The following is a 53,912-nucleotide window of genomic DNA, read 5'->3' as shown; positions in this document are numbered from 1 at the left end:
ACCCGCAAGGAGCGCCGGCGCCCGGACGGCTCCTACATCCGCTTCGACGAGAACGCCGCAGTGCTCATCAAGGACGGCGGCGACCCCCGCGGCACCCGAATCTTCGGCCCGGTGGGCCGCGAACTGCGCGAGAAGAAGTTCATGCGCATCATCTCGCTCGCGCCGGAGGTGCTCTGATGAAGATCCGCAAGGGCGACGAGGTCATCGTCCTCGCCGGCAAGGACAAGGGCGCGACCGGCAAGGTCCTGCGCACCATCCCCCGCGAGGAGCGGGTGGTCGTCGAGGGCGTCAACCTCATCACCAAGAACATCAAGGCCGACCAGCAGCGCGCCGGCAAGGAGAGCGGCCGGGTCACGGTCGAGGCGCCGCTGCACGTCAGCAACGTCGCGATCGTGGAGGACGGCAAGCCGGTCCGGGTCGGATACCGCATCGACGAGAACGAGGACGGGACCACGACCAAGGTCCGGATCTCGCGGCGCAGCGGTAAGGAGATCTGAGACCGATGACCGACACCGTCACCGAGACGCAGACCGACGCGCGTCCCGTGCCGCCGCCGCGGCTCAAGGTCCGCTACCGCGAGGAGATCGCGGGGCAGATGCGGGAGCAGTTCGGCTACGCCAACGTCATGCAGATCCCCACCCTCACCAAGATCGTGGTGAACATGGGGGTCGGCGACGCGGCCAAGGACGCCAAGCTGATCGAGGGCGCGATCCGCGACCTGTCGCTGATCACCGGCCAGAAGCCGGCCGTGAACCGGGCCCGCAAGTCCATCGCGCAGTTCAAGCTGCGCGAGGGCATGCCGATCGGCGCGCACGCCACGCTGCGCGGCGACCGCATGTGGGAGTTCCTGGACCGGCTGCTCGCGACGGCGCTGCCCCGCATCCGCGACTTCCGCGGCCTGTCGCCGAAGCAGTTCGACGGCAACGGCAACTACACGTTCGGGCTGACCGAGCAGGTCATGTTCCACGAGGTCGACCCCGACAAGGTCGACCGGCAGCGCGGCATGGACATCACGGTCGTGACGACCGCGAAGACCGACGACGAGGGCCGGGCGCTGCTGAGGCTCCTCGGTTTCCCGTTCAAGGAGAACTGAGCACATGGCGAAGAAGTCGATGATCGCCAAGGCGGCGCGCAAGCCGAAGTTCGGCGTCCGCGCGTACACTCGATGCTCGCGCTGCGGGCGTCCGCGTTCCGTCTACCGGAAGTTCGGCCTGTGCCGCGTGTGCTTCCGGGAGATGGCCCACCGCGGCGAGCTGCCCGGCATCACGAAGTCCAGCTGGTGACCGCGCCCCGGGGCGCGGCCCCGGGACGGCCGGGAACCGGCCTGAAAATGACCGACCGGGCGTCCGCGAGGACGCCCACGACCGCGCCGAAGGTCCACAGGCGCACCAGTCTGAGGAAACCGCGGCGAGGGAGGGCCAGTAGGCCATGACGATGACCGACCCGATCGCAGACATGCTGACGCGTCTGCGGAACGCGAATTCGGCGTACCACGACTCGGTGGCGATGCCGTACTCGAAGATCAAGGCGCACATCGCCGAGATCCTCCAGCAGGAGGGCTACATCTCGGGCTGGAGCGTGGAGGACGCCGAGGTCGGCAAGAAGCTCAACATCGAGCTCAAGTTCGGGCCGACGCGGGAGCGTTCGATCGCCGGCATCAAGCGCGTCTCGAAGCCGGGTCTGCGCGTGTACGCGAAGAAGGACAACCTGCCGAAGGTCCTCGGCGGACTGGGCGTCGCGATCATCTCGACGTCCTCCGGCCTGATGACCGACCGGCAGGCGGGCAAGCGCGGCGTGGGCGGCGAAGTCCTCGCCTACGTGTGGTGAGGGGGTACTGACCAATGTCTCGAATCGGACGTAGCCCCATCGCCGTGCCCGGCAACGTCGAGGTCAAGCTCGACGGCCGGGAGGTCACCGTCAAGGGGCCGAAGGGCACCCTGTCGCACACGGTCGCCGAGCCCATCGAGGTCAAGCAGGAGGACGGCAAGATCGTCGTCTCCCGGCCGAACGACCTCAACAAGGTGCGCGGCCTGCACGGGCTGACCCGGACGCTGATCAACAACATGGTCGTCGGGGTGACCGACGGCTACAAGAAGACCCTGGTCATCCAGGGCGTCGGCTACCGCGTGGTGGCGAAGGGCAAGAACCTGGAGTTCTCGCTCGGGTACAGCCACCCGATCACCGTGGAGCCGCCCGAGGGCATCAGCTTCACGGTGGAGCGCCCGACCCAGCTGGTCGTCGAGGGCATCGACAAGCAGAAGGTCGGCGAGGTCGCCGCGAACATCCGCAAGCTGCGCAAGCCCGACCCGTACAAGGGCAAGGGCGTGCGGTACGAGGGCGAGCAGATCCGCCGCAAGGTCGGAAAGGCTGGTAAGTAGTCATGGCAGGCACGAAGACCCTGGCCGGAAAGGCCACGTCGGCGCGGGCCAAGTCCCGCAGGCGCCGGCACATCCGGGTCCGCAAGAAGGTCCTCGGCACCGCCGAGCGTCCTCGCCTGGTCGTGACCCGCTCCAGCCGGCACGTGTTCGTCCAGGTGATCGACGACGACAAGGGCCACACGCTGGCCAGCGCGTCCACCATGGAGGCGGACCTGCGCGCCGACACCGGCGACAAGACCGCCAAGTCCCGCAAGGTCGGCGAGCTCGTCGCCCGGCGGGCCCAGGAGGCCGGTGTCGCCGCGGTCGTGTTCGACCGGGGCGGCAACAAGTACCACGGCCGCATCGCCGCCGTCGCGGACGGTGCGCGCGAAGGGGGTCTCCAACTGTGAGGGCCCTTAACCAGAACGAGAGGAACCACTGATGGCAGCGCAGAGGCGTGGCGGCGGTCAGGGTGGCGACCGTCGCGATCGCCGCGACGACCGCCGCGGTGGCGCCGACAAGGGCCAGTCGTACATCGAGAAGGTCGTGGCGATCAACCGTGTCGCCAAGGTCGTCAAGGGCGGGCGTCGCTTCAGCTTCACCGCCCTGGTGATCGTCGGTGACGGCAACGGCACCGTCGGCGTCGGCTACGGCAAGGCCAAGGAGGTGCCCGCGGCGATCGCCAAGGGCGTCGAGGAGGCCAAGAAGCACTTCTTCAAGGTCCCGCGGATCCAGGGCACCATCCCGCACCTGGTGCAGGCGCGGGACGCGGCGGGCGAGGTCCTGCTGCGTCCGGCGAGCCCCGGTACCGGCGTGATCGCGGGTGGCCCGGTGCGCGCCGTGCTGGAGTGCGCCGGCATCCACGACGTGCTGAGCAAGTCGCTGGGCAGCGACAACGCGATCAACATCGTGCACGCGACGATCGCGGGCCTGAAGGCGCTGAAGCGTCCCGAGGAGATCGCGGCCAAGCGCGGTCTGCCGATCGAGGACGTCGCCCCGGCCGCGATGCTGCGGGCCCGTGCCGCGGGCAGCGAGCCCAGGGCGGAGGCCGCGGCGTCATGAGCCAGCTGAAGATCACCCAGACCAAGTCGGTGATCAGCGAGAAGCAGAACCAGCGTGACACGCTGCGCACCCTCGGCCTGAAGAAGATCGGGCAGAGCGTCGTCCGCGAGGACCGCCCCGAGGTGCTCGGCATGATCCGGACGGTGGCGCACCTGGTCACCGTCGAGGAGGTCGACTGAGATGGCTGATCTCTCCAAGGACGCCCCCGAGGCGGAGGGCACTCCGCTGAAGGTGCACGACCTGCGTCCCGCCCCGGGCTCGAACCGCAAGAAGACCCGCAAGGGCCGCGGCGAGGCGTCCAAGGGCAAGACGGCGGGCCGCGGCACCAAGGGCACCAAGGCCCGCGGGACCGTGCCCGTCGGGTTCGAGGGCGGCCAGATGCCGCTGATCCGCCGGGTTCCGAAGCTCAAGGGCTTCAAGAACCCGAACCGGGTCGAGTACCAGGTCGTGAACCTGGACAAGCTCGCCGCGCTCTACCCCGAGGGCGGCGAGGTCACGGCGGACGATCTGGCGGCCAGGGGCGCGGTGCGCCGGGGCCGTCCGGTCAAGGTCCTCGGCACGGGCGAGATCTCCGTCGCGGTCCAGGTGCGGGCGCACGCCTTCTCCGGTGCCGCGAAGGAAAAGATCGCCGCGGCCGGTGGAACCGCCGACGAGCTCTAAGAAGGACCACGTCAGATGCCGGGGCCGCTCTCGCCAAGCGCCCGGGGCCGTAAGGCCGCCGGGTTCGGCGGGACGGCCCCGGTCGCATCTGCTGTTAGAGTCACACCGGCGGAGTTCCGCGTGAGATTGCACACTCCCACCTCTCACCCGGTATTCTCCGCCCGACGTCTTGGACCTGTAACCGGCCCCTCGGCGGCCATGAATTCGCCAGTCACGCAGGAGGAATGGTGCTGACCGCGTTCACCAGGGCTTTCCGTACCCCTGACCTGCGTAAAAAGCTGTTGTTCACGTTGTTCATCATCTTGGTGTTCCGGCTGGGGTCGATCATCCCGACGCCGAACGTGAACGTCGAGGTGTTGAAGAAGACGGCGGACGACGCCAAGGATGCCAACAACCTCTACGGCCTTGTCGACCTGTTCAGCGGTGGTGCGCTGCTGAAGCTGTCGATCTTTGCGCTGGGCATCATGCCGTACATCACGGCGAGCATCATCCTGCAGTTGCTGACGGTGGTGATCCCGCGGCTGGAGGCCCTGAAGAAGGAGGGCCAGGCCGGCACCACGAAGATCACCCAGTACACCCGCTACCTGACGGTCGGGCTGGCGATCCTCCAGGCGACCGGCATCGTCGCGATGGCGAGCACCGGGCAGCTGTTCTCCGGAATCTCCGGCAGCGACGACATCCTGTACGAGACCGGCCTGTTCCCGATCATCACGATGGTCATCTGCATGGTGGCCGGCACCGCGACGATCATGTGGCTGGGCGAGCTGATCACCGACCGGGGCGTCGGCAACGGCATGTCGCTGCTGATCTTCACGCAGGTCGTCGCGGTCTTCCCCGCCCAGTTCTGGAGCATCTACAAGTCGAAGAACGGCTTCGTCTTCGCGGTGGTGCTGCTCGTCGGCCTCGCGATCATGGCGGGCGTCGTGTTCGTCGAGCAGGCCCAGCGGCGCATCCCCGTGCAGTACGCCAAGCGCATGGTCGGCCGCCGCATGTACGGCGGGACGTCCACCTACATCCCGCTGAAGGTGAACCAGGCCGGCATCATCCCGATCATCTTCGCCTCGTCGCTGCTCTACCTGCCCGTCCTCGCGACGCAGCTATGGCCCGACACCAAGTGGCTCCAGAAGGTCCAGCCCTACCTGCAGCAGGACAACCCCTGGCACATGGCGGTCTTCTTCGTCTTCATCATCTTCTTCACCTACTTCTACGTGGCGATCACGTTCAACCCCACTGAAGTGGCCGACAACATGAAGAAGTATGGTGGATTCATCCCAGGTATCCGTCCTGGTCGGCCGACCGCCGAATACCTCGACTTCGTGCTGACTCGGATCACCACACCCGGTGCGCTCTACCTGGGGTTCGTGTCGCTGATCCCCATGGTGGCGTTCGCACTCCTGGACGCCACCCAGGAGTTCCCCTTCGGCGGCGCGAGCATCCTCATCATCGTCGGCGTCGGACTGGATACCGTGAAGCAGATCGAGAGTCAGCTCCAGCAACGCAACTACGAGGGCTTCCTTCGGTAGATGCGTATCGTCCTGGTGGGCCCCCCGGGTGCGGGCAAGGGGACGCAGGCCCAGTTCATCGCATCGCATCTGTCCGTCCCGAAGATCTCGACAGGTGACATCTTCCGCGCCAACGTGAGCGGCGGTACCGAGCTCGGCCGGCAGGCCAAGCAGTACATGGACCGCGGCGATCTGGTGCCCGACGAGGTCACGATCGCGATGGTCCGCGACCGGCTCGCCGAGGACGACGCCCGCGACGGGTTCCTGCTGGACGGGTTCCCGCGCAACGTCCCGCAGGCGGAGACGCTGAAGAAGATCCTCGCCGAGTGGGACGCCAAGCTCGACATCGTGCTCGAACTCGTCGTCGACGAGGACGAGGTCGTCCGGCGGCTTTCGGGCCGCCGGACCTGTGACCGGTGCGGTCGGATCTGGCACGTCGACTTCGACGACAAGCAGGACGACATCTGCGACGACTGCGGCGGCCACCTCTTCCAGCGCGACGACGACAAGGAAGAGGTCGTCATGCATCGCCTGGAGGTCTACAAACACGACACGGCCCCGCTCGTGCAGTTCTACGCCGACGAGCACATCCTCGTCGGCATCGACGCGACGGGCCCGGTCGAAGAGGTCACCAAGCGCGCCCTGACCGCGCTGCGCCCCCTGGAGAGGTAGGGGGCGCCAGACCCGCCCGGAGCGGAGTCAGGCCGGCCAGAGAAATGACGGCGAGGACGCGGGGAACCCGAACGGGCCCCGCGTCCGCCCGCGTTCAGGGGGAGAGATGATCAGACGGCGCAGGTCCGGGATCCAGATGAAGACCGCGGAGCAGATCGAGCTGATGCGCGCGGCCGGGCTCCTGGTCGGCCGGACGCTGGAGCTGCTCCGCGACGCCGTGAAACCCGGGATCACCACCTTGGACCTGGACGAGCTCGCCGAGCTGCACATCCGCGACAACGGCGGCGTCCCGTCGTTCAAGGGCTACCACGGGTTCACCGGGACGATCTGCGCGTCCGTGAACGAGGAGATCGTGCACGGCATCCCGCGGACCGGGAAGGTCCTCGCGGACGGCGACATCATCTCCATCGACTGCGGCGCGATCGTCGAGGGCTGGCACGGCGACGCGGCGATCACCGTCCCGGTCGGGGAGATCACCGCGGAGCGGCGGCGGCTGCTGGAGGTCACCGAGACGTCCCTGTGGCACGGTCTGGCGGCCGGGAGGGCCGGGGCCAGGCTCTCAGACATCTCGCACGCGATCGAGGCTCACATCCGCTCTCAGGGCGCCTACGGCATCGTCGAGGGGTACGGTGGGCACGGCATCGGGACGGAGATGCACATGGACCCGCTCATCCCGAACCACGGGCCGGCCGGGCACGGGCCCGTCCTGGAGCCCGGGATGTGCTTCGCGGTCGAGCCGATGGTGAACCTCGGCGCGAAGGAGACCGTGGAGCTGGAGGACGGCTGGACGGTCGTCACCGTCGACGGCCGCGCGTCGGCGCACTTCGAGCACACGTTCGCGGTCACGCCGGACGGCCCGCGCGTCCTGACGGCGCTCGACGAGGGCCGAGAATGGTTCACGAAGCTCGGATTCGTCCAGAATGGAACAGAGACCTCGTCCTGACGAGCGGAGGAAGCATGGCGCCGAACCCTGACCTGCGGGCCTCGGACGCCGACCGCGACCGTACGGCGGAGAGCCTTCGGGAGCACTGCGCCGAGGGCCGTATCACCATGGAGGAGCTGCAGGAGCGGCTCGATGCGGTGTACGCGGCGAAGACGCTCGGGCAGCTCCAGGAGGTCACCTCCGACCTGCCGGAAGAAGACCTCTACCAGCTCCCCGTCCCGGCGTCGCAGCCGAAGAGCACCGCGTCGGCCGCCGTCCGGGCGTCGTCGGGCGACCTCGAACACCGGCGGCTGCAGGCGATGTGGGGCGCGTGGGCGGTCGTCGGCGGGATCAACCTCGTCATCTGGCTGATCCTGACGGTGCAGGGGGCCGCGGACGTCTACCCGTGGTGGATCTGGGTGGCGGGCCCGTGGGGCGCGCTGCTGCTCCTGCGCACCGTCCTGGGCCGCCGCCACGACGGCTGACCGCCGCCCCCGCGGTCAGGACGGTCACTCCACGTCCATCAGCGGGCGGTAGTTCCCGGTCGGCGCGAAATGCGTGGTCGCCGAGCCGTCGAGGCCGATGAGGTGGATGGCGAACCCGGCGGGCTCCCCGGTGACGGCCGCGCGCCCCTGCGAGGTGAGGTCGAGGAACAGCTGCCGGTAGGTGCTCGGGCACGTGGTGCTGACGGTCCCCGCCAGCGACCCGACCGACGCCCGGTGGACGTGCCCGGAGATCACCCGCACCACCTGCCGGTGCCGGGAGATCACCGACGCGAACCCGGCCGGGTCGACGAACCGCAGGTCGTCGATGAACCGCATCCCGATCGGATACGGCGGATGGTGCGTGGCGACGACGGTCGGGGTGCCGGGGGCGGCGGCGAGCGTCCCGTCGAGCCACGCGAGCCGCTCCTCGCTCATGTGCCCGTGGGCGTGGCCGTTCACGGTGGTGTCGCAGCAGACGAGCCGCACGCCGGCGACGTCCACGGCGTACTGGACGGGCGCCTGCGGGAACTTCCCCGTGCCGGTCACCTCGGGATGGTCGTCGAACACCTTCCGCAGCTCGTCGCGGTCGTCGTGGTTGCCGCACATCGGGTAGACGGCCATCGGCAGCGGTGACAGCAGCGCGCGCAGCCGGGCGTACTCGGCGTGCTCGCCGCCGTCGGCGAGGTCGCCGGTGATGACGACGGCGTCCGGGCGGGCGGGCAGCGAGAGCAGGCTCGACACGGCGGCCCGCAGCGCGCGGACCGGTCCCGAGCCGTCATCCACCTCGCCGTCCCGGCCGGCCGCCAGGTGGATATCGCTCAGCTGCGCGATGATCGCCATCGATCGTCCCCCTTGCCCAAGCACATCACGGACCTTCGGTTCAGGCACCCCCCGGAACGGCACCGGGACGATCTTCGCCCCCGCCTGCCCGCACTGTCGACTCGGGGGTGCCGCCGGCCGCCCGTCCGATTCCCGGTGCCGTCACGCAGCGGCACCCCGCCTCGACCCTGGGCAAGGGCGGACCGGACGTTCGTACACGCAGGACCGCAAACAGGGCCTGCGCGAAGCACGGCAGGCCACGCGAAATCAGGATCTACGCGACGTGCGGGATCACCAGCGAGAGGGCCGAGGTGACCTCCTCGGCGGCGGGCGCCACGTCGGGGACGACGTCGCGCAGCGCGAGCCAGCCGTTGATCGCCTGGACGGTCGGCTTGGCCTCCACGAGCTGCGGGTCGTCCAGCCCGTAGTAGGCGGCCACCTTGGACCAGCGCCACAGCCGGTGCCCGGCCGTCGACATCTCCGACGAGGGGAAGCCGGCCGCGCCGCGGGAGCCGGTGATCGCGTGCCGGACCGAGTCGAGGGACCGCCCGACCCGCTCGGCGATGTCGCGGATGGTCAGCAGCGGGTCGGCCTCGACCTGGACGACGTGCACGCCGGGCGCGCTGTCCTCGACGTGCGCGACTACCTCCATGATCGCCGCGGCGAGGGTGGTGCCGGGCCAGGAGCAGGACGCGTTGCCCGGACGGTCGGCGTGCTGGGGCTCGCTGATGATCGACACGGTGACGGCGCCGTGCGTGCGGCCGAACAGCGGGTCCAGCTCGTCCTCGTAGAGGGGACGGCTCAGGATCAGCGCGAAGTCATAGCTCGGCATGCTGATCCTCCTCGAACGTATCTCTCCTGAAAGGTACAACGCGGGCGCGATGTATGCTTGAGTCGGGAGGAGTCTCCGCGCCCGTGTCTTGTGCTGATTTCGCAATGGACGGCCGGTTGACGTACACTCCCTAGTCGGTCCGTCGCCGGCCGCTCTGATTCCCCTTCCTGACGCCTCCCGCGTCTCGGTGTGGATTGTGGATTGCGGCCGATTCTCCTCCGGGAGCCGGGCCGAGTCCAATGAGCCGATCAGTGAAGCGCGGAGGACATGCCCAAGAAAGAAGGGGCCATCGAGATCGAGGGCACCGTCATCGAGTCCCTCCCGAACGCCATGTTCCGGGTGGAGCTCGACAACGGGCACAAGGTGCTCGCCCACATCAGCGGCAAGATGCGGATGCACTACATCCGGATCCTGCCGGACGACCGCGTCGTTGTGGAGCTGAGCCCCTACGACCTCACGCGCGGTCGGATCGTCTACCGCTACAAGTGAATCCCACTGGGGTTGCCTTCCCCGTGCGTGGCGGCGCGGGGGTGACCCTGATCTCTAGGAGACCCAGTGAAGGTCAAGCCGAGCGTCAAGAAGATCTGCAAGAACTGCCGCATCATCCGGCGGCACGGCCGGGTCATGGTCATCTGCTCTGACCCGCGCCACAAGCAGCGCCAGGGCTGACACTGGCCCACCTGGGCCGGTGCCGACCGGGCGCCGCACAACAGCAAGCGCATCGCAACCTTCACACAGGCCGCCGTACGACCCGTCGAAAGATCGGTTCGTGCGGCACCACCGTGTGAGGACCACCCCCGGATCGTCGGAGGCCGGGGCCGCCACCCGGGCAGGGTGTTCGCGGAAGCGACGCGTCCATACCTCCGCGTAACGAAAGGGAACTGCCCACATGGCACGCCTCCTCGGCGTCGACCTCCCGCGCGAAAAGCGCCTGGAGGTCGCTCTCACCTACATCTTCGGCATCGGCCGGACGCGGGCGCTGGAGACCCTCGCGGGCACCGGCATCAGCGGCGACCTGCGGGTGCACCAGCTCGGCGACGACGAGATGGTGAAGCTCCGCGACTGGATCGAGGCGAACTACAAGATCGAGGGTGATCTTCGCCGCGAGGTCCAGGCGGACATTCGCCGCAAGATCGAGATCGGGTGCTACCAGGGCATCCGGCACCGCCGCGGGCTCCCCGTGCACGGTCAGCGCACGCAGACCAACGCGCGCACCCGCAAGGGCAAGAAGAAGACCGTGGCCGGCAAGAAGAAGGCCGGCAAGAAGTAGTCCGGAGTCGGTCCTCCGGATCGATGACCTCAAGAGTAGAGAGAGCAGATGCCTCCTAAAAGCCGTGTCGGCGCGAAGAAGGTGCGCCGCAAGGAAAAGAAGAACGTCGCTCACGGGCACGCCCACATCAAGAGCACGTTCAACAACACGATCGTCTCGATCACCGACCCCAACGGCAACGTGATCTCCTGGGCCTCGTCCGGGCACGTCGGCTTCAAGGGCTCCCGCAAGTCCACGCCGTTCGCCGCGCAGCAGGCCGCCGAGGCCGCCGCCCGGCGCGCGATGGAGCACGGGATGCGCAAGGTCGACGTCTTCGTGAAGGGCCCGGGCTCGGGCCGCGAGACCGCCATCCGGTCGCTGCAGGCGACCGGCCTGGAGGTGGGCTCGATCCAGGACGTCACGCCCGTTCCGCACAACGGCTGCCGCCCGCCGAAGCGTCGCCGGGTCTGAGGCAGGGGAGATCTAGAACAATGGCTCGTTACACCGGTGCGGACTGCAAGCTCTGCCGCCGCGAGAAGATGAAGCTGTTCCTCAAGGGCAGCAAGTGCGAGGGCCCCAAGTGCCCGATCGAGATCCGTCCCTACCCGCCGGGTGAGCACGGACGCGGCCGGCCGAAGGAGACCGAGTACCTGCTGCAGCTTCGCGAGAAGCAGAAGGCGCGGCGCATCTACGGCGTGCTGGAGCGGCAGTTCCACAACTACTACGTCGAGGCGAACCGCCAGCAGGGCAAGACGGGCGAGAACATGCTCACCCTCCTGGAGCGCCGTCTCGACAACGTGGTCTACCGCGCGGGCTTCGCCAAGTCCCGCGACATGGCCCGGCAGCTGATCCGCCACGGCCACATCAGGGTCAACGGCAAGAAGGTCAACATCCCGTCGGCGCTGGTGACCGAGGCCGACATCGTCGACGTGAAGCCGAAGTCGCTGGAGATGACGCCGTTCCAGGTCGCCAAGGCCGAGGTCGGCGACCGTCCCGTCCCGGCCTGGCTCGGGGTGGACGGCGACAAGATGCGGATCTTCGTGCACTCGATGCCGGTCCGCCAGCAGATCGACGCTCCCATCCAGGAGCAGCTGATCGTCGAGTACTACTCGAAGTAAGAGCTCCGTCCGCCGGGATTCCGCGGGTTCTTCTCGTGGGATCCCGGCGAATCGGGGAACAGTCACAGACGCGGTAGTCAAATAGCGGGCACCGCGGAAAGAAGGCACCATGCTCATCGCTCAGCGTCCCACTCTCACCGAAGAGCAGGTCGACGAGTACCGGTCGCGGTTCACCATCGAGCCGCTGGAGCCGGGCTTCGGCTACACGATCGGCAACTCGCTGCGTCGTACCCTGCTCTCCTCGATCCCCGGTGCGGCCGTCACCAGCATCCGCATCGAGGGCGTCCTCCACGAGTTCTCCACCGTTCCAGGGGTGAAGGAGGACGTCACCGACATCATCCTGAACCTCAAGGAGCTCGTCGTCTCCTCCGAGCACGACGAGCCCGTGGTCATGTACCTGCGCAAGCAGGGCCCGGGCGAGGTCACCGCGGCCGACATCGCGCCGCCCGCGGGCGTCGAGGTCCACAACCCCGACCTGCACATCGCCACCCTGAACAACAAGGCCAAGCTGGAGATGGAGCTGACGGTCGAGCGCGGCCGCGGCTACGTCTCCGCCGCGCAGAACAAGCAGCCGGGCCAGGAGATCGGCCGGATCCCGATCGACTCCATCTACTCGCCCGTGCTGAAGGTCACCTACAAGGTCGAGGCGACCCGCGTCGAGCAGCGCACCGACTTCGACCGCCTCATCCTGGACGTGGAGACCAAGCAGGCGATGCTGCCGCGCGACGCGGTCGCCTCCGCCGGCAAGACCCTCGTCGAGCTGTTCGGGCTGGCCCGGGAGCTCAACGTCGAGGCCGAGGGCATCGACATGGGCCCGTCCCCGACGGACGCGGCGCTCGCCGCCGACCTGGCCCTGCCGATCGAGGAGCTGAACCTCACCGTCCGCTCCTACAACTGCCTGAAGCGCGAGGGCATCCACTCGGTGGGCGAGCTCGTCGCCCGCTCCGAGCAGGACCTGCTCGACATAAGGAACTTCGGCGCCAAATCGATCGAAGAGGTCAAGCAGAAGCTCAACGACATGGGCCTGTCGCTGAAGGACTCCCCGCCCGGGTTCGACCCGAGCGCGGCGGCCGACACCTACAGCGACGACGACCAGAGCTACGCCGAGACCGAGCAGTACTAGAAACCCGATTCCGGACGGCCGGGGGCGTGTTCCCCGGCCGTACCGGAACCAGCTGACACCGGTACCTGACACGGCCGGTGCAGGAAGGAAGCACCATGCCCAAGCCCACCAAGGGCGCCCGCCTCGGCGGCAGCCCCGCGCACCAGCGCCTCATCCTCGCGAACCTGGCGACGGCGCTGTTCGAGCACGGCCGCATCACCACCACCGAGGCCAAGGCCCGCCGGGTCCGCCCGCTGGCCGAAAAGCTGATCACCAAGGCCAAGAAGGGCGACCTGCACAACCGTCGCCTGGTGGCCCGCACGATCCGCGACAAGGGCGTCGTGCACGAGCTCTTCACCGAGATCGCGCCGCGCTTCGAGGGCCGCCCCGGCGGCTACACCCGCATCACCAAGATCGGCCCCCGCAAGGGTGACAACGCGCCGATGGCCGTGATCGAGCTGGTCCAGGAGCCGATGCCGTCCGTCACGACCACCAAGGCCGCGCCCGCCACCAAGGCCGCGCCGGCGAAGGCGGCCGAGGACGAGGCACCCGCCGAGGACGAGACCGAGGCGGAGGAGACCAAGGCGGAGGAGACCAAGGCGGAGGAGACCAAGGTCGAGGAGACCAAGGTCGAGGACACCAAGGCCGAAGCCGAGTCCGACGACAACGAGGGCGACGCCAAGTAAGACGCTTGGCTAATCCATTAATGGTCTAGGCCGACATGATGGTTTGGGTCCGCCGTCCGGTACGGGACGGCGGGCCCTCTTCTTTGCCAGACTTGATCGCATGGCCATGTCTGGGGGGCGAGCATTCGCGGGGGAGCGTGTCAGGGCGGTACCCGTAGGGCGGCGAGGCTCATCGGGAGACGGGACGAGGAGTGACACAGAAGGACAGCTCAACTGACATGACCGCTTTGGTACGACTCCGGCTCGATATCTCCTATGACGGGTCGGACTTCGCGGGCTGGGCGCGGCAGCCGAACCAGCGGACCGTCCAGGGGGTCATCGAGGACGCGCTGGCCCGCATGATGCGCCTTGACCCGCCGCCCATGCTCACCGTCGCCGGCCGCACCGACGCCGGCGTCCACGCCCGGGGTCAGGTCGCGCACCTGGTGGTGCCCGTCGCCGCGTACTCGGCGATCAACGGGACGATGCCGCGCCGCCTCGCCGGGCTGCTGCCGCCCGACGTCCGGGTGTGGCGCGTGTCGATCGCGCCGGAAGGGTTCGATGCGCGGTTCTCCGCTCTGTCCCGCCGCTACGTGTACCGGGTGTGCGACAACCCCGTCGGGGTGGAGCCGTTGCGGCGCCACGACGTGCTCTGGCACCCGCGCCCGCTGAACCTGGCCCGCATGAATGATGCCGCGCGGCGGTTGCTCGGCGAGCAGGACTTTGCCGCCTACTGCCGAAGGCGGGAGGGCGCGACGACCATCCGGGAGCTGCTGCGCTACGAGTGGACCCGCGACGACCGCGACCCGCACCTGGCGCTCGCGACCGTGGAGGCGGACGCGTTCTGCCATTCGATGGTCCGCGCGCTGGTCGGCGCGCTGCTGATGGTCGGGGACGGGCGGCGCGACGTGGAATGGCCCGCCGAGGTGCTCGCGGCGCGCGTCCGTGACTCCGGTGTGAACGTGTCGCCCGCGCACGGGCTGTCGCTGGAGGAGATCCGCTACCCCCCGGACGACAGCATGGCCAAGCGCGCCCAGGAGACGCGACGCGTCCGGACGCTCAACGCCGTCGCGGCCGCCCAGGCGGCCGAGGCGGAAGCGGCGGGTTCGGAAGGCCCCGACGCGTCGCCCCAGCGGGAAACGTCCTAGCGGACAGCACAGCGGACCTGGGTCAGCCTCCGGTGCGGGCGACGATCGGGCGGAGGTCGTAGTCCAGGAACAGCTGGGCGACCTGCTTGATCGTCGGGTCGCCGGGCTTGGCCTTCTTGCCGTTCGCCCACTGCACGTAGGCGTAGGCGACGTAGCGTCCGCGGACGGTCGCGGCGGCGTACCCGCCGGCCCGGTCGAGGTCCGGGGCGTTCTTGCCGCCCATGCCGCGGAACCACTCGTACCTGGCGGGGTTCCCGGCCTTGCTGATCGCGAGCGCTGCCTCCCGCGTCGGCATCACCGCGATGCCGGAGGTGACCGCGAGCGAGCTCGCCCGGTCGATGTACGTCGCGCGGACGATCTTGCGGACGCGCTCGCGCTCCAGCGCCTTGAGCATCGCGCCCCTGGCCGCGTACGTCGCCTCGCGGTTCAGGGACCAGCGCTCGCGGGTGAAGGTCCGCCCGCCGAGCGTGATGACCTCGGTGGGGAACACGTCGCGGAACGCCAGGTCCTTGGTGTCGCTCTTCTCGTCGGTGATGTCCACGGGCGTGGACGGGACGGCGGGGCCGGACGGGGTCGCCGCCGGTGTCGACTGCTTAGCGGCGGGCGACTCGACCGCCTGGCCGCCCTTCCCCTCGTCGCCGGAGCCCGGTCCGCCGACGACGAACAGGGCGGCCGTGGCGGCGAGGACCGCGGCCGCGCCCCCGCCGATCAGCAGCGGCCTGCGCTTGCCGCCGCCGCCTCCGCGGCGCCGCGCGGGGGCTCCGGGCGGGGGCGGAGTGTCGATCGGTGCGCCGCCCTCGGCGTGGTAGACCGGCGTGATCACCTGGGCCTGCTCGGTGGTCGCCGCGGCCTCCCCGGCGATGCCGGTGTGCGGGAACGGTCCGCTGCCGGTGGGCGGCTCGACGCCGGGCGGGAGGATCGCGTCCGGCACGAGGACCGGCGCGAGCGACGCCGACGACGCGTTCTCCGCCTGCATGGCCTTCTCGAACGCGGGATCCGGCTCGGGCGGGGCGGTGAGGGTTTCCTGGGCCTTGGCGGGCTTCTGGTCTACGGGAGCGTCCACAGCGGTCTCCTCCGGTGCGGCGCCGTCCGTGCGGACGGGCGGGAAGCCGTCGGGATCGGTGTCGCCGCCGGCGGGCGGACGCTTCACGATCGGCTCGGCGGGCACGGCACGCCGGGAGTCGACGCTGGGGACGCCGACTCCGGCGACGAGCGTCCCGGGCGGGACGTCGGTGGTCTCGGACCCGGCCGGACGTTCCTCGGCGGAGTCGTCAGCGGAGACGTCCGTGGAGTCGTCGGCGGCCGGGGTGTCTTCGGGAGCTTTCTCGGGAGCGTCCTCGGCTTCGGCGGCCCACCAGGGCGCCTCCAGGCCGAACGCGGGCGGCCTGAGGGAGGGGTGCGGCGCCTCCGCGGCGGGGGCGTCCGCGTCGCCGAAGCTGGGCGGCACCGAACCGGCGGGGACGTCGGACGTCCCCGCCTGCTCGGCGGTCTCCCGGGTGTCTCTAGGTCCAGACATAGGCAGAGAGGGTATTCAAACAGGTCACTTTTGGAGGGGTTTGCCTTCGGTTTCTCTGTAGTGCAGGGCGAGAGCCAGGTTGCTGCCCTTCACCATCTGCGTACCGAAGACGCGGACGGCGGCATGGTACTTACTCGCGATCTTCTTGCCGTCCGGCCGCTGCACCCACGTCATCACCAGGTAGTGGCCGCGCGCCTCGGAGGTGCCGAGCGCCTCGCCCTTGCCGTTGTTCTTGGAGACGCCCTTGCCGGGCAGGGCCAGCAGGAAGGCGTCCTTGTCGGCGGCGGCCTTGACGGCCAGCTCGGCAGCGGCCTGGGTCTCGAGGTTGAACACGCCGACGGTGCCGATGAGCGAGCCGGTGCTGAGCGCGTACGTGGCCCGCAGGCCCTGGGTACAGCCGCCTTTCTTGAGGGCCTTGTCCAGCTTGTCGCCGCCGGCGATCCCGGTGCAGTTCTTCGTCGCGGCCGCGGCCGTCCTGATGTACCGGTACTTGCCGACCTTGAACTTCCCGTTGCCGAAGACCTCCTTGAGGGTCAGCGGGTTCGGGTCGGTCGTGCGGCTCTGCAGCTTCACCGGCGCGAGGACGGGCTGCGGCGGGGTCGGCGTGGCCTGCGGCCGCTTGGACTCGGCGGCCTTGGGCGACGCCGGCTCGGAGTCGTCCTTCAGCGCCGACGACAGCGCGACACCGCCGCCGATGAGGAGGAGCCCGGCGGCCACCGCGCCGCCGATGACGAGCGGCATCCCGCGGCGCCGCTCGGGCGGTTCCGGCGGGAAGGGCCGGTCCGGAGAGAAGGTCTGGTCCGGAGAGAAGGACTGGTCTGGGGAGAAGGACTGGTCTGGGGAGAAGGACTGGTCTGGCGGGAGGTCTGAAGAGAAGGACGGGTCTGGCGGGAAGGAGGGAGGCGCGTTCCCGAAGGACTCGCTGCCGTACGACTCGTTGCCGTAAGGCATCGCACCTGGCCCCTCGTCGCGCGGTGCGAAGGGGGCTTCGTCGTTGTCGTGGCCGTACGGCGGCGCTTCGGCTCCGGGTCCGTACGGCGCGTGCGGCGGCTGATACTGAGGGGGCCAGCCGCCGGGCTTGCCTTGATCGCCCGGATAACCCATGGCTTGGACCTTACCGTTCCTCGTTCAGGGCTCTGGACCTTCGAGACACCCACCATGACATGGGGTCGAACCGGACGCCGGACGTTTCGCGAAGGTCACGGCCGGGTTCATTTCCAGCCGAAGTCCTGTGTCCACAGTGGGCCGCCGGGCCCGGACGCCTTCCCGACGCCGATGGCGCGCAGGTCGCAGTTCAGGATGTTGGCGCGGTGCCCCGGGCTGTCCATCCATCCCCTCATCACGGCCGCGGCGGTCGAGTAGCCCTTCGCGATGTTCTCCGCTCCGGGGCTGGGGTAGCCGGCGTCCTCCATCCGCTTCCACGGGCTGTCGCCGTTGCGCGAGGTGTGGTCGAAGTAGCCGTTGGCGGCCATGTCGGCGGAGTGCTTGCGAGCCGCGGTGACGAGCCGCTGGTCGACGTGCAGCGGCCGGCAGCCGGCCTTGGCGCGTTCGGCGTTGGTGAGCGACACCACGGCCGCCTCCGCGTCTGCGGACCCCGCCGAACCGCCGGGCACGCGGGCGCCGCCGCCCGGCGTCCTGCTCCTCTCGGACGGCGTGCCGGGCTCGGACGGCTTGTCCGGCGTGCCTCCGCCGGGCGCGCGCATCGTCTTCAGCGGCGGTGCCGGCACGCCCGCGTTGGGTGCGGGGGCGCCGGCCGTGGGCTTCTTGCCGCCCGCGGTGCCCGTCCCGGGCTCGGACCCGGTCGACGGGCCGCTCTGCGGCCCGGGCTCGACGATGTCGGGCGGGCGCGACTCGGGCCCGGACGCGGTGGTCCGCTCCGAGCGCAGCTCCGGCAGCAGCAGCCGGTCGATCGCGACGCCGATGCCGAGGGCCATGCTGGACGCGGTGACGGCCACGACGATGCCGGTGACGCTCTTGCGCCTGCCACCACCGTCCTTGCCGTGTGGCGGGCGTCCGGCGCCCTGGGAGTGCCGGCCACCGGGTGGCGGGCTCGTGCGGGACGCGCCGCGCCGGGGGCGGCCACTGGCGACGAGCTCGTCGCCATAGGGATTGGTGCGGCGGGGGGCGGCGGCAGGCGACGCGGCGCCGGGGCGCCCGTTGTACCCGGGCTGGCGGCGTCCGGCGGGATCACCTGGTCTGCGGGGAGTGGACAGCGGGGGCTCCCGGGTGCGGGCCGGCACAAGCCGGCGTGGACCGGTCGCCCGGCACAATATCCCGCTATTCACCCCCTGTTACCAAGATAGACCAAAAAAGATCAATACTAGTACGGAGAGTGATCTGACCGCCGCTGACTGTTCCCATTTGAACCGACGGAGCGGGCGACGGAACGGCCGCGAGGCCCCGAGGGCGCGGGCCGTTTTGACCCCTGGCCAAGGGGCCGAGTATTCTGCCTGTTTGTTGTGTGCGTCGTGCCCGCCGTCGGCGGGCTGGAGACGACGCGACCTGTCGGTGTGCCCCAAGAGTGTTCACGTCAGGCGACGTGGGCGCCGGTCCGGGCCCCGGCATCCCGGAGCGCCAGGTCGGACGATCCTCTGATCGGCGCGAGCAGGATTTCCGCTGACGGCGCTCGCCCGTGAGGGCGGGCGAGGATCGAAACCGCCTGTAAGTCGACGAGAAACGAAGGCCTACGACCGTGCGCACGTACACCCCTAAGCCCGCTGACGTCCAGCGTCAGTGGTACGTCATCGACGCGACCGATGTCGTGCTGGGCCGTCTCGCCAGTCAGGTCGCGCAGCTGCTACGGGGTAAGCACAAGCCGATCTACGCACCGCACCTCGACACCGGTGACTTCGTCGTCATCGTGAACGCCGAGAAGGTGGCGCTGTCCGGCAACAAGCTGGAGCAGAAGCGCGCCTACCGGCACTCCGGTTACCCGGGCGGCCTCCGCTCGGTGACCTACGCCGACCTGCTGGAGAAGCACCCCGAGCGGGCCGTCGAGAAGGCGATCAAGGGCATGCTGCCCAAGAACTCCCTCGGCCGGAAGATGTTCGGCAAGGTGAAGGTCTACGCCGGGCCGGACCACCCGCACCAGGCGCAGAAGCCGGTCCCGTTCGAGATCACCCAGATCAGCCAGATCAAGAAGTGACACCCGCGCACGCCACACCGCGTGCGCACCAGGAAACAGTGGCCGCCGGGGCACCCGTGAGACGGGCCAGCCGCCCTGGCTAGAACACCCCAAGGAGAACCGTGGACGAGATCACCGAGCCGGCCGTCGAGGCCGAGTCGTACGAGGACGCGCCGTCCGAGTACAGCACCGAGACCCCCGAGGCCGCGGGCGAGAGCTTGCTCGGCAAGCCCGTCGCGACCGGCCCCGCCGCCGGCACCGGCCGCCGCAAGCAGGCCATTGCGCGAGTCCGCATCGTCCCCGGCAGCGGCCAGTGGAAGATCAACGGCCGCACCCTGGACCAGTACTTCCCGAACAAGGTCCACCAGCAGATCGTGAACGAGCCGTTCGTGCTGCTGGGCCTGGAGGGCCAGTTCGACGTCCTCGCGCGCGTGAACGGCGGCGGCACCACCGGCCAGGCCGGCGCGCTGCGCCTCGGCATCTCCCGCGCGCTGCAGTTCGGCAACATCGAGCACCGCCCGGCCCTGAAGAAGGCCGGCTTCCTCACCCGCGACGCCCGGGTGCCGGAGCGCAAGAAGGCCGGCCTCAAGAAGGCCCGCAAGGCCCCCCAGTACAGCAAGCGGTAATTCCCAGGGGGGCGACCCTCTGGAACCCCCGTCGCGACGCAGGCGATCCTCACGCCGCTGTTGGGGTCTGTTGTGCCTGTGCGGGTGTGTGTGGCGTCGCTGCGGTCGCCTGCGTCGGCGGGCCGTGCGACCTCCGGCGCGGGGCGCCTCCGGCCGCACGACCCGTGCCGCCGGTCGAGGTCTGTCCAAGGCCCGGTCGGGGTGTCCAGACCTCGTCGTGGACGGTCTACGCCGGTTGTTGGGGGTTCGCAGGGGCGGTGGCCACTAGATTTGACCGCGCGGAGCGGGCCGGGGCGTGAGTCCCAGCTCGTCCGCGCGGTCTTTCTTCTTTATCGGGAGTGAAACTGTGGGTCGTCTCTTTGGGACTGATGGCGTGCGTGGGCTCGCCAACCGCGATCTGACCGCTCCGCTCGTGATGGATCTGTCCGTCGCGGCGGCGCGGGTGCTGGGCGAGCAGGGTGCGTTCAAGGGGCACCGGCCGCTGGCGGTGGTCGGGCGCGATCCGCGGGCGTCCGGCGAGTTCCTGGAGGCGGCCGTGGTGGCGGGGCTCGCGAGTTCCGGGGTGGACGTGCTGCGCCTCGGTGTCCTGCCGACGCCCGCGGTGGCGCATCTGACGCACCAACTGGACGCCGACCTCGGCGTGATGCTGTCGGCGTCGCACAACCCGGCTCCCGACAACGGGATCAAGTTCTTCGACCGCAGCGGCCACAAGCTCCCCGACGAGCTCGAAGACCGCATCGAGGCGCGGCTCGGCGAGGTGTGGGACCCGCCGACCGGCGCGGGTGTCGGGCGCGTCCGGGAGGCGCACGGTGCGGTCGAGCAGTACGTGGCGCATCTGCTGTCGACCGTCCCGGTGTCGCTGGACGGCCTGCGCGTCGTGGTCGACTGCGCGAACGGGGCGTCCAGCGATGTGGCGCCCGAGGCGCTGCGCCGCGCGGGCGCCGAGGTGATCACGATCGGCACGGCGCCGGACGGGCTGAACATCAACTCCGGCTGCGGTTCCACGCATCTGGAGGCGCTGCAGAAGGCCGTCCGGGAGCACGGCGCGGACGCGGGCATCGCGAACGACGGCGACGCCGACCGCTGCCTCGCGGTGACCGCGTCCGGCGAGATCGTGGACGGCGACCAGATCATGGCGATCCTGGCGCTGGACCTGCGGGAGGCGGGCGCGCTCGCCGCCGACACCGTCGTCGCGACCGTGATGTCGAACCTCGGGTTCAAGCTCGCGATGCGCGAGGCCGGGATCGCCGTGGTGGAGACGGCGGTCGGCGACCGGTACGTGCTGGAGGCGATGAAGGAGGGCGGGTTCGGGTTCGGCGGCGAGCAGTCCGGTCACGTGATCATGCTGGATCACGCGACGACGGGCGACGGCGTCCTGACGGGCCTGCACCTGCTCGCCGCGATGGTGCGCCGCGGCCAGCCCCTGGACGAGCTGACGAAGGTGATGACGCGGCTGCCGCAGGTGCTCATCAACGTCAAGGACGTCGACAAGAGCCGCGCGAAGACCTCGCCCGAGCTGGCGGCGGCCGTCGCCGCCGCCGAGGCCGAGCTGGGTGAGACCGGACGCGTCCTGATCCGGCCGAGCGGCACCGAGCCGATGGTCCGCGTCATGGTCGAGGCGGCGTCGGAGTCTCGGGCGCAGTCGGTCGCCGAGCACCTGGCCGGAGTGGTGAAGACCGCGCTCGCCTAGGACTCGTCGATCTCCAGGCGCCCCACCTTGAGGTGCTTGATCTCCACGGTCCCGGCTTCGAGGTGGTCGATCAGGGCGCGCTTGACGACGAGCTTCCCGATCGCGACGGCGCCGATCGCCAGCGCGCCGACCGCCATCGAGCCCAGCGCGAGCGCCCCGAAGGCGTTGCCGGGGCGCAGCGTGAGGCCCGTCAGGGACGCGCCGGTCACCTCGGCGCCCGTCGCACGCGCGCCCACCCCGCGTTCGGTCCGGACACGGGGCCGCTCGTTCCGCTCGTCGCGCTCGTCCTGGGATTCGCTGCTCATGTGACGAGCATAGGAGTGCCGGGCTAGCACCTTCCCAGGAAGGTCTGGAGCGCGTCGTGGTCGGCGCGGGTGACGGGGAGTTCGTACTTCTTCGCGACGGCGATGTACCTGACGCCGTAGGTGCACTGGAACGCCTTCTGCGGCTTCCATTCGCCGGGGCCGGAGTCGCTCTTCTGCCGGTTGGGGACGCCCCACACGGCCAGCAGGTTGGCGTGGTCGTTGGCGAACCGCTCGCGCCGGTCCTCGGTCCAGCGGGACGCGCCCATCCGCCAGGCGAGCGCGAGCGGGTAGAGGTGGTCGATCTGCACCTCTGCCGCGTCCTGTTTGGAGAAGGTGATCTCCTTGCCGCTGTAGGGGTCGCGGAGACGTCCGGCCAGGACGACGCACCGCCCCCGTTTCTCGACCGCCGTCAGGTCGCGGGCGAGGACGTCGTTGCGCTGGTCGCAGCCGTTGCGGTCGATGTCCTTCCAGCGCGTGCCGAACCTGTCGCGCTCGTAGCCGCCGCCGTCCGTTTCGGAGGCGATCCGCAGGCCGGACAGGTCACGGCGGGCCCGTGCCTCGTCACCGGAGCCGGGCCTGGTGCCGGGTCCGCCGCTCGTGGTCGGGGGGCTGGGCTCTGAGACACCGAGCTCGGCGTCGCAGGCCGCCAGCGGGGCGGTGAGCGCCAGGCATGCCAGGGCCGCGCGTCCGGCCGCCCGCCGCGTCATGACCTCACCGTCCTGGTTTTTCCTTGTTTTTACCCATTAGGACGATCACAGCGTACGGTGTGGCGTCCGGGGCACGCCCGTCCGCGGTTTGCGGCAACATGTGCCGGGTGCTGCATCTCAGAGCCATCGTCCCGGCGGACCGGACCGACGCGGTCTGCGAGGCGCTGGCGGAGTGTCCCGGGGCCACCAACGTCGTCGTCCTCGCGGGCGCCGCGCGGTCTCCGCGCGGCGACCTGGTGACCAGCGACATCGCCCGCGAGTCCGCCAACGAGGTCCTGGACGCGCTGCGCGCCCTCGGCGTCGACCGCGACGGATCCATCGCCCTCGACAAGGTCGACCTGACACTCTCCGACAATGCTGAGGAGGCGATGGAACGTGCCCCCGGCCACGGCGACGACGCCGTCGTCTGGGAGGAGCTCGACCGGCAGGTCAGCGAGGGGACGGCGCTCACCTGGTCGTTCGTCGCGTTCCTCGCGCTCGCCACGCAGCTGGCCGGGATCGCGGCGCTGATCGACTCGCCGATCCTGGTGGTCGGCGCGATGGTGCTCGGGCCGGAGTTCGCCGCCGTCGCGGCGATCTGCTACGGGATCATGCGGCTCCAGCCGTGGCGGATCGTGGACGCGGTGCGGGCGCTGGCCGTCGGGTTCGCCGCCGCGATCGTGATCACCTATGTCTGCGCGCTGGTCAGCCGGTGGATCGGCGTGATCGAGCTGGACCGGCTGCCCGACGAGCGCCCGCTCACCGCGTTCATCTACAGCCCGGATCGCTGGTCGTTCATCGTCGCGCTGCTCGCCGGGGCCGCGGGCGTGCTGTCGCTCACCGCGGGCAAGTCGTCGGCGCTGGTCGGGGTGTTCATCTCCGTCACGACGGTGCCCGCCGCCGGGAACCTCGCGGTCGCGATGGCGCTGCGGCACGGCAGCGAGATCACCGGGTCGCTGCTGCAGCTCGGCGTCAACTTCGCCGGGATGATCATCGCGGGGACGCTGACGCTGCTGGTCCAGCGGGTGCTGTGGGCGGCCGTCCTGCGCGGCCAGGACAGAAGGGCAGCCCGCGGGCGAACTTAGGTCGATCCGGAGTTTGGCCGAAAGGCTGACGCAGATCGCTCTTTAGGCTGACGTGACGCCCCTCGCCGAGCCACTAGGTTCGTGACCATGCCGATAATCGCCACCCAGGGCCTGACGATGAGGTTCCCCCGGGTGACCGCCCTGGACGACCTCTCCATGGCCGTCGAGCCGGGTGTCGTCGGGCTGGTCGGCGCCAACGGCGCCGGCAAGTCGACGCTCATCAAGATCCTGCTCGGGCTGCTGCCCCCGACCTCCGGGACCGCGTCCGTGCTGGGCCTCGACATCGCCCGCGACGGGCTGCGGATCCGCGAGAGCGTCGGGTTCATGCCCGAGTACGAGTGCCTCCCGCCCGACGTGTCCGCGACGGAGTTCGTCGTCCACATGGCCAGGATGTGCGGGCTGCCGCCGACCGCGGCCCGCGAACGCGCCGCCGACACGCTCCGGCACGTCGGCCTGTACGAGGAGCGCTACCGCCCCATCGGCGGCTACTCCACCGGGATGCGCCAGCGGGTGAAGCTCGCGCAGGCCCTCGTCCACGACCCGAAGCTCGTCTTCCTGGACGAGCCCACCAACGGCCTCGACCCGGCCGGGCGCGACGAGATGCTCGACCTCATCCGCCGGATCGGCGCCGAGTTCGGGATCAGCGTCCTCGTCACGTCCCACCTGCTCGGCGAGCTGGAGCGGGTCTGCGACCACGTGGTCATCATCGACGGCGGGAAGCTGCTGCGCTCCCAGGCCGTCGAGGCGTACACGGCCGCGAGCGGCGTCCTCACCGTCGAGGTGGACGAGGGCCGCGACCGGCTCGGGCAGCACCTGCACGAGCGGGGCGTCACCGTCCATCCGGAGGGCCGGTTCCTCGTCGTCGACATCGCCGGCGAGACGACCTACGACCTGATCCGCGACGGTGTCGCCGACCTCGGGCTGCGCCTGATCCGGATGGAGCAGCGCCGCCACCACATCGAGGAGGTCTTCCAGACCGGGCCCGAGCCGCCGGGGCCGCCGGGCGTGCCGCCGGCCGCGGGGAGCGTGCCGCAGGAGGTGTCCGGATGAGCACGAGCACGATCCACGACATCGGGTACCGGCACTACGAGGGGCGCCGCAACGGCCGCTCCTACGTGCTGCGGTCCCTGTACGTCCACAACCTGCGCGCCGCGTTCGGCCTCGGCCGCCCCGCCCGCGCGAAGATCATGCCGTTCATCCTCGGCGCGCTCATGCTGCTGCCGGCCGCCGGGTCGGTCGCGGCGTTCGCGTTCACCAACGAGGAGGACGCGCTCATCCCGTACTCCGAGTACGCGGACCTGATGCAGGTCATCGTGGCGATCTTCCTGGCCACGCAGGCGCCGGTGCTGGCCTCGCGGGAGGTGCGCTTCCACGTCATCCCGCTGTACTTCTCCCGCCCGGTCGGCCATCTCGACTTCGTCGTGGCCAAGGCCGGGGCGATGGCGACCGCGCTGTTCGCGCTGCTGGCGGTGCCGGTCACCGTCCTGTACGTCGGCGGGCTGGTCACCAAGGCGCCCGACTCGGGGGAGCAGCTGCTGCGCTACCTCGGCGCGCTGGTCGGCTGCGTGCTGTACGCGCTGGTCCTCGCCGCCATCGGGATGGTGGTCGCGGCGTTCACTCCGCGGCGCGGCTTCGGCGTCGCCGCGGTCATCGCCGCGTACATGGTCCCGACCGCCGTCGCGGGCGCCGTCCAGGGCATCGCGGAGGCGGAGACGAACTTCACCCTCCAGGGCTGGATGGGGCTGCTGGCGCCGTTCAACCTGGTCGACATCGTCGAGGTCCGGCTGCTCGGCGCCGAGTCGGCGTCGCCCGGGATCGCGCCCGGCATCGCCGGAGGCGTGGTCGCGCTGGCGGTGTGCGCCGCGCTCGTCCTGGGCTCGATCGCGATTCTCTACCGCCGGTTCCGGAAAGCGGGCCTCTCATGAGTGAGCTGATCCTCGACAAGGTGTCGCGCTGGTACGGCAACGTCGTCGCCGTCAACGGCGTGTCGATGAAGGTCGGGCCGGGCGTGACCGGGCTCCTCGGGCCGAACGGCGCCGGGAAGTCGACGCTCATCCACATGATGGGCGGGTTCCTCCAGGCGTCGTCCGGGTCCGTCACCCTGGACGGGACGCCCCTGTGGCGGAACCCCGACGTCTACCGCCATCTCGGCCTCGTCCCGGAGCGGGAGTCGGCGTACGACTTCCTCACCGGCGAGCAGTTCATCGTCGCGATGGCGAAGCTCCACAAGCTGCCCGACCCGGCCGCCGCCGCGCGCCGCGCCATCGGCCTCGTCGAGATGGAGTACGCCGCCGCCCGGCAGATCGGCAACTACTCCAAGGGCATGAAGCAGCGCATCAAGATGGCGTCCGCGCTGGTGCACGACCCGCCCGTCCTGCTGCTGGACGAGCCGTTCAACGGCATGGACCCGCGGCAGCGGCTCCAGCTGATGGACCTCATCCGCCGGATGGCCGACGAGGGCCGCACGATCCTGTTCTCGTCGCACATCCTGGAGGAGGTCGAGCGGCTCGCGACCCATATCGAGGTGATCGTCGCGGGGCGGCATGCCGCGTCCGGCGACTTCCGCAAGATCCGGCGGCTGATGACCGACCGGCCGCACATCTTCCTCGTCCGCTCGTCCGACGACCGGCGGCTCGCCGCCGCGCTCATCGCGGACGGTTCGGCCCGCAGCGTCCAGCTCACCGAGAAGGGCCTGCAGATCGAGGCCGTCGACTTCCAGCGCTTCACCTGGCTGCTGCCGCAGGTCTCGCGGGACGCCGACGTGCGGCTCTGGGAGGTCTCCCCGGCGGACGAGTCCCTGGAAAGCGTCTTCTCCTACCTGGTGGCCCGATGAACTCCACGATCGCGATGATCACGTTCCGGTCGATGCTCGGCCGCAAGCGTGCGCTGCTCCTGCTGGGACTGCCGCTGATCCTGCTCGTCCTGGCGGCCATCCTCCGCGCGACCGGCAACAACGACCTGGACGTCTCCTCCGGCGTCCTGCAGCAGTTCGGCCTCGCGACCCTGCTGCCGCTGCTCGCGCTGATCGCCGGCACCGGCGTGATCGGGCCGGAGATCGACGACGGCCAGATCATGTACGTGCTGACCAAGCCGATCCCGCGGGAGGTGATCGTGCTGACCAAGCTGGCCGTCGCGATCATCCTGGTGACGGTGTTCGCGGTCGTGCCGACGCTGCTCGCGGGGCTGGTGCTGATCGGCATGACCGCGGAGGTGACGCTCGCGTTCACGATCGGCGTCCTGGTCGGCGGCGTCGCCTACAGCGCGGTGTTCGTCGCGCTGGGTGTCGCCAGCCGCAACGCCGCCACGATCGGGCTGCTGTACGCGCTGGTGTGGGAGTCGCTGCTCGGCAGCTTCGCGCCGGGCGCCAAGTCGGCGTCCATCCAGCAGTGGTCCCTGTCGGTCACCGACGCGCTCACCGGCGCGTCGCCGGTCGAGTCGACGGTCAACCTGGGGGTGGCGATCTCGCTGCTGGCGGCGGTCACGGTCGTGGCGACGTTCCTGGCGGCGTTCAACCTCCGCACCCTCACGGTCGCCAGCGCCGACTGACGGCGCGCGCTCCGCCCCTGCGGCCCCGCTCCGGCCCGGGCGTGTTACAACGGGCTGGAGGGGTTGGATCGTCCAGCAGGGAGGTGCGCCCATGGCAGTCTCGCGCCGCCGGCTCCTGGCCGGGACGGGCGCACTGGGGGCGGGGATCGCCTTCAGCGGCGCCGTCGAGCAGCTGTTCGCGGGGGGCGCGGACGCCGAGCCGATCGGCGGCCGCGACGGGTACGGGCCCCTGGTGCCCGACCCGAAGGGCGTGCTGGACCTGCCGAGCGGCTTCGAGTACCGCGTCCTGTCCCGGGAGGGGGAGCCGCTGCGGTCGGGGGAGGGCCCGGTGCCGAGCCACGCCGACGGCATGTCGACGTTCCCCGGGTCCGGCGGCGGGACGTGGCTGGTCCGCAACCACGAGAACCGGCGGGACGCCGAGCACCGGGTCCCGCCGGTCGAGGGCCTCACCTACGATCCCGAGGGCCTCGGCGGCTGCACGGCGCTGGAGGTCGATGGCGCCGGGCGGGTGCGCACCGAACGCGTCGCCATCGCCGGGACGGCGGTGAACTGCGCGGGCGGCCCCACACCGTGGCACACCTGGCTGACCTGCGAGGAGACCGAGGACAGGGCGGGCACCGACGGCTACACCAAGGACCACGGGTTCGTCTTCGAGGTCGACCCGTACCGGCCGGACCGGACCGTTCCGGAGCCGCTGGCCGCGATGGGGCGCTTCCAGCACGAGGCGGTCGCCGTCGATCCCCGCGACGGCGCCGTGTACGAGACCGAGGACGCGTTCGACAAGCCGTTCGGGCTGTTCTACCGGTTCCTGCCGGTGAAGCCGAAGGGCGGCGCCGGGAGCCTGCGGGCCGGGGGACGGCTTGAGGCGCTGCGCGTCCCCGGCGTTCCCGACCTGTCGGTCGTGCAGAAGCCCGGCACGGTGTTCGACCGTGTCGAGTGGGTGGCGGTGCCCGATCCGCTCGCCCGGGAGACGCCCATCCGTTTCCAGGACTTCGGGACGGGCGGCATCACGCACGCGCAGAAGCTGGAGGGCTGCTACTGGGGCGGCGACCGCGTCTATTTCGTTTCGAGCTACGCCCGCACGAAGGAGGGGTCGGGCGCCGACCATTTCGGGCAGGTGTGGTCGTACGAGCCGTCCCGCCGCCGCCTCGCCCTGGTGATCGTGTTCGGCCCGGACACCGACGTGGAGGCGCCGGGCGATTCGCCCGACAACATCTGCCTCGCCCCGCAGGGCGGCCTGATGGTCTGCGAGGACGGCGGCGGCGCCCAGCACGTCTACGGCGTGACCCGGCGGCGCAGGGTGTATCCGTTGGCGCGGAACAGGCAGAACATCGGCACGGACGGCAAGCCCGAATGGGGCGAGTTCGCAGGCGTCACGTTCGCCCGGGACCGTCGCACGACGATGTTCGTCAACGTCTACGAGCCCGGCACGACCTTCGCGATCACCGGCCCCTGGGACCGCCGTTAGTGAAGTAGCTGGACCAGCTCTCCCGCGACGATGCCGTAGAACGGGTTGGTGAACGCGGTGACGGTCAGCGCGACGCCGTCCGGGAGGTCCTCGACGTCGCCGACGTTCTCGGGCAGCACCACGAACGCGCCGACGACGATGAGGAACCCGGCGACGGACTCCAGCGGCACCCAGCGGCCCACCCGCTCCACGAGGCCCGCCCCGGCGAGCACCGCCATCACCGCGGCGAAGATCACCATGGACGCGACGGGCATCGCCGTCTCGGCCGTCGGCGAGGGGGTCGGGTCGAGCGGCGGGCCGCCGAACAGGGCGCTCGCCAGGCTCGCCGCCCCGTTGACCAGGAACGCGCCGTTCAGGTCGGGTTCCGTGCCGGGCGCCAGCTCGCCGTTGACGGTCTCGTACGACACGACCGTGCCGAGGCGCAGCGCGAACAGCGACAGCGCGCCGATGAGCACCGGACGCGCGATCATGTCCCGCCACCGGACCGGGATCAGGCTCGGGCGTTCCGCGTCCGGCGCCTCCTCGTCCGGCTCCTCGCCGAACCGGGCGCCGAGGAAGTGCGCGGCGAGGGATCCGCTGGCGATGGACGCGACGACCGTGACGGTCAGGTCCTCGGTGAGCAGGAACGCCGCCACCCCGAACACCGTGGACATCCCGCCCGCCACCCTGCGGTCGCGGATGTAGCCGAACCCGACCGAGGCCAGCAGGACGCCGACGCCCGCGACCGCGCCCGCCACCACGCCCGGGTCGAACAGGCCGATCAGCGGCTCGTACAGGCCGGTGGCGCCGAGCACGACCGTGGGCACGGACGCCAGCAGCACGATGTAGAAGATCTGCGGGCGCTCCTTCGCCGCCTGCGTCGCGACCGCGACGGACTCGGCGGTGAAGTTCATCGGGGTGACGACCCGGGTCAGGGCGCCGAGCACGGCCGCGATCGCGAAGCCGATCGCGGCGGCCCGGCCCCGGTAGCCGTGCCGGACGGCGTACAGCCCCTCGCCGATCCCGTCGGCGCACATCCCGAGTGCCGCGACGACGGCACCGAGCATCAGCCGTCGCGGCCCTGCGCCGCGGCCCGCCGCTCCTCGATCTCGCGGGCGCGGGCGGTCTGCGGTGTGCCGCCGCGGTCCCGGCCGAGCCTGCCCGCCGCCACCGACGACGCCAGCACCTCGCAGATCAGCCGCACGCCGAGCAGGCTCGTCACGTCCGACTGGTCATAGGGCGGCGAGACCTCGACGATCTCCATGCCGAGCAGCCCCTCGGCGGCGAACCGGCGGACGAGCTTCAGCACCTCGCGCGGGTAGAGCCCGCCGGGCTCCGGCCATCCCGTGCCGGGCGCGAACCCCGGGTCGACGGCGTCGATGTCGAACGACAGGTACACGCCTTCGGCGCCGCCGCTCCAGGCGACCTCCAGCGCGAGGTCGGCGGTCTTCTCCACGCCGAGCCGCTCGACGTCCTCCGCGGTCATCACCAGCGAGCCGCCCTCGCGCGCGGGCGCGACGCCGGGCCGCGGGACCTGCCACCCGCCGATCCCGATCTGCACGAGGTTGCCCAGGTCGAAGTGGTGCTCGTGCGCGGCCCAGTACCAGGGCGTGGTGTGCATGCGCTCGTCGAGGTCGCGCTTCTGGGTGTCGAGGTGCCGGTCGAAGTGGATGACGCCGATCTTCTTGCCGAAGGCGTTCATCACGCCCCTGGCGGTCGGGAACCCGATCGAGTGGTCGCCGCCGAGCACCACCGGGAACGTCCCGTGCGCCACCAGGTGCTCCAGGCCCTTGGTGATCTGGTCGAACGCCTTCTCGATGTTGGCGGGGGTGATGAAGATGTCGCCGACGTCCACCATGTCGAGCTGCTCGCGCAGGTCGATGCCCTTCTCGAAGTAGTACGGCGAGTACAGCGAGGAGATCCGCCGCATCCCCTCGGGGCCGAACCGCGGTCCGGGACGGTAGGTGGTGCCGGTGTCGAGCGGCGCGCCGACCACGGCGACCTCGTGCTCGCCGACCTTGGTGACGTCCTCCAGGAACGGCGCCTTCAGGAACGTGTTGATGCCGGAGAAGTGCGGCAGCTCGCCGCGCTGGAAGGTGGACGCCAGCGCCTTGTCCTCGATGGAGTCCGCCGGTGGCAGGCCGAGCCGGTGCGTGCGGCGCAGCTCCTCCTGGAACCGGTCGTCGGTGAGCTCAGCCTCCAGGTGCTTGGCCTTCTCACCCTCCAGGCTCGCCCGTGGATCCTCGTCTTCGCCTCGCCCTCCCATGCCGCCCCTTCCGACTCCGCGTGATCACCCGTACGCAGGCGGTGCTTCCCGGTGGGCGCGCGGCTAGCGCAAAGCCGGGGTAGCGCTTCGGTCAGATGCGGCGCAGGCGGACGCGCTGGACGGCGTGCTCGCGGTCCTTGTGCAGGACGAGCGTGGCGCGGGCGCGGGTCGGGAGGATGTTGGAGACGAGGTTGATCTCGTTGACGTCCCGCCAGACGCGCTGGGCGAACGCGGCGGTCTCGTCCTCGTCCAGCTCCTTGGCGTACTTGTGGAAGTAGGAGCGCGGGTCGGTGAACGCGGTGCGGCGCAGCGCGAACAGCCGGTCGATGTACCACTGCCGGATGTCCTCGACGCGGGCATCAACATAGATGGAGAAATCGAAGAAATCGGACACGCCGAGCGTGCCGGGCGGCGGGGCCTGCAGCACGTTCAGCCCCTCGACGATCAGGATGTCGGGCCGCCGGACGGTCTGCACCGCGTCCGGGACGATGTCGTACTCCAGGTGCGAGTACACCGGGATCGACGCCTCGTCCGCGCCCGACTTGATCGACGAGACGAACCGGACGAGGGCGCGCCGGTCGTAGGACTCGGGGAACCCCTTGCGGTCCATGATCCCGCGCTCGGTCAGGACGGCGTTGGAGTGCAGGAAGCTGTCGGTGGTGACCAGCTCCACGGTCGGGTGCTCGGGCCAGCGGGCGAGGAGCGTGCGCAGCAGCCGGGACGTCGTGGACTTGCCGACGGCGACGCTGCCCGCGACGCCGATGATGAACGGGGTGGGCTGCACCTCGCCGCCGAGGAAGCCGCTGACGGTGTCGCGGAGCCGCCCGTCCGAAAGGAAGAACAGGTTCAGTAACCGCGACAGCGGCAGGTACACCTCCTCGACCTCGGTGATGTCGATCGGGTCCTTGAGGCCGCGCAACGCGTCCAGCTCGCCGGGCGTGAGGGGCAGCGGCGTGTTCTCGCGCAGGCCCCGCCAAGCGTCCCGGGAAAGTTCCACGTAGGGGCTAGGCACGCTGTCCCATCCGGTCGTCATGGCTGAACAGTAACGGGGTGGCTGAGCGGGTCACGGCGTTTTCACCGGTCGTCCACGTTAGCGTCACCCGCCTACGTCACTTGCTGTGGGCCCAGGTCGGGGCACCGAATAGAGTTGCCGCATGTGCGGAATCGTGGGGTACGTAGGCGGCCGGCCAGCGCTCGACGTGGTCGTGGAGGGCCTGGCGCGGCTGGAGTACCGCGGCTACGACTCGGCCGGGGTGGCCGTGCTGGCCGACGGGAAGCTGGCGACGGCGAAGCGCGCGGGCAAGCTCGCGAACCTGCGGGGCGCGCTGGACGAGGAGCCGCCGCCCGCCGGGACGCTCGGGATGGGGCACACCCGGTGGGCGACGCACGGCCCGCCGAACGACCGCAACGCGCACCCGCACGTCGACTGCACCGGCTCCCTCGCGGTGATCCACAACGGGATCATCGAGAACTTCGCGGAGCTGCGCGCGGAGCTGGAGGAGGCCGGGCACGGGCTGGCGTCCGACACCGACACCGAGGCGGTCGCGCACCTGCTGGAGGACGAGCTGAAGGCGGGCGGCGGCCTCGCTGACGCGATGCGCCGCGTCTGCCGCCGGCTGGACGGCGCGTTCACCCTGGTCGCGGTGCACACCGGCGACCCCGACCTGGTCGTCGGCGCGCGCCGCAACTCCCCGCTGGTCGTCGGGGTCGGCGCGGGCGAGAACTTCCTCGCCAGCGACGTCGCCGCGTTCATCGCGCACACCCGCGACGCGATCGAGCTCGGCCAGGACCAGGTCGTCGAGCTGCGCGCCGGCGGCGTGACGATCACCGACTTCGAGGGCCGTCCCGCCGAAGTGCAGGAGTACCACGTCGACTGGGACGTGTCCGCCGCGGAGAAGGGCGGCTACGACTACTTCATGCTCAAGGAGATCGCCGAGCAGCCGCGCGCGGTCGCCGACACCCTGCTCGGCCGGATCGGCGCGGACGGCCGCCTCCGCCTGGACGAGATGCGCATCCCCGACCGCGAGCTCCGCGAGGTCGACAAGATCATCATCGTGGCCTGCGGGACGTCCTACCACGCCGGGCTGATCGCCAAGTACGCGATCGAGCACTGGGCCGGGCTGCCGTGCGAGGTGGAGCTGGCCAGCGAGTTCCGCTACCGCGACCCGATCCTGTCCCCGTCGACGCTGGTCATCGCGATCTCCCAGTCGGGCGAGACGATGGACGCGCTGATGGCCGTCCGGCACGCCCGCGAGCAGAAGGCGAAGCTGCTCGGCATCTGCAACGTCAACGGGTCGACGCTGCCGCGCGAGTGCGACGGCGTCCTCTACACGCACGCCGGGCCGGAGATCGCGGTCGCGTCCACGAAGGCGTTCCTGACGCAGCTCGTCGCCGTGTACCTCATCGCCCTCTACATCGCGCAGACGCGCGGCACCAAGTGGGGCGACGAGGTCTTCGCGATGGTGCAGCTCCTTGAGCGGATGCCGGAGAAGGTCGCGAAGGTGCTGGAGACGATGGAGCCCGTCCGGGAGCTGGCCAGGTCGCTGGCGGGCGAGCGGTGCGTGCTGTTCCTCGGCCGCCACGTCGGCTTCCCGGTCGCGCTGGAGGGCGCGCTGAAGCTCAAGGAACTCGCGTACATGCACGCGGAGGGCTTCGCCGCCGGTGAGCTGAAGCACGGCCCGATCGCGCTGATCGAGGAAGGGCTGCCGGTCGTGGTGATCGTGCCGCCGCGGGCGCGGGACGTGCTGCACGACAAGATCGTCTCGAACATCCAGGAGATCCGGGCCCGCGGCGCCCGGACGATCGTGATCGCCGAGGACGGCGACGAGTCGGTCGTCCCGTACGCGGACACGCTGATCGGCGTCCCGGCCGTCCCGACGCTGCTGCAGCCGCTGGTGACGACCGTCCCGCTGCAGGTGTTCGCGTGCGAGCTGGCCACCGCGAAGGGCCACGACGTCGACCAGCCGCGCAACCTCGCCAAGTCCGTCACCGTCGAATAGGGCGGTTCGCCCGGAACCTTCCGCCGCCGGGTCGCGTCCCACGAAGATCGGGACCGGCCGGGGTCGGGAGGCTGACGGGTGGCAGGACACGGTGGCGTCGGGAACGGCGACCTCATAGATCGCCGGTACCTCGACGAGCACGAGGGACAGGGCGAGTTCGGGATCGAGGCGCGCGGCGTGACGCGCGGCTTCGGCACGGTGCAGGCCCTCGGCGGGCTCGACCTCACCGTCCCGTACGGGCAGGTCACGGCGCTGGTCGGGCCGAACGGGGCGGGCAAGACGACGCTGCTGCTCATCCTCGCGACCCTGCTGGCGCCCGACTCCGGCGTGGTGCGGATCGCGGGCCACGACGTGCGGCAGAACCCGGCCGCGGCCCGCGACGCGCTCGGCTGGATGCCGGACACGTTCGGCGTCTACGACCAGCTCACCGTGGATGAGTACCTGGCGTTCTTCGCCGACGCCTACGGGCTGCCCAAGCACGAGCGGCCCCGCCGGGTCAGGGCGCTGCTCAGCCTCGTCCACCTGGAGGACCGGGTCGGGCAGCCCGTCCACGCGCTGTCGCGCGGGCAGAAGCAGCGCCTCGGGATGGCCCGCGCGCTGGTGCACCGCCCGCGCGTCCTGCTGCTGGACGAGCCCGCCTCCGGCCTCGACCCCCGCTCCCGGATCGAGCTGCGCGACCTGCTGCGGTCGCTGGCCGCGGACGGCGTCGCGATCCTGGTGTCGAGCCACATCCTCAGCGAGCTGGAGGAGATCGCCGACCGGGTCGTGCTGGTCGACAACGGGCGGACGGCCGGCGACCACGCCATGGCCGACCTCAGCGGCGTGGAGGCCCGCGTCCGGTGGCGGCTCCGGTCGCTCGACCCCGCGCTGCTGGCCGCGACCCTCGCCCGCGTCCTCGACGGGCGCGAGGGCCTCGAACCCGCCGCCGACCTGCCGGGCGGTGCCGAGGTCGGCCCGCTCACCGAGGCCGAGGCCGCCGCCCTGCTGGCCGAGCTGGTCGGCGCGGGCGTCCCCGTGACCGGCCTCGCGCCCGCCGGCAGCGCGCTCGAATCGGCGTATCTCGCGATGACCGAGAACCGGAGGTGAGGCGGCCATGACCGCGCATGGGATCGGCCTGGTGGCCCGGCAGGAGGTCAGGACCCGGCTGCGGACGGGCCGCTGGAAGATACTGCTGGCCGTCTGGTTCTTGATCGTCAACGGGCTCGGGCTGCTGCTGCGGCTGGCGCTGGAGGTCGACGAGACCTCCACCTTCGGCGAGCCGGGCGTGTCGATGTTCGGCACCGTGCTGTTCGGGGTGCTGGTGCTGACGCTGCTGGTCACCCCCGCGCTCAGCGGCCAGTCGATCAACGGGGACCGCGAGCGCGGGACGCTCGCCACGCTCCAGGTCACCCGGCTCACCTCCACCGACATCGCGCTCGGCAAGCTCCTCGCGGCCTGGGGGACCGGGCTGCTCACGCTGGTGCTCACGCTGCCGTGCGTGCTGTGGCCGGTCGCCGAGGGGGCGATCGGGGTCGGCCGCGCCGCGGTCGTCCTGCTGGTCAGCGCGCTGCTGATCGGCGTGGTGTGCGCGGTGTCGCAGGCGTGGTCGGCGCTGCTCGCGCGCAGCGTCACGTCGGTGCTCATGGCGTACATGACGGTCTTCGCGCTGCTGGCGGGCACGCCGCTGCTGTACACGCTCGCGGTCCCGATCACCACCGAGCACAAGCGGGTGTACTCCGAGTACGGCTCCTACAGGAGGTCGATCGAGCACACCGAGCGGGTCTGGTGGCTGCTGGCGCCCAACCCCGTGGTGATCCTCGCGGACGCGGCGCCGCGCCTGCCCGAGCGCCGGTACGTCGTCGACGGCCGGGTGTACGAGCGGTCGCCGTCGAACGACCCGCTCGGCGATCTGAGCCGCGAGGTGCGCGACATCCGCGAGGGGGACAAGGACCAGGTGATCTACGCGTCCCGGTCCGGGGCCGCGGGCGGGCACGATACGCGGGGGGCCACCGGCGGGTACGGCCGGTCCGAAAAGGACGAGGACAAGGCCGTCTGGGTGTACGGGCTGCTTTTCGACCTGGCACTCGCCGCCGGCGCCGTCACCATAACCTCGGCCCGTTTGCGAACGCCCCTTCACCGTGTGCCACGCGGCGTTCGCGTGGCGTGAGAATCGGGAATGCGCACACCGTTGGGCGCAATTCTCCGACACTCTGAGAATCTCAGCAAAGTGAAATTTGCAGGGTTGCTTTCAGGGTTGCTTTCAGGGCCGGTCGAAACGGCCGTCCCGTACTCCCCGGACGAACTCTCGCCATTCACCGAGGTCGAACGCGAGGCGGGTCCCGGCGTCCTCGGTGTCCCGTACGGATATCGCGCCTTCGCCGAGGCGCGCGACCTCGACGCATCCGTTGCTGGCGCAGCATCGGGTGCTCCGCCTCCATCGGGCGGGCGGTGATCCTTGGAAACTCATTCCGGCTCCTGCCTCGAAAGTTGCATTTGTCCGCGGCCGCGCTGCCGGTGCCAAGCACAAGGTAACAAGATCACAAAAAACTGCTGATCACACCCGGGTCAGGACGGTGCTCCTGTGGCCAGAGCGGTGAGGAAGGAGCAAAGTTTCCGGTGTGACGGCTACGAGCCGAGTCCCGTGCGGACCCGGCTCGTTCGCTGTGCTGCCCTACCGCGCCCTCGTGAGGCACCGAACGGGGCTTATTCGCACGTCATCGGCCCAAATCGAATTCACCGTTCTTGGCTCGTTCGATGAACGCCCGCCACTCTCCCTGGGAGAACGACAGGACCGGGCTCTGCGTGCCGTACTTGGCGTCGCGGGCGCCAATGAAATCGGACGAACCGACCATTGAGGCGACTTCGACGCATGTGTTGCTCGCCCCGCAGTGGGCGCTTCTCCTCCATTGTGGAGCAGGAGTGGCGAAACGGGACACTCGGTGCCTTTCACAAGGGTTGGGCCACTCCGCGGGCCCTACCAGGCGTCCCTGGCCTCGATGATGCGCTGCCGTGACTCTGTGGCGTCGAGGGCCTGGTCAGCCAGGCTTTTATAGGCAAGCCTGTACATATGAGTAACAGCCTCTTCCGCAAAGTGGCTGATCGTCAGTGATTCGGTGTGCACGATATCAGGGAATACGATGTCGTGCACCGGTGAGAATTGCAGCAGGATAAAGGACTCGGCCAACACCGAGTGTGCCGTGTTCAAAGGCAGTATCCGCACCGTCACGTTCGGAAGCTCGGTCATCCGCAGGAGGTGTTCGAGCTGCTCTCGCATGACCTTCTGGTCGCCGATCCGGCGCTGCAGAACCGCCTCGTCGAGAACCGCCGACAGTTCCAGCGACTGCGCCCGGTGCAGCACCTCCCGGCGGCGCATTCGCACGTCCACCCGGCGTTCCAGTTCCTGCGGGGGCAGGGTGGCCAGGTCGCTCCAGCCGCCGATCACATTCCGCGCGTAGCCCTCGGTCTGCAGCAGGCCGGGGAACACGGTGCTGCCCCATTCCCGCACGGCCGTGGCCTCGGACTCCAGCGCGACGAAGCTGGCCAGCTCGCCCGGCAGATCGCGGTATTCCTCCCACCAGCCGCGGCGCGCCGCGTCGTGCGCCAGCGAGACGAGGTCATCGCGCCGCGAGCCGTCGATCCCGTACAGATCGAGAAGCTTCAGCACGTCGCCGATCTTCGCGCCGGTCCGGGCGTTCTCGATGCGCGACACTTTCGCTGTGGACCAGGTGAGCCGCTCGGCGACCTCGTCCCCGGTGAGCCCGTGCCGCTCGCGCAGCCGGCGGAGCTCCGCGGCCAGCCGCCGCTGCCGGACGGAGGGACCTCGGGAAGTGCTCATTGCTCGGGCCTCTCCAGTCCCTGCGGACTGATCTGGGCGCATTCTGCCGCACTCACGTGCGGCAATGCGAATACATCGGACCGGATGTGGAAGATTCTACGGCCGATCATTCTTGGCCGCACATGACACCGAAACTTGCAGCGCAAGGTACAAATGTTCCGGGCCTGAGGTTGCGGAAAGCATCCGCGTGGCACCCTGAGGTTGTGATCGGCGGGTGTGTGATCGGCGAGTGTGTGATCGGCGTGGGGAGCCGCGGATGAGGTACGCGCACGAGGTCGGCAAGGTGCGGGCGGCGGAGCAGGCCCTGATGGCCCGGCTCCCTGACGGCGCCTTGATGCAGCGCGCCGCCGCCGGGCTGGCCTCGGTGTGCGCCCGCGTGCTGCCCGCCGTGTACGGGTCGCGCGTCGTCCTGCTCGTCGGCGGCGGCGACAACGGCGGCGACGCCCTCTACGCCGGTGCCCGGCTCGCCCGGCGCGGCGCGCGCGTCCGGGTCGTCCAGGCCGGGTCCAAGATCCACGAGTGGGGGCTGGCGGCGCTCCGCCTCGCCGGCGGGCGGCTCCTCCAGGACGGGGAGACCGGCGCCGCCATCGCCGGCGCCGACCTGATCATCGACGGGCTGACCGGCATCGGCGGGACGGGCGGCCTCCGCGAGCCGCACGCCCGCTACGCGGCGCTCGCCTCCGCGTCCGAGGGCCTCGTCGTCGCCTGCGACGTCCCGAGCGGCGTCGACGCGAGCACCGGCCGCGTCGAGGGCGCCGCCGTCGTGGCCGACGTCACGGTCACCTTCGGGACGCACAAGCCGGGCCTCCTGATCGATCCGGGCGCGTCCTATTGCGGTGTGGTCGAACTGGTCGACATCGGGCTCGGTCCCGACCTGCCCGACCCGGACGTCGTCGCGTCCCGCCCGGCCGACGTCCGGCCGCCCGAGCCCGGCCCCGAGTCCGACAAGTACCGCCGCGGCGTCGTCGGCATCCTCGCCGGCGGCGACGCGTTCACCGGCGCGGCCGTCCTCAGCGTGGGCGGCGCGCTGCACGGCGGCGCCGGGATGGTCCGCTTCGCCTCCGTCGCCCGGCCGGTCGAGCTCGTCCGGCAGCGCTGGCCGGAGGCCGTCGCCACGGTCATCGACCCCGGCCCGCACGAGCCGAAGGTCCTCGAACGCATCGGGCGCGTCCAGTCCTGGGTCGTCGGCCCGGGCCTCGGCACCGGCGACGCCGCCGAGTCGCTGCTGGAGGCCGTCCTCACCACCGACCTGCCCGCCCTCGTGGACGCCGACGGCCTCACCGTCCTGTCCCGCCGCCGCGACCTCCTCGCCCGCGCCGCGCCGACCGTCCTCACGCCCCACGCGGGCGAGCTGTCGCGCCTCATCGGCGCGGACCGCGACGCCATCGAGGCCGCGCGGCTCGACCACGTCCGGCGCGCCGCCGCCGCGCTCTCCGCGACCGTCCTGCTCAAGGGCTCCACCACGCTGATCGCCGAGCAGGACCGTCCCGTCCGCGTCAACCCGACCGGCACCCCGCGCCTCGCCACCGCCGGGACGGGCGACGTGCTGTCCGGCCTGATCGGTGCCCTGCTGGCGGGCGGCCTGCCCGCCATGGACGCGGCCGCCGCCGGCGCCTACCTCCACGGCCTGGCCGCCCGCCTCGCCTCGGCCCCGAGCCCAGGCCCCGAAGCCCCCATCACCGCTCCCGACGTGATCCTGTCCCTCCCGGCCGCGTTCCGTGCCGTCCAGGGCGTTGGCACGGCTTGAACTCGGGAACGGGCAATGGCGTCTTATTGGACGGGGAGTGCCGTTGGAGCGCTCTCTGACGGGCCGGACTGGCCATGACCTGGGCCGTGATGCCACGGGCATGGCATTTGGGGCGGCAGACTGATGGGCATGAACGTTCCTGCTGAGGCGCGCGTTGATCTCGAGGCGATCGCCGGCAATGTCGGGCTGCTGCGCGAGCGCGCGCGTGGCGCCGAGGTCATGGCCATGGTCAAGGCCGAGGCCTACGGGCACGGCCTGGCCGAGGCCGCCGGGGCCGCGCTCGCGGGCGGCGCCTCCTGGCTGGGGGTCGCGAAGCTGGTCGAGGCGCTGCGGCTGCGGGACGCGGGCTTCACCGTCCGGACGCTGGTGTCCGTGGGCGTGCCCGGCGAGCCGTACGAGGAGGCCGTCGCGCGGGACGTCGACCTGACCGTCGGCGCCCTGTGGCTGCTGGAGGAGGTCGTCCAGGCGGCGGAGCGGGCGGGACGCGCCGCGCGCATCCACCTGAAGGCCGACACGGGCATGTCGCGCGGCGGGGTGCGCGGCCGTGACTGGGAGGAGCTCGTCGACGCGGCCCTGAAGGCGGAGGCGTCCGGGCGGGTGCACGTGGTGGGCGCCATGTCGCACTTCGCCTGCGCGGACGAGCCGGGCCACCCGTCCATCGCGGCGCAGGTCGGGGCGTTCACCGAGATGGTGGCGTACGCGGAGAAGGCGGGGGCGCGGTTCGAGGTCCGGCACCTGGCGAACTCGGCGGGCGCGCTGACGGTGCCCGAGGCCAGGTTCGACCTGGTCCGTCCGGGTATCGCCATGTACGGGCTGACGCCCATACCGGCGCTCGGCACGTTCGGGCTGCGTCCCGCGATGACGCTGGTGGCGGACGCGGCGCTGGTCAAGCGGGTCCCGGGAGGCAGTGGCGTGTCGTACGGCCACACCTACCACACCGACCGGGAGACGACCCTCGCCGTCGTCCCGGTCGGGTACGGCGACGGAATTCCCCGGCACGGGTCGAACCTGCTGCAGGTCCTCGCGGGCGGCGCCCGCCGGACGATCGCCGGGCGCGTCTGCATGGACCAGTTCGTCATCGACCTCGGCGATGATCAACTCGCGGCCGGCGATGAGATCATCTTGTTCGGCCCGGGCGACCGGGGCGAGCCGACCGCGCAGGAGTGGGCGGACGCGCTGGGCACGATCTCGTATGAGATCGTCACCCGCATCGGGTCCCGGGTACCGAGGGCGTACCCGGGAGGGGCGCTGTAGGAGGCGCGTGCGTTATGGGCAGCAGCAGGCGCAGGATCGGCATCGCGGGCACCGTCGCCGGTGTCGGCGCGGCCGGGGTGGGCGCGGCCGTCGGCCTGCGCCGCGTCGCGGTCGGCCGGGTGCGGCTGCGGCCCGACCCGGACGCCGGCGAGCCGTTCGGCGAGCTGCGCGGCCGGGAGCTGACCGTCGAGGCGAGCGACGGCCTCCCGCTGCACGTCGAGGTGGACGGCCCGGACGACGCCGACCTCACCATCGTGTTCAGCCACGGCTACACCCTCAACCAGGACTCCTGGCACTACCAGCGCCGCGACCTGCAAGGCTCCCTGCAGATGGTGTTCTGGGACCAGCGCAGCCATGGCCGGTCCGGGCGCGGCGACCCCCGCAACGCGACGATCGAGCAGACCGGCGACGACCTGCACGCCGTGATCAAGGCGACCGTCCGGCGCAAGCAGCCCGTCATCCTCGCCGGGCACTCCATGGGCGGCATGTCGATCATGGCGCTGGCCGACCGGCATCCCCAGATGTTCAAGCGGCAGGTCGTCGGGGTGGCGCTGGTCAACACCTCCTGCGGGGACATGGCGGAGCTGACGCTGGGGCTGCCGCTGGTGCTGGCGAAGGTCGTCCGGCCGCTGGCGCCGCGGACGCTGCGCGGTCTCGGCCGCCGCGCCGAGCTGGTGGAGCGGGCCCGCGGGCTCGGCGCCGACCTGGCGTTCGTCGTGACGCGGAAGATGGCGTTCGCCGACAAGCAGGTGAGCCCGACCGTCGTCGGCTTCCTGGAGGAGATGATCAGGGCGACGCCGATCGACGTGATCGCGGAGTTCTATCCGGCGCTGATGGCGCATGACAAGATCGCCTGCCTGGGTGTCCTCGGACGCGTCCCGACCCTGGTCCTCGCGGGCGGGCAGGACAGGCTCACCCCCGCCGGGCACTCGCGCCGCATCGCCGACGCGCTGCCGGACGCGGAGCTGGTAGAGGTGGCGGAGGCCGGGCACGTGCTGCCGCTGGAGTATCCGGGCGTGGTGACCGGCGGGCTGCGCCGGCTGATCGACCGCGTCCGGCCGGAGTACGAGGAGGAGCGCACCGCGTGAACGCGATCACGGTCACCGTCCCCACGGCGGAGGACATGCACGAGCTCGGCGTCCGCCTGGCGGGCCTGCTGCGCCCGGGCGACCTGCTCGTCATGACGGGCCATCTCGGCGCGGGCAAGACGACGCTGACGCAGGGCATCGGCGAGGGCCTGAAGGTGCGCGGCCCGATCACCTCCCCGACGTTCGTCATCGCGCGGGTGCATCCGTCGCTGGCCGGCGGGCCGCCGCTGGTGCACGTGGACGCCTACCGGCTGGGCGGTTTCGCGGAGCTGGACGATCTCGATCTTGACGCCTCGGTCGAGGAATCGGTGACGGTCGTGGAATGGGGAGAAGGGCTCGCGGAGGGCCTTGCAGAAGATCGCCTGGAATTGACCATCGCGCGCGGGAACGGTCCCGGAGAGGGACGCGAAGTAAGGCTCGCCGGGGTGGGTCCTCGCTGGTCAGACCTGGAACTGCCGGCAGGCTGACCCCTTCAGGCCACTTCCAGCCTTTACCTGGCGGGCAGGGCCACTTTACGGTGGCATGTCGTATTCTTTGCCGGAACGAACCTCGCGTTCGCGACATATCGATTCTCGCAGCGGGAGTGGTATCCGGTGAGTGGCAGCCATCGCGGCGGCGGTGACCGCGGCACGGGAGGGGCGGGCGAGGACCCGCGCCGGCCCGGCCGTGACCCGCGCCGCCATCCGGCGCCCGGCGACCGGACGTACCGCACCGAAACGGGCCCCCACCACCCCGGGACGTACCGTCCTGGCAGCGGGGGCCACCCCAGGGGTCACCAACCCGGCGGCCGTCGCGCCGCCCGCGCGCGGCGCCGCCGGAACGGCTGGCGGTGGGCCGTCATCCTCGGCTCCGTCGGGGCCGGGGTCGGCATCTGCCTGCTCGCCGTGTTCGCCGTCCTGACGGGCGTCGGCTCGGGCGGCGACCCGGGCGGCGGCCGGGCCGTCGGCAGCGCCACCGAGAGCGGCCCGTCCCCCTATGGCGAGCGCACCGCCGTCCCCGACTCGTGCGCGAGCGTCGCCCAGGGCCTCGTCGACAGGCTCGCGCCGGGCGCCGAGCGCACCGAGGCCGACAGGAACGAGGGCGACGACCGCCAGAGCCAGTGCGTGTGGGGCGCCTACACCGGCGACGCCAGGCGCCAGCTGATCATCGAGCTCCGCGCGATCCCCGGCACCGGCAACCGGACGCCCACGGAGGCCGCCCGCGCCACCTTCACCTCGGAGCGGACCGCCGACGAGACCGGCAAGGCGGTCCTCACGGGCCAGGAGATCACCGACCAGAACCGCCTCACCGGCGTCGGCGACGACGCGTACGTCGTCTACAGCGTCGACAAGGGGCAAGGGTCGGGCGAGGCGGTCAGCAACGTGCTTCTGGGGAACGTCCTCATCACCATCCACTACTCAGGCTCGGACGACGGCGAACCGCTGCCGTCGCAGACCGCCAAGGGCGGCGCCGTCGACGTGGCCAAGGCCGTGATCCAGGGCATGGACCGTCCCTGACGACCGCCGCCTGGCAGGCGTCATGGCGGGCTGGGCTGTAGGCTTACAACCCGTGCTGGTCTTGGCTTTCGACACCGCGACCGCCGCGATCACCGTGGCGCTGTACGAGTGGACACCCGGGGAGGGCGCCGTCCGGCGCGGCGCGGCCGAGGCGGTCGACCGGCGCAGGCACACCGAGCTTCTCACCCCGTCCATCGCGAGCGTGATGGCGGAGGCGGGGGCCGCGCCGGAGGATCTCAGCGCGATCACCGTTGGTGTAGGGCCCGGCCCCTACACGGGGCTCCGCGTCGGGCTGGTCACGGCCCGTTCCATGGGCGGCGCGCTCAGCATCCCGGTGCACGGCATCTGCACGCTGGACATCATCGCCTGGGCCACCGGTTCGGAAGAGCCGTTCGCCGTCGCCACGGACGCCCGTCGCAAAGAGGTCTACTGGGCGCGGTACCACTCGTTCCGCGCGCGCGCCACCGAGCCTGCCGTGGGCCCACCCGCCGACGTCCTGGACGGGGCGCCCGGCGGCCTGAAGGTCGTCGGTGAAGGAGCCGCCCTGTACCCGGAGATCCTCGGCGATTCGGACCACCAGCCGCTGCTGCCCACCGCCGGTGCCCTCGCCGAGCTGACCGTCGCGCGCCTCGCCGGGCTGAAGGGCCCCGCGCTGCTGCCGCCCGAGCCCCTCTACCTCCGCCGCCCGGACGCGAAGGAGCCGGGCCCGCGCAAGAAGGTGACGCGGGCGTGAGCGGGATCGTCCTGCGGGCGATGTCCGACGCGGACGTCCCCACCGTCCACGAGCTGGAACAGTCCCTGTTCCCCGAGGACGCGTGGAGCGAGGAGATGATCGCCGGCGAGCTCGCCGACCAGCCGCGGACGCGCCACTACGTCGTCGCGGAGGCGCCCGGCGGCGAGATCGTCGGCTACGCGGGCCTCGCCGCGGCGGGCGGGCAGGCCGACGTGCAGACCATCGGCGTCCGCGCCGACCAGCGCAAATCGGGCGTCGGCGCCGCGCTGCTCACCGAACTGCTGGACGAGGCCGCCCGCCGCAACAGCGAGGCGGTGTTCCTGGAGGTCCGCGCCGACAACGCCGCCGCGCGCCGCCTCTACGAGCGGTTCGGCTTCGACGAGGTCGGCATCCGCAAGCGCTACTACCAGCCCTCCGACGTGGACGCGATCGTCATGTGCCGCACGCTCCGCGAACGTCCGCCCATGGGCTTCACCAGGGAGAACACGTGATTCCTGACGAGCCGCTGGTGCTCGGCATCGAGACGTCCTGCGACGAGACCGGCATCGGGATCGTGCGCGGCCACACCCTCCTCGCGGACGCGATCGCGTCCAGCGTCGACGAGCACGCCCGGTTCGGCGGCGTGGTGCCCGAGGTCGCGTCCCGCGCCCACCTGGAGGCGATGGCCCCGACGGTCGAGCGGGCCCTCGCCGACGCGGGCGTGGCGTTCACCGACGTCGACGCGTTCGCGGTGACGGCCGGGCCCGGCCTGCCCGGCGCGCTGATGGTCGGCGTCGCCGCCGCCAAGGCGTACGCGCTGTCGCTGGGCAAGCCGCTGTACGGCGTCAACCACCTGGCCGCGCACGTGTGCGTCGACCAGCTCGAACACGGCCCGCTGCCGAAGCCGTGCGTGGCGCTGCTGGTGTCCGGCGGGCACTCGTCGCTGCTGCTGGTGCCGGACGTGGCGGGCGACGTCCGCTCCCTCGGCACCACGGTGGACGACGCCGCCGGCGAGGCGTTCGACAAGGTCGCGCGCGTCCTCGACCTCGGCTTCCCGGGCGGGCCGGTCATCGACCGGATGGCCCGCGACGGCGACCCGGCCGCGATCGCGTTCCCGCGCGGCAAGTACAACGACGGCACCTACGACTTCTCGTTCTCCGGCCTGAAGACGGCGGTCGCGCGCTGGGTGGAGGCCAAGGAGCTGGCCGGTGAGCCGGTGCCGGTCGCGGACGTGGCGGCGTCCTTCCAGGAGGCCGTCGTGGACGTCCTGACGCAGAAGGCGCTGAAGGTCTGCAAGGACAACGGCGTCCACGACCTGCTGATCGGCGGCGGCGTCGCGGCGAACTCGCGGCTGCGGGCCCTCGCGGCGGAACGCTGCGAGCGGGCCGGGGTGCGGCTGCGCGTCCCGCGCCCGAAGCTCTGCACCGACAACGGCGCCATGGTCGCCGCCCTCGGCTCGGAACTGCTGGCCGCCGGGGCGTCGCCGTCCGACCTGGAGCTCCCCGCCGATTCGAGCCTCCCGATCGACTCCGTCCTGCTCTGACCTGCTCTGACCTGCTCTGACCTCAGCGGTCAGCAGTCGGAGAGGAGTTTGGAGAGGTAGTCCTCGTAGAGGGGCACCTGGGCCTCGTCGATGACGCGCGTGTCGTCCTCGGGCAGGAGGTCGAGGAGGCTGCGGACGTCCCAGTACGGGTCGTGCGGGTGGCCGCCGGAGACCTGGTCGAACGCGGACAGGAAGCGGTCGGCGACGGCGGGCCCGTAGCGGAGGGCGAGCCCGCGGCGCATGTGGGCGATGTCGACGGCGATGGGCCCGGACGAGGCGTCCGACCAGTCGACGACCCCGGTGAGCTTGCCGTAGGACCAGAGCGTGTTGTCGGCGTGGTAGTCGCGGTGGATGAACCGGACGGGCGCCTCCGGCGCGGGCCGGGCCGCGACCTCGTAGGCGCGCTCCCACAGCTCGGGGCGGTGCGCGTGCTTCGGCGGGCACCGCTCGTCGAGCCGGTTGTAGGGGACGTACGGCGGCATCGTGGACGCGCCGTTCAGCGTGTGCACCGACAGCAGCGCCGCCGCCAGCTGGATGAGGTACTCGGGCAGGTCGTCGGGGGACGGGCGCGGCGGGTGGCCGGTCAGCCGGGTGATGAGCAGCGCGGGGACGTCGCAGTACGCCCCGGCGGGGTCGGCGGCGACGAGCGCCGGGGTCGGGATCTCGCACGCGGCGAGGAGCGCGAGCGCGGCGATCTCGCGCTCGGGGGAGAACTCGGAGCCGTGCGGGCGGCGCGCGGTGACGGGTTCGCTGGACGTCCAGCGGCGCAGGACGAGCCGGTGCGCGCTGCCGGAGCGGCTCTCCACCAGGAGGGCGTGGTTGGCGTGCGCGGTGCCGCCCGCGAGCGGCCGCACCATGCGGACCTCGGCGCCCTTGCCGAGACACTCCTCGACCCAGCGCAGGGTGGCGTGGCCGGGTGGAGCGCCGGTCGGCAGGACGGCAGCCGGTGTGCGAGTCACCTGATCCATGAAAACGGATTCCGAAGGGTATTGGGAGTGATTTTGCGAAGACGGAACGTAACAAGATGCACGTCATCGCGGTGCTTTGGCGGAGCACCTCCGGTCATTACGGCGGTTGGCCGGACAAACGTCGCGGATTCCGGTGGGTATCCGAATACCACCGAGAGCGGGCCTGATGGGAATTGCAATAGATCGGGTGGGGCCGCCACTGGCGTCCCCACCCGATCGATGCCGATGCGGCGGCCGGTCAGTCCTTGGCCTCGCGGCGGGGCCGCAGGAGCGCCTCGGCGAGGGCCAGCATCGTCTCCTCCAGGTTGGACAGGCGCTTCAGCACGTCCTCGTGCACGGCGCTGACCTGCTTGGAGACCTCGTCGTGGACGCCGTCGACCTTCCGGCCGACCTTGTCCTCGACGGCGGTGAAGCGCTTGGCGAAATCGGCCTGCGCGGCGTCGGCGCGGCGGACGGCCTCGTCCTGCATGCCCTCCACGCGCCGCGCCAGCTCCTCGTGGACGCCCCCGACGTGCCGGGTGACGTCCTCCTGCATGTTGCCGACCTGCTTGGCGACGTCCTCGTGGATGGCGCCGACCTGCCGCGTGACGTCGGCGTGGATGTCGCCGATCCGCTTGCCGAAGTCGTCGTGGACGCCGCTGACCTGCCGCGACACCTCGGTGTGGACGGACTCGACCTGCTTGGTCACATCGGCGTGCACCGACTCGACGCGGCGGGACACGATCTCGACCTGCGTGGTGAACTCCTCCAGCGCCCCGTCGACCCGCTTGGCGACGTCGTCGTGGATGCCCTCGACGCGCTTGCGGACGTCGTCGTGCACGTCCTCGAACCGGCGGGAGAACTCGTCCATGCGCTTGGCGACGTCGCCGTAGGCCGCCTCGGCGATCTGCGCGATGGACGCCCTGATCTCGTCGCGGTCCGGCCGGGCCCGCAGCTCCTCGGCGAGCGGGACGACGGCCTCGGCGAGGTGCTTCTCCAGCGCGTCGAAGCGGTCGCCGTGGTCGGCCGGGGGGCGCTGCACGAGCTCGCCCAGCAGCCGGTGCACCTCGGCGATCTCCAGCGTGGCGGGGAGCCGGGTGATCCGCTCGCCGACGCCGTCGATGCGGCCGTCGATGCCCTCGAACCTGCCGTCCAGGCCCTCCAGCTTGCCGGACACCCCTTCGAGGCGGCCGTCGACGCCGTCCAGCCGCCCGTCGAGCCCGTCGAGCCGGCCGCCGACGCCCTCGACCCGGCCGTTGACCGCCTCAAGGCCCTGCTCCATCCGCTCGGCCATCTCGCCGAGCGCCTGGTCGACCCGCGCCGTGACGGCGTTGATCGAGTGCTCGAGCCGCTCGGACCGGTGGCCGAGCTCCGCCAGCGACTTGTCGAGCCGGTTGAACCGGACGGACGCGGCCTCCATGCTGCCCTGGAGCTTGTCGAGCCGCTTGGTCATCTCGTCCATGCGCTGCGACGCCTGCTGCGTGGCGTCGGTGATCTGCTGCGCGGAGTCGAGGACGGCCTGGATGCGGGACAGGCCCTCGTCGACGTTCTCGGCGACGACGCCGACGTCGGCCCACAGCGCGGGCAGCTCGGCGACGGGTTTGACCCGCTCGCCGAACGCCTCGAGGTGCTCGGCCAGCCCCTCGAACCACTCCGGGGGCTTGCCCGCCATCTCGTCCATCTGGCCGCGGACGCTGTCGAGCTGCCCGGTCAGCCCGCTCAGCTCCCGCTCGCGGACCTCGCGGAGCAGCCACTCCATCCCTTCGAGCCGCTGCCGAATCTCGTCGAGGACCTGACCCTGTGAGCGCTGTTCATAGACGTGGTCCTGCGCCGCACGGGCGAGCAACTCCCGCATCCGATCCGAGACCGGTTGACCCCCCGTCTGCAGGAAGTTGTGATTCGTTTCCACCCGATGCTCCTTCGTGTGCCGGCGCGACGAAATGACGCACGGCAATGAATCTCTGGAGACGCCACTGTAGTGCTTACGGGGGGTCCCTATAACGGGGAGCAGAGAACATTGTGAGTTCTGTGTAATGTGCCTGTTACCCGGCTGGGGCGAATAGTGAGAGTTCTCCGGCTGCTAGGCATTTTTCCGCTTTGCGGCTATCGCGCCGATTGTGGTGATGAGTGAGGTGGCCGGGCCCGGTGGGCGCCGTCTCGGGCCGGTGTTCTGTCCGTACATCTCGTCCGACATGGGCAGTTGGCGGACGGCACCCGCGCACGGCCCCGGCGACACGCGTCAGCGGAACGTCATACCGGTCCGGCGGCTTCGGGCCATTTCCGCGGTGCATTAGGGGCGGGCGAAGCCCTCGCCGCCGAACCCGACGTGGTGTTTTCCGGCCGACCCATCCCGGCGCGTCGATTTGCATGCGGTGTTACGGCCTTGCCGGGCGCCCGCAATCACCGGTGAAGCGATACCGGAAAGGGACGATGATTTGCCCGGACGTGGCGCGTCGCCCGCTGTCGCTTGGCGCGACCGGACGGTGGGAAGATTTTTGGACTCGATCGCCGCCGCCCACCGCTCCGGGCGGGTCCCGGTCACCGGACGGGATGCGTGAGGAGGGCGACGGGCTCCCGCCCCACGCGGGTCACCACCAGCGTCAACCCCTCCGCCGCCGGACCGCGCGGCGTGGTGCGGCGCCCGCCGAAGCCCAGGTCGCGGCGCAGCCGGTCGACGTCGACCGCCGAGCCGCGCTTCTTCACGGTGAGCACGCCGACGCCTCGCCGCCGCACCTCCGCGCGCAGGCGCTTGACGGAGAACGGCAGCACGTCCTCTATCTCGTACGCGGACGCGAACGGCGTCGGACGCAGCTCGTCGGACGTGACGTACGCGATCCGCGGATCCGCGAGCCCGCCGCCGACCAGCGCCGCGACCTCACCGACGAGATGGGCGCGGATCACGGCCCCATCAGGCTCGTACAGATAACGACCCCAGGCGCGAACGTCCGGTTCCTCCACCCCCTGTGGAGTAAGCGTCCACACCCGCCCATCGGAATCGGCATCGGACGGAAGCAGAGTGGCTCGCCGACCGACGTCCCCAGCGAAGCCGCCAAGCCACAGGGCCGCTTCCTTAACGTCTCCCCCCACGGAGACCCACTCTGCTTCTGCCCCGTCCGGGACGGCCTCGTGCGGAATGCCAGGGGCGACCTTCACACACGCCCCCGGTGCCTGGTCGGCCTTGTCCAGGACGACGTCCAGCGGCGGCTCATACGCGCGAGGATCGAAAACTCTCCCTCGTGCGGTACGCCGTCCAGGATCGGCGAAGACGGCATCGAACCCGCTCGCCTCTTCCTTGGTCGCATCACCCACGCGCACAGAAACAAGGCCGTTCAGACCAAGGGAGGCCACGTTCGCCAGCGCCACCTCAGCCGTCAACGGGTCGAGTTCCACACCCTCCCCGCCGAGCCCCAAGCGCGCGCGTGCGATGAGGTCGGCGCCTATCCCGCACCCCAGTTCCAGCACGCGCGCGCCAGGCAGACGGTCAGCGAACCGTCGCGCGCGATGCGTCGCTACGCTCGCCCGTGTCGACTGCTCCAGCCCCGCCTGGGTGAAGTACATGCGCTCGGCGTCGTCGCCGAACTTCGCCCGCGCACGCATGCGCAGCCGCACCTGCGTGAGCGCGGCGGCGACGAGCGCCGGATCGTGCCGTTCGCGGAGCCGGGACGCCGCCGCGAGCAGACCGTCCTCGCTCACGTCCAGGCCCGCCGCCTCGCCGAGCAGCGCCTGACCGGACGGGCCGAGCAGGGCCCGGAACGACGCGATGTCCATGCGGGGACGTTAGCGGCGCCCGCGAGGAGACGACCGGCGCCCCCTGTTCGGCCAGTTGACGGCATGTGAAGTTAGCCTGCGGTGAACGCGGGCGGACGGCTGCCGGGCGTGTCCGTGTCCGTGTTGACTGCTTACCGGGCACGGCATAGTCTCCATGACTGGCACTCTCCGAGGGAGAGTGCCAACAACAGCGACGAAGGTCGGTCTGGCACCCGCGACGACAGGCCGGTCCAGGGTCGCCTCTTCTGTCACATGTGCTGGCCGGCCCACCTGTGGCCGGCCGAGGACCAATCGAAGGGGAGGTCAGATCGTGACGACCGCCACCAAGGTTGTTCTCAAGCCGCTTGAGGACCGTATCGTCGTCCAGCCGCTTGAGGCCGAGACCACCACCGCGTCGGGCCTGGTGATCCCGGACACCGCGAAGGAGAAGCCCCAGGAGGGCACCGTCATCGCGGTGGGCCCGGGCCGCGTCGACGACAAGGGCGAGCGCGTGCCCGTCGACGTCAAGGTCGGCGAGGTCGTGCTCTACAGCAAGTACGGCGGTACCGAGGTCAAGTACAACAACGAGGAGTACCTCGTCCTCTCGGCCCGCGACGTGCTCGCGGTCATCGAGAAGTAATCACCGAGAACGTGATGCACCCGCCCCGGTCGGCGCCGCCTTCGGCGGGCCGGTCGGGGCGGATCGCGTAAAGAGGAGTATCCGCATGGCGAAGATCCTGGAGTTCGAGGAGGACGCTCGCCGGGCTCTTGAGCGCGGCGTCAACGCTCTCGCGGACGCCGTCAAGGTGACGATCGGCCCGCGCGGCCGCAACGTCGTCATCGACAAGAAGTTCGGCGCGCCGACGATCACCAACGACGGCGTCACCATCGCCCGCGAGGTGGAGCTGGAGGACCCCTACGAGAACCTCGGGGCCCAGCTCGCCAAGGAAGTGGCGACCAAGACCAACGACATCGCGGGCGACGGCACCACCACGGCGACCGTCCTCGCGCAGGCGCTGGTCCGCGAGGGGACCCGCAACGTGGCGGCCGGCGCGTCGCCGCTCGCGCTCAAGCGCGGCATCGACGCCGCCGCCCGGTTCGTGTCCGACCAGCTGCTCAAGTCGGCCCGCGAGATCGTCGAGAAGGACGAGATCGCGCACGTCGCGACCATCTCCGCGCAGGACCCGCAGATCGGCGAGCTGATCGCGGAGGCGTTCGAGAAGGTCGGCAAGGACGGCGTCATCACCGTCGAGGAGGCCCACACGATGGGCCTCGAGCTGGAGTTCACCGAGGGCCTCCAGTTCGACAAGGGCTACCTGTCGCCGCACATGGTCACCGACCCCGAGCGCATGGAGGCCGTCCTGGAGGACGCCTACGTGCTCATCGTGGACGGCAAGATCTCCAACGTGCAGGAGTTCCTGCCGCTGGCCGAGAAGGTCGCCCAGACCAAGAAGCCGCTGCTCGTGGTGGCCGAGGACGTCGAGGGCGAGGCCCTGGCCCTGCTCGTCGCCAACAAGATCCGCGGCACGTTCACCTCCGTCGGGGTGAAGGCGCCTGGCTTCGGCGACCGCCGCAAGGCGATGCTGGGCGACATGGCCACCCTCACCGGCGGCCAGGTCGTCAGCGAGGCCATCGGTCTCAAGCTCGACTCCATCGGCCTGGAGGACCTCGGCCGCGCCCGCCGCATCACCGTCACCAAGGACGCCACCACCATCGTCGACGGTGAGGGCGCCGCGGACGACATCACCGCCCGGATCAACCAGATCAAGGTCGAGATCGAGAACTCCGACTCCGACTGGGACCGGGAGAAGCTGCAGGAGCGCCTGGCCAAGCTGGCCGGGGGCGTCTGCGTGCTGCGCGTCGGCGCCGCCACCGAGGTGGAGCTGAAGGAGAAGAAGCACCGCCTGGAGGACGCCATCTCGGCGACCCGCGCGGCGATCGAGGAGGGCATCGTCGCCGGCGGCGGCGCCGCCCTGGTGCACGTCGCCAAGGAGGGCTTCGACACCCTCGGCCTGTCCGGCGACGAGGCGACCGGCGCCGAGGCCGTCCGCCGCGCGCTGGACGAGCCGCTGCGCTGGATCTCCGAGAACGCCGGCCAGGAGGGCTACGTCGTCGTCTCCAAGGTGCGCGCGCTGCAGCCGGGCCACGGCTACAACGCCGCCACCGACGAGTACGGCGACCTGGTCGCGCAGGGCGTCATCGACCCGGTGAAGGTCACCCGTTCCGCGGTCACCAACGCCGCCTCGATCGCGGGCATGCTGCTCACGACCGAGGCGCTCGTGGTCGACAAGCCGGAGGAGGCCGAGGAGGCCGCCGGCGGCGGTCACGGCCACGGGCACGGCCACGGCCACTGATCCGGAGCCCGTCCGCGACTCCGGAGCGCATCGGCAGACCCCCGCCCGTCCGGGCGGGGGTCTTGCCTTTTGATGCTCAATATGCTGTCTGTTGATCTATGAGCTGTTTCCGACTCATCGTCGGGTGTGGGACGGAAGAAAAACGGAAACGTGCCGAAGTGGATCAGCTACCCCGCGTAGTATCCCCAGGGATGCTCCAGCACTGTGACCATTCCGTTGTAGAGCACGGTGGAGACACGCCCGGGCGCGCTGGGCATCATGCTTGACGTGACCGAGGGATGCTACGCCGGGACCATGACCGCGAGCGCCGCCGAACCCTCGGGAGGGCTCGCCCCTCCGATACCCCACGACACCGGCCGTGGGATAAGGGTTCTGCGCGCGGCGAAAGCGGCGGACGGTGACCTCCGAGAGCTGACCAGCCTCGCCGTCCAGGGCGACCCCGGGGCCATCGAGGTCCTCATCGCCGAGGTGCGGCCGATGATCGTCCGGTACTGCCGGGCCCGTCTCGGACGGGTCTCCGGGCAGTACCACATCGCGGACGACGTCGCCCAGGAGGTCTGCATCGCCGTCCTTTCGGCCCTGCCCCGCTACCGGGACATGGGCCGCCCCTTCGCGTCCTTCGTCTTCGGCATCGCCTCCCACAAGATCGCCGACGCGCTGCGCAGCGCCGTCCGCGCCGCGGTGCCGACCGAGGACCTGCCGGACGGCCCGGACGACCGTCCGGGGCCCGAGGAGACGGTGGTGCGCTACATCGAGGCGCAGCGTGCCCGCGACCTGCTGACGCGCCTCCCCGAGCACCAGCGCGAGCTGGTGCTGCTGCGGGTGGTGGCGGGCCTGTCTGCCGAGGAGACCGGTAATGTACTGGGCATGTCCGCGGGGGCCGTACGGGTCGCGCAGCACCGGGCTCTGGCCCGGCTTCGGGCGATGGCCAGAGAGGAGTCGATCGCTTGACGGAGCGCGGCCCCTTCACTGGCTTGCGGGGCGCCCCGGATCCGGCCGAGCCTTCGACCCCCGGCGGTTCCCCCGCGCCGGCGAGCCCGCCGCAGGCGGTCGCCGGCCTGCCGGCGGACCTCAACGCCGTTCGCCGCACGGACGCGATCATCGACTCGCTGGCGGCCCGGCGCGCTGCCGGCTCCGCTCCCCGCTCCCCGGCCGCCGAGGCTGCGGCCCCCACGGCCGAGCCTGAAGACGCCTGCCCCGCCGAATCCGGTCCCGAGGCCGCCGCCTCCGCCGAGCCCGACTGCGGGCGCCCGCGCCCGGCCGACGACCCCGACCCGGCAGTCCGCCTGCTGCGCGCACTGATCACCGACGTGGACGACCAGAGCCC

61 protein-coding genes and 1 pseudogene (1 of these 62 running past the window's edge) are annotated in these 53,912 nt (G+C 70.9%); 46 read left to right on the top strand and 16 right to left on the bottom strand.

The genetic code is table 11. The features are described 5' to 3' along the window. The 14 genes from rplN to E1264_RS02245 all read left to right on the top strand — a co-directional run. On the top strand, positions 1-177 hold the final stretch of the coding sequence (gene rplN, locus E1264_RS02310) for a 50S ribosomal protein L14 (RefSeq protein WP_021596728.1). 192 nt of this gene lie to the left of the window's left edge; only the last 177 of its 369 coding nucleotides appear in the window; its start codon lies beyond the left edge, outside the window; its stop codon occupies positions 175-177. Next, entirely contained in the window at positions 177-497 is a 321-nt protein-coding gene (gene rplX, locus E1264_RS02305) for a 50S ribosomal protein L24 (protein WP_132169039.1), read from the top strand. The genes rplN and rplX overlap by 1 nt, the downstream gene beginning before the upstream one ends. A 5-nt stretch (positions 498-502) precedes the next feature. Next, entirely contained in the window at positions 503-1,093 is a 591-nt protein-coding gene (rplE, locus tag E1264_RS02300; RefSeq protein WP_132169037.1) for a 50S ribosomal protein L5, read from the top strand. A gap of 4 nt (positions 1,094-1,097) precedes the next feature. Further along, positions 1,098-1,283: a type Z 30S ribosomal protein S14 gene (locus E1264_RS02295; protein WP_131963156.1), complete on the top strand. Its 186-nt coding sequence runs from the start codon at positions 1,098-1,100 to the stop codon at positions 1,281-1,283. Between the two features lie 145 nt (positions 1,284-1,428). Next, positions 1,429-1,827: a 30S ribosomal protein S8 gene (gene rpsH / locus E1264_RS02290; RefSeq protein WP_132169035.1), complete on the top strand. Its 399-nt coding sequence runs from the start codon at positions 1,429-1,431 to the stop codon at positions 1,825-1,827. A gap of 14 nt (positions 1,828-1,841) precedes the next feature. Beyond that, entirely contained in the window at positions 1,842-2,378 is a 537-nt protein-coding gene (gene rplF, locus E1264_RS02285) for a 50S ribosomal protein L6 (RefSeq protein WP_132169033.1), read from the top strand. Positions 2,379-2,380: 2 nt separating this feature from the next. After that, positions 2,381-2,767: a 50S ribosomal protein L18 gene (gene rplR / locus E1264_RS02280; RefSeq protein WP_132169031.1), complete on the top strand. Its 387-nt coding sequence runs from the start codon at positions 2,381-2,383 to the stop codon at positions 2,765-2,767. A 28-nt stretch (positions 2,768-2,795) separates the two neighbouring features. Continuing rightward, positions 2,796-3,419, top strand: a complete 624-nt coding sequence (rpsE, locus tag E1264_RS02275; protein WP_024934180.1) for a 30S ribosomal protein S5 — start codon at positions 2,796-2,798, stop codon at positions 3,417-3,419. Continuing rightward, a complete protein-coding gene (rpmD, locus tag E1264_RS02270) occupies positions 3,416-3,598 on the top strand; it encodes a 50S ribosomal protein L30 (RefSeq protein ID WP_132169029.1) in 183 nt (60 codons plus the stop codon). The genes rpsE and rpmD overlap by 4 nt, the downstream gene beginning before the upstream one ends. 1 nt (position 3,599) lies before the next feature. Further along, the gene (gene rplO, locus E1264_RS02265; protein ID WP_132169027.1) at positions 3,600-4,079 is read left to right on the top strand and encodes a 50S ribosomal protein L15; all 480 of its coding nucleotides are present in this window, start codon (positions 3,600-3,602) and stop codon (positions 4,077-4,079) included. A gap of 227 nt (positions 4,080-4,306) precedes the next feature. After that, positions 4,307-5,602 carry a preprotein translocase subunit SecY gene (gene secY, locus E1264_RS02260; protein WP_132169088.1) on the top strand — a complete coding sequence of 432 codons (1,296 nt, stop codon included), beginning with the start codon at positions 4,307-4,309 and terminating at the stop codon, positions 5,600-5,602. Beyond that, the gene (locus tag E1264_RS02255; RefSeq protein ID WP_132169025.1) at positions 5,603-6,253 is read left to right on the top strand and encodes an adenylate kinase; all 651 of its coding nucleotides are present in this window, start codon (positions 5,603-5,605) and stop codon (positions 6,251-6,253) included. Between the two features lie 106 nt (positions 6,254-6,359). Further along, the gene (gene map / locus E1264_RS02250; protein WP_132169023.1) at positions 6,360-7,196 is read left to right on the top strand and encodes a type I methionyl aminopeptidase; all 837 of its coding nucleotides are present in this window, start codon (positions 6,360-6,362) and stop codon (positions 7,194-7,196) included. A gap of 14 nt (positions 7,197-7,210) precedes the next feature. After that, positions 7,211-7,660, top strand: a complete 450-nt coding sequence (locus E1264_RS02245; protein ID WP_132169021.1) for a DUF1707 domain-containing protein — start codon at positions 7,211-7,213, stop codon at positions 7,658-7,660. Positions 7,661-7,684: 24 nt separating this feature from the next. Here the strand turns inward: E1264_RS02245 and E1264_RS02240 are convergent, their stop codons facing one another. After that, positions 7,685-8,500, bottom strand: coding sequence for a phosphodiesterase (locus tag E1264_RS02240; RefSeq protein WP_132169019.1), 816 nt, complete (start codon positions 8,498-8,500; stop codon positions 7,685-7,687). A gap of 253 nt (positions 8,501-8,753) precedes the next feature. After that, positions 8,754-9,311, bottom strand: coding sequence for a hypothetical protein (locus tag E1264_RS02235; RefSeq protein ID WP_132169017.1), 558 nt, complete (start codon positions 9,309-9,311; stop codon positions 8,754-8,756). Positions 9,312-9,578: 267 nt separating this feature from the next. Here E1264_RS02235 and infA point away from each other — a divergent pair, with 267 nt between their 5' ends. From infA to truA, 8 genes are all read left to right on the top strand, one after another. Next, a complete protein-coding gene (gene infA / locus E1264_RS02230) occupies positions 9,579-9,800 on the top strand; it encodes a translation initiation factor IF-1 (RefSeq protein ID WP_018657567.1) in 222 nt (73 codons plus the stop codon). Between the two features lie 66 nt (positions 9,801-9,866). Continuing rightward, positions 9,867-9,980: a 50S ribosomal protein L36 gene (gene rpmJ / locus E1264_RS02225; protein WP_131963138.1), complete on the top strand. Its 114-nt coding sequence runs from the start codon at positions 9,867-9,869 to the stop codon at positions 9,978-9,980. 220 nt (positions 9,981-10,200) lie between these two features. Beyond that, positions 10,201-10,581 carry a 30S ribosomal protein S13 gene (gene rpsM / locus E1264_RS02220; protein WP_132169014.1) on the top strand — a complete coding sequence of 127 codons (381 nt, stop codon included), beginning with the start codon at positions 10,201-10,203 and terminating at the stop codon, positions 10,579-10,581. 48 nt (positions 10,582-10,629) lie between these two features. Then, the gene (gene rpsK, locus E1264_RS02215) at positions 10,630-11,031 is read left to right on the top strand and encodes a 30S ribosomal protein S11 (protein WP_021596710.1); all 402 of its coding nucleotides are present in this window, start codon (positions 10,630-10,632) and stop codon (positions 11,029-11,031) included. A 20-nt stretch (positions 11,032-11,051) separates the two neighbouring features. After that, positions 11,052-11,678 (top strand): 30S ribosomal protein S4, encoded by a 627-nt coding sequence (gene rpsD / locus E1264_RS02210; RefSeq protein WP_132169012.1) that lies wholly within the window; start codon positions 11,052-11,054, stop codon positions 11,676-11,678. Positions 11,679-11,787: 109 nt separating this feature from the next. After that, complete coding sequence (locus E1264_RS02205; protein WP_067889182.1) at positions 11,788-12,801, top strand: DNA-directed RNA polymerase subunit alpha; 1,014 nt, start codon at positions 11,788-11,790, stop codon at positions 12,799-12,801. Positions 12,802-12,896: 95 nt separating this feature from the next. Next, positions 12,897-13,466, top strand: a complete 570-nt coding sequence (rplQ, locus tag E1264_RS02200; protein ID WP_132169010.1) for a 50S ribosomal protein L17 — start codon at positions 12,897-12,899, stop codon at positions 13,464-13,466. A 218-nt stretch (positions 13,467-13,684) separates the two neighbouring features. Then, positions 13,685-14,593: a tRNA pseudouridine(38-40) synthase TruA gene (gene truA, locus E1264_RS02195; protein WP_207935672.1), complete on the top strand. Its 909-nt coding sequence runs from the start codon at positions 13,685-13,687 to the stop codon at positions 14,591-14,593. 22 nt (positions 14,594-14,615) lie between these two features. Here the strand turns inward: truA and E1264_RS02190 are convergent, their stop codons facing one another. From E1264_RS02190 to E1264_RS02180, 3 genes are all read right to left on the bottom strand, one after another. Next, positions 14,616-16,109 (bottom strand): hypothetical protein, encoded by a 1,494-nt coding sequence (locus E1264_RS02190; RefSeq protein ID WP_132169008.1) that lies wholly within the window; start codon positions 16,107-16,109, stop codon positions 14,616-14,618. A 24-nt stretch (positions 16,110-16,133) separates the two neighbouring features. Next, complete coding sequence (locus E1264_RS02185; RefSeq protein ID WP_132169006.1) at positions 16,134-17,060, bottom strand: hypothetical protein; 927 nt, start codon at positions 17,058-17,060, stop codon at positions 16,134-16,136. A 260-nt stretch (positions 17,061-17,320) separates the two neighbouring features. Then, on the bottom strand, positions 17,321-18,349 hold the full coding sequence (locus tag E1264_RS02180) for a CAP domain-containing protein (RefSeq protein WP_243710702.1): 1,029 nt from the start codon (positions 18,347-18,349) through the stop codon (positions 17,321-17,323). A 452-nt stretch (positions 18,350-18,801) separates the two neighbouring features. On the opposite strand from E1264_RS02180, the gene rplM reads away from it, so the two are divergent. The 3 genes from rplM (at position 18,802) to glmM (ending at position 21,549) form a co-directional block, all read left to right on the top strand. Continuing rightward, on the top strand, positions 18,802-19,254 hold the full coding sequence (gene rplM / locus E1264_RS02175; RefSeq protein WP_132169004.1) for a 50S ribosomal protein L13: 453 nt from the start codon (positions 18,802-18,804) through the stop codon (positions 19,252-19,254). 110 nt (positions 19,255-19,364) lie between these two features. Next, positions 19,365-19,859, top strand: coding sequence for a 30S ribosomal protein S9 (gene rpsI / locus E1264_RS02170; RefSeq protein ID WP_165963921.1), 495 nt, complete (start codon positions 19,365-19,367; stop codon positions 19,857-19,859). Between the two features lie 346 nt (positions 19,860-20,205). Further along, positions 20,206-21,549, top strand: a complete 1,344-nt coding sequence (gene glmM / locus E1264_RS02165; protein WP_132169000.1) for a phosphoglucosamine mutase — start codon at positions 20,206-20,208, stop codon at positions 21,547-21,549. On the opposite strand, the gene E1264_RS02160 is transcribed toward glmM, so the two are convergent. Together E1264_RS02160 and E1264_RS02155 are read right to left on the bottom strand one after the other, a co-directional pair. After that, positions 21,546-21,854: a hypothetical protein gene (locus E1264_RS02160; RefSeq protein WP_132168998.1), complete on the bottom strand. Its 309-nt coding sequence runs from the start codon at positions 21,852-21,854 to the stop codon at positions 21,546-21,548. The genes glmM and E1264_RS02160 overlap by 4 nt on opposite strands. A gap of 23 nt (positions 21,855-21,877) precedes the next feature. Then, the gene (locus E1264_RS02155) at positions 21,878-22,561 is read right to left on the bottom strand and encodes an HNH endonuclease family protein (RefSeq protein ID WP_132168996.1); all 684 of its coding nucleotides are present in this window, start codon (positions 22,559-22,561) and stop codon (positions 21,878-21,880) included. A gap of 107 nt (positions 22,562-22,668) precedes the next feature. On the opposite strand from E1264_RS02155, the gene E1264_RS02150 reads away from it, so the two are divergent. From E1264_RS02150 to E1264_RS02125, 6 genes are all read left to right on the top strand, one after another. Further along, positions 22,669-23,625, top strand: coding sequence for a DUF389 domain-containing protein (locus tag E1264_RS02150; RefSeq protein ID WP_132168994.1), 957 nt, complete (start codon positions 22,669-22,671; stop codon positions 23,623-23,625). An 87-nt stretch (positions 23,626-23,712) separates the two neighbouring features. After that, the gene (locus tag E1264_RS02145) at positions 23,713-24,675 is read left to right on the top strand and encodes an ABC transporter ATP-binding protein (RefSeq protein ID WP_132169082.1); all 963 of its coding nucleotides are present in this window, start codon (positions 23,713-23,715) and stop codon (positions 24,673-24,675) included. Further along, the gene (locus tag E1264_RS02140) at positions 24,672-25,550 is read left to right on the top strand and encodes an ABC transporter permease (protein WP_132168992.1); all 879 of its coding nucleotides are present in this window, start codon (positions 24,672-24,674) and stop codon (positions 25,548-25,550) included. The genes E1264_RS02145 and E1264_RS02140 overlap by 4 nt, the downstream gene beginning before the upstream one ends. Next, on the top strand, positions 25,547-26,458 hold the full coding sequence (locus tag E1264_RS02135) for an ABC transporter ATP-binding protein (RefSeq protein ID WP_132168990.1): 912 nt from the start codon (positions 25,547-25,549) through the stop codon (positions 26,456-26,458). Before E1264_RS02140 ends, E1264_RS02135 begins: the two co-directional genes overlap by 4 nt. After that, complete coding sequence (locus E1264_RS02130) at positions 26,455-27,171, top strand: ABC transporter permease (protein WP_132168988.1); 717 nt, start codon at positions 26,455-26,457, stop codon at positions 27,169-27,171. The genes E1264_RS02135 and E1264_RS02130 overlap by 4 nt, the downstream gene beginning before the upstream one ends. Positions 27,172-27,262: 91 nt before the next feature. Further along, the gene (locus tag E1264_RS02125; protein WP_132168986.1) at positions 27,263-28,639 is read left to right on the top strand and encodes an alkaline phosphatase PhoX; all 1,377 of its coding nucleotides are present in this window, start codon (positions 27,263-27,265) and stop codon (positions 28,637-28,639) included. Here E1264_RS02125 and E1264_RS02120 read toward each other — a convergent pair. The 3 genes from E1264_RS02120 to coaA all read right to left on the bottom strand — a co-directional run bounded on the left by E1264_RS02120 (position 28,636) and on the right by coaA (position 31,917). After that, entirely contained in the window at positions 28,636-29,685 is a 1,050-nt protein-coding gene (locus E1264_RS02120) for a hypothetical protein (protein ID WP_132168984.1), read from the bottom strand. The two genes, E1264_RS02125 and E1264_RS02120, sit on opposite strands and share 4 nt — an antisense overlap. Next, positions 29,685-30,884: an agmatinase family protein gene (locus E1264_RS02115; protein WP_132168982.1), complete on the bottom strand. Its 1,200-nt coding sequence runs from the start codon at positions 30,882-30,884 to the stop codon at positions 29,685-29,687. The genes E1264_RS02120 and E1264_RS02115 overlap by 1 nt, the downstream gene beginning before the upstream one ends. Before the next feature lie 91 nt (positions 30,885-30,975). Continuing rightward, positions 30,976-31,917, bottom strand: a complete 942-nt coding sequence (gene coaA / locus E1264_RS02110; RefSeq protein WP_132168979.1) for a type I pantothenate kinase — start codon at positions 31,915-31,917, stop codon at positions 30,976-30,978. A gap of 121 nt (positions 31,918-32,038) precedes the next feature. On the opposite strand from coaA, the gene glmS reads away from it, so the two are divergent. From glmS to E1264_RS02095, 3 genes are all read left to right on the top strand, one after another. Next, positions 32,039-33,883 (top strand): glutamine--fructose-6-phosphate transaminase (isomerizing), encoded by a 1,845-nt coding sequence (gene glmS, locus E1264_RS02105; protein WP_132168977.1) that lies wholly within the window; start codon positions 32,039-32,041, stop codon positions 33,881-33,883. 78 nt (positions 33,884-33,961) lie between these two features. Next, positions 33,962-34,969, top strand: a complete 1,008-nt coding sequence (locus E1264_RS02100) for an ABC transporter ATP-binding protein (protein WP_243710701.1) — start codon at positions 33,962-33,964, stop codon at positions 34,967-34,969. Between the two features lie 7 nt (positions 34,970-34,976). Further along, positions 34,977-36,029 (top strand): ABC transporter permease, encoded by a 1,053-nt coding sequence (locus tag E1264_RS02095; protein WP_132168975.1) that lies wholly within the window; start codon positions 34,977-34,979, stop codon positions 36,027-36,029. 93 nt (positions 36,030-36,122) lie between these two features. Here E1264_RS02095 and E1264_RS02090 read toward each other — a convergent pair whose 3' ends face one another. The 3 genes from E1264_RS02090 to E1264_RS02080 all read right to left on the bottom strand — a co-directional run bounded on the left by E1264_RS02090 (position 36,123) and on the right by E1264_RS02080 (position 37,697). After that, on the bottom strand, positions 36,123-36,329 hold the full coding sequence (locus E1264_RS02090) for a DUF397 domain-containing protein (RefSeq protein WP_132168973.1): 207 nt from the start codon (positions 36,327-36,329) through the stop codon (positions 36,123-36,125). A 247-nt stretch (positions 36,330-36,576) separates the two neighbouring features. Then, the gene (locus E1264_RS45825; RefSeq protein WP_165963917.1) at positions 36,577-36,798 is read right to left on the bottom strand and encodes a DUF397 domain-containing protein; all 222 of its coding nucleotides are present in this window, start codon (positions 36,796-36,798) and stop codon (positions 36,577-36,579) included. A 38-nt stretch (positions 36,799-36,836) separates the two neighbouring features. Further along, positions 36,837-37,697: a helix-turn-helix transcriptional regulator gene (locus E1264_RS02080; RefSeq protein ID WP_132168971.1), complete on the bottom strand. Its 861-nt coding sequence runs from the start codon at positions 37,695-37,697 to the stop codon at positions 36,837-36,839. 256 nt (positions 37,698-37,953) lie between these two features. On the opposite strand from E1264_RS02080, the gene E1264_RS02075 reads away from it, so the two are divergent. From E1264_RS02075 to tsaD, 8 genes are all read left to right on the top strand, one after another. Further along, positions 37,954-39,444 (top strand): NAD(P)H-hydrate dehydratase, encoded by a 1,491-nt coding sequence (locus tag E1264_RS02075; protein ID WP_132168969.1) that lies wholly within the window; start codon positions 37,954-37,956, stop codon positions 39,442-39,444. A 129-nt stretch (positions 39,445-39,573) separates the two neighbouring features. Next, positions 39,574-40,698 carry an alanine racemase gene (gene alr / locus E1264_RS02070; RefSeq protein WP_132168967.1) on the top strand — a complete coding sequence of 375 codons (1,125 nt, stop codon included), beginning with the start codon at positions 39,574-39,576 and terminating at the stop codon, positions 40,696-40,698. Between the two features lie 14 nt (positions 40,699-40,712). After that, the gene (locus E1264_RS02065; protein WP_132168965.1) at positions 40,713-41,786 is read left to right on the top strand and encodes an alpha/beta hydrolase; all 1,074 of its coding nucleotides are present in this window, start codon (positions 40,713-40,715) and stop codon (positions 41,784-41,786) included. A gap of 35 nt (positions 41,787-41,821) precedes the next feature. Continuing rightward, on the top strand, positions 41,822-42,253 hold the full coding sequence (gene tsaE / locus E1264_RS02060) for a tRNA (adenosine(37)-N6)-threonylcarbamoyltransferase complex ATPase subunit type 1 TsaE (RefSeq protein ID WP_132169075.1): 432 nt from the start codon (positions 41,822-41,824) through the stop codon (positions 42,251-42,253). 126 nt (positions 42,254-42,379) lie between these two features. Further along, entirely contained in the window at positions 42,380-43,282 is a 903-nt protein-coding gene (locus E1264_RS02055) for a hypothetical protein (protein ID WP_132168963.1), read from the top strand. A gap of 52 nt (positions 43,283-43,334) precedes the next feature. Further along, a complete protein-coding gene (gene tsaB, locus E1264_RS02050) occupies positions 43,335-44,015 on the top strand; it encodes a tRNA (adenosine(37)-N6)-threonylcarbamoyltransferase complex dimerization subunit type 1 TsaB (RefSeq protein WP_132168961.1) in 681 nt (226 codons plus the stop codon). A 20-nt stretch (positions 44,016-44,035) separates the two neighbouring features. Next, positions 44,036-44,506, top strand: a complete 471-nt coding sequence (gene rimI, locus E1264_RS02045) for a ribosomal protein S18-alanine N-acetyltransferase (RefSeq protein ID WP_132169073.1) — start codon at positions 44,036-44,038, stop codon at positions 44,504-44,506. Then, positions 44,503-45,537: a tRNA (adenosine(37)-N6)-threonylcarbamoyltransferase complex transferase subunit TsaD gene (tsaD, locus tag E1264_RS02040; RefSeq protein ID WP_243710699.1), complete on the top strand. Its 1,035-nt coding sequence runs from the start codon at positions 44,503-44,505 to the stop codon at positions 45,535-45,537. The genes rimI and tsaD overlap by 4 nt, the downstream gene beginning before the upstream one ends. A gap of 29 nt (positions 45,538-45,566) precedes the next feature. Here the strand turns inward: tsaD and E1264_RS02035 are convergent, their stop codons facing one another. The 3 genes from E1264_RS02035 to E1264_RS02025 form a co-directional block, all read right to left on the bottom strand. Then, complete coding sequence (locus E1264_RS02035) at positions 45,567-46,505, bottom strand: aminoglycoside phosphotransferase family protein (RefSeq protein WP_132168959.1); 939 nt, start codon at positions 46,503-46,505, stop codon at positions 45,567-45,569. Between the two features lie 238 nt (positions 46,506-46,743). Then, complete coding sequence (locus E1264_RS02030; RefSeq protein ID WP_132168957.1) at positions 46,744-48,393, bottom strand: apolipoprotein A1/A4/E domain-containing protein; 1,650 nt, start codon at positions 48,391-48,393, stop codon at positions 46,744-46,746. A gap of 629 nt (positions 48,394-49,022) precedes the next feature. Next, positions 49,023-50,252 carry an SAM-dependent methyltransferase gene (locus tag E1264_RS02025; protein ID WP_132168955.1) on the bottom strand — a complete coding sequence of 410 codons (1,230 nt, stop codon included), beginning with the start codon at positions 50,250-50,252 and terminating at the stop codon, positions 49,023-49,025. A 307-nt stretch (positions 50,253-50,559) separates the two neighbouring features. Between E1264_RS02025 and groES the strand changes: the two genes are divergently transcribed. The 4 genes and pseudogenes from groES to E1264_RS02005 form a co-directional block, all read left to right on the top strand. Continuing rightward, on the top strand, positions 50,560-50,871 hold the full coding sequence (gene groES, locus E1264_RS02020) for a co-chaperone GroES (RefSeq protein WP_199487366.1): 312 nt from the start codon (positions 50,560-50,562) through the stop codon (positions 50,869-50,871). A gap of 85 nt (positions 50,872-50,956) precedes the next feature. Beyond that, the gene (groL, locus tag E1264_RS02015) at positions 50,957-52,585 is read left to right on the top strand and encodes a chaperonin GroEL (protein WP_132168953.1); all 1,629 of its coding nucleotides are present in this window, start codon (positions 50,957-50,959) and stop codon (positions 52,583-52,585) included. Between the two features lie 363 nt (positions 52,586-52,948). Further along, positions 52,949-53,536 (top strand): sigma-70 family RNA polymerase sigma factor, encoded by a 588-nt coding sequence (locus E1264_RS02010; protein WP_132169069.1) that lies wholly within the window; start codon positions 52,949-52,951, stop codon positions 53,534-53,536. Beyond that, positions 53,533-53,912, top strand: a pseudogene (locus E1264_RS02005) (hypothetical protein); the annotation flags it as partial. The gene E1264_RS02010 and the pseudogene E1264_RS02005, both read left to right, overlap by 4 nt.

This window comes from Actinomadura sp. KC216 (genome assembly GCF_004348535.1).
Classification (GTDB): domain Bacteria; phylum Actinomycetota; class Actinomycetes; order Streptosporangiales; family Streptosporangiaceae; genus Spirillospora.
Note: the sequence above shows the minus strand (reverse complement) of the source record. Positions and strands in the feature narration are given on the sequence as shown.

Excerpts from the sequence above, each read along its gene's own strand:
- rplX (WP_132169039.1), top strand. The coding sequence starts at position 177 with ATGAAGATCCGCAAGGGCGACGAGGTCATCGTCCTCGCCGGCAAGGAC.
- rplE (WP_132169037.1), top strand. The coding sequence starts at position 503 with ATGACCGACACCGTCACCGAGACGCAGACCGACGCGCGTCCCGTGCCG.
- E1264_RS02295 (WP_131963156.1), top strand. The coding sequence starts at position 1,098 with ATGGCGAAGAAGTCGATGATCGCCAAGGCGGCGCGCAAGCCGAAGTTC.
- rpsH (WP_132169035.1), top strand. The coding sequence starts at position 1,429 with ATGACGATGACCGACCCGATCGCAGACATGCTGACGCGTCTGCGGAAC.
- rplF (WP_132169033.1), top strand. The coding sequence starts at position 1,842 with ATGTCTCGAATCGGACGTAGCCCCATCGCCGTGCCCGGCAACGTCGAG.
- rplR (WP_132169031.1), top strand. The coding sequence starts at position 2,381 with ATGGCAGGCACGAAGACCCTGGCCGGAAAGGCCACGTCGGCGCGGGCC.
- rpmD (WP_132169029.1), top strand. The coding sequence starts at position 3,416 with ATGAGCCAGCTGAAGATCACCCAGACCAAGTCGGTGATCAGCGAGAAG.
- rplO (WP_132169027.1), top strand. The coding sequence starts at position 3,600 with ATGGCTGATCTCTCCAAGGACGCCCCCGAGGCGGAGGGCACTCCGCTG.
- E1264_RS02255 (WP_132169025.1), top strand. The coding sequence starts at position 5,603 with ATGCGTATCGTCCTGGTGGGCCCCCCGGGTGCGGGCAAGGGGACGCAG.
- map (WP_132169023.1), top strand. The coding sequence starts at position 6,360 with ATGATCAGACGGCGCAGGTCCGGGATCCAGATGAAGACCGCGGAGCAG.
- E1264_RS02245 (WP_132169021.1), top strand. The coding sequence starts at position 7,211 with ATGGCGCCGAACCCTGACCTGCGGGCCTCGGACGCCGACCGCGACCGT.
- E1264_RS02240 (WP_132169019.1), bottom strand. The coding sequence starts at position 8,500 with ATGGCGATCATCGCGCAGCTGAGCGATATCCACCTGGCGGCCGGCCGG.
- E1264_RS02235 (WP_132169017.1), bottom strand. The coding sequence starts at position 9,311 with ATGCCGAGCTATGACTTCGCGCTGATCCTGAGCCGTCCCCTCTACGAG.
- infA (WP_018657567.1), top strand. The coding sequence starts at position 9,579 with ATGCCCAAGAAAGAAGGGGCCATCGAGATCGAGGGCACCGTCATCGAG.
- rpsM (WP_132169014.1), top strand. The coding sequence starts at position 10,201 with ATGGCACGCCTCCTCGGCGTCGACCTCCCGCGCGAAAAGCGCCTGGAG.
- rpsK (WP_021596710.1), top strand. The coding sequence starts at position 10,630 with ATGCCTCCTAAAAGCCGTGTCGGCGCGAAGAAGGTGCGCCGCAAGGAA.
- rpsD (WP_132169012.1), top strand. The coding sequence starts at position 11,052 with ATGGCTCGTTACACCGGTGCGGACTGCAAGCTCTGCCGCCGCGAGAAG.
- E1264_RS02205 (WP_067889182.1), top strand. The coding sequence starts at position 11,788 with ATGCTCATCGCTCAGCGTCCCACTCTCACCGAAGAGCAGGTCGACGAG.
- rplQ (WP_132169010.1), top strand. The coding sequence starts at position 12,897 with ATGCCCAAGCCCACCAAGGGCGCCCGCCTCGGCGGCAGCCCCGCGCAC.
- truA (WP_207935672.1), top strand. The coding sequence starts at position 13,685 with ATGACCGCTTTGGTACGACTCCGGCTCGATATCTCCTATGACGGGTCG.
- E1264_RS02190 (WP_132169008.1), bottom strand. The coding sequence starts at position 16,109 with ATGTCTGGACCTAGAGACACCCGGGAGACCGCCGAGCAGGCGGGGACG.
- E1264_RS02185 (WP_132169006.1), bottom strand. The coding sequence starts at position 17,060 with ATGCCTTACGGCAACGAGTCGTACGGCAGCGAGTCCTTCGGGAACGCG.
- E1264_RS02160 (WP_132168998.1), bottom strand. The coding sequence starts at position 21,854 with ATGAGCAGCGAATCCCAGGACGAGCGCGACGAGCGGAACGAGCGGCCC.
- E1264_RS02155 (WP_132168996.1), bottom strand. The coding sequence starts at position 22,561 with ATGACGCGGCGGGCGGCCGGACGCGCGGCCCTGGCATGCCTGGCGCTC.
- E1264_RS02145 (WP_132169082.1), top strand. The coding sequence starts at position 23,713 with ATGCCGATAATCGCCACCCAGGGCCTGACGATGAGGTTCCCCCGGGTG.
- E1264_RS02140 (WP_132168992.1), top strand. The coding sequence starts at position 24,672 with ATGAGCACGAGCACGATCCACGACATCGGGTACCGGCACTACGAGGGG.
- E1264_RS02135 (WP_132168990.1), top strand. The coding sequence starts at position 25,547 with ATGAGTGAGCTGATCCTCGACAAGGTGTCGCGCTGGTACGGCAACGTC.
- E1264_RS02130 (WP_132168988.1), top strand. The coding sequence starts at position 26,455 with ATGAACTCCACGATCGCGATGATCACGTTCCGGTCGATGCTCGGCCGC.
- E1264_RS02125 (WP_132168986.1), top strand. The coding sequence starts at position 27,263 with ATGGCAGTCTCGCGCCGCCGGCTCCTGGCCGGGACGGGCGCACTGGGG.
- E1264_RS02120 (WP_132168984.1), bottom strand. The coding sequence starts at position 29,685 with ATGCTCGGTGCCGTCGTCGCGGCACTCGGGATGTGCGCCGACGGGATC.
- E1264_RS02115 (WP_132168982.1), bottom strand. The coding sequence starts at position 30,884 with ATGGGAGGGCGAGGCGAAGACGAGGATCCACGGGCGAGCCTGGAGGGT.
- coaA (WP_132168979.1), bottom strand. The coding sequence starts at position 31,917 with ATGACGACCGGATGGGACAGCGTGCCTAGCCCCTACGTGGAACTTTCC.
- glmS (WP_132168977.1), top strand. The coding sequence starts at position 32,039 with ATGTGCGGAATCGTGGGGTACGTAGGCGGCCGGCCAGCGCTCGACGTG.
- E1264_RS02095 (WP_132168975.1), top strand. The coding sequence starts at position 34,977 with ATGACCGCGCATGGGATCGGCCTGGTGGCCCGGCAGGAGGTCAGGACC.
- E1264_RS02090 (WP_132168973.1), bottom strand. The coding sequence starts at position 36,329 with ATGAGTTTCCAAGGATCACCGCCCGCCCGATGGAGGCGGAGCACCCGA.
- E1264_RS02080 (WP_132168971.1), bottom strand. The coding sequence starts at position 37,697 with ATGAGCACTTCCCGAGGTCCCTCCGTCCGGCAGCGGCGGCTGGCCGCG.
- E1264_RS02075 (WP_132168969.1), top strand. The coding sequence starts at position 37,954 with ATGAGGTACGCGCACGAGGTCGGCAAGGTGCGGGCGGCGGAGCAGGCC.
- alr (WP_132168967.1), top strand. The coding sequence starts at position 39,574 with ATGAACGTTCCTGCTGAGGCGCGCGTTGATCTCGAGGCGATCGCCGGC.
- E1264_RS02065 (WP_132168965.1), top strand. The coding sequence starts at position 40,713 with ATGGGCAGCAGCAGGCGCAGGATCGGCATCGCGGGCACCGTCGCCGGT.
- tsaE (WP_132169075.1), top strand. The coding sequence starts at position 41,822 with ATGCACGAGCTCGGCGTCCGCCTGGCGGGCCTGCTGCGCCCGGGCGAC.
- rimI (WP_132169073.1), top strand. The coding sequence starts at position 44,036 with ATGTCCGACGCGGACGTCCCCACCGTCCACGAGCTGGAACAGTCCCTG.
- E1264_RS02035 (WP_132168959.1), bottom strand. The coding sequence starts at position 46,505 with ATGGATCAGGTGACTCGCACACCGGCTGCCGTCCTGCCGACCGGCGCT.
- E1264_RS02025 (WP_132168955.1), bottom strand. The coding sequence starts at position 50,252 with ATGGACATCGCGTCGTTCCGGGCCCTGCTCGGCCCGTCCGGTCAGGCG.
- groL (WP_132168953.1), top strand. The coding sequence starts at position 50,957 with ATGGCGAAGATCCTGGAGTTCGAGGAGGACGCTCGCCGGGCTCTTGAG.